This window comes from Saccharopolyspora indica (genome assembly GCF_027853965.1).
In the GTDB taxonomy this organism is placed as follows: Bacteria; Actinomycetota; Actinomycetes; order Mycobacteriales; family Pseudonocardiaceae; genus Saccharopolyspora; species Saccharopolyspora indica.
The window spans coordinates 1-56,315 of the sequence record NZ_JAQGLB010000032.1 but is presented as its reverse complement, the minus strand read 5'-3'; the positions used below and the strand labels follow the sequence as shown (position 1 = coordinate 56,315).

General features: G+C 71.0%; 47 protein-coding genes. 21 read left to right on the top strand and 26 right to left on the bottom strand.

What is annotated here, in order from left to right:
• Window positions 1-456: 456 nt before the first annotated feature.
• The gene (locus OU416_RS38210; protein WP_270931976.1) at window positions 457-876 is read right to left on the bottom strand and encodes an HAD-IA family hydrolase; all 420 of its coding nucleotides are present in this window, start codon (window positions 874-876) and stop codon (window positions 457-459) included.
• A 113-nt stretch (window positions 877-989) separates the two neighbouring features.
• On the opposite strand from OU416_RS38210, the gene OU416_RS38205 reads away from it, so the two are divergent.
• Window positions 990-1,358, top strand: a complete 369-nt coding sequence (locus tag OU416_RS38205; RefSeq protein WP_270931975.1) for an Rv3235 family protein — start codon at window positions 990-992, stop codon at window positions 1,356-1,358.
• Here the strand turns inward: OU416_RS38205 and secA are convergent, their stop codons facing one another.
• The 7 genes from secA to OU416_RS38170 form a co-directional block, all read right to left on the bottom strand.
• Complete coding sequence (gene secA, locus OU416_RS38200) at window positions 1,359-4,223, bottom strand: preprotein translocase subunit SecA (protein WP_270931974.1); 2,865 nt, start codon at window positions 4,221-4,223, stop codon at window positions 1,359-1,361.
• Between the two features lie 186 nt (window positions 4,224-4,409).
• Window positions 4,410-5,072, bottom strand: coding sequence for a ribosome hibernation-promoting factor, HPF/YfiA family (hpf, locus tag OU416_RS38195; protein WP_270931973.1), 663 nt, complete (start codon window positions 5,070-5,072; stop codon window positions 4,410-4,412).
• 405 nt (window positions 5,073-5,477) lie between these two features.
• Window positions 5,478-6,164: a ComF family protein gene (locus OU416_RS38190; RefSeq protein ID WP_270931972.1), complete on the bottom strand. Its 687-nt coding sequence runs from the start codon at window positions 6,162-6,164 to the stop codon at window positions 5,478-5,480.
• Window positions 6,165-6,294: 130 nt separating this feature from the next.
• Window positions 6,295-8,022, bottom strand: a complete 1,728-nt coding sequence (locus OU416_RS38185) for an LpqB family beta-propeller domain-containing protein (protein ID WP_270931971.1) — start codon at window positions 8,020-8,022, stop codon at window positions 6,295-6,297.
• Window positions 8,019-9,728 (bottom strand): MtrAB system histidine kinase MtrB, encoded by a 1,710-nt coding sequence (gene mtrB, locus OU416_RS38180; RefSeq protein WP_270931970.1) that lies wholly within the window; start codon window positions 9,726-9,728, stop codon window positions 8,019-8,021. Before mtrB ends, OU416_RS38185 begins: the two co-directional genes overlap by 4 nt.
• Window positions 9,729-9,903: 175 nt before the next feature.
• Complete coding sequence (gene mtrA / locus OU416_RS38175; protein WP_093160527.1) at window positions 9,904-10,581, bottom strand: MtrAB system response regulator MtrA; 678 nt, start codon at window positions 10,579-10,581, stop codon at window positions 9,904-9,906.
• A 259-nt stretch (window positions 10,582-10,840) separates the two neighbouring features.
• Window positions 10,841-11,485: a dTMP kinase gene (locus tag OU416_RS38170; RefSeq protein WP_270931969.1), complete on the bottom strand. Its 645-nt coding sequence runs from the start codon at window positions 11,483-11,485 to the stop codon at window positions 10,841-10,843.
• A gap of 101 nt (window positions 11,486-11,586) precedes the next feature.
• Here OU416_RS38170 and OU416_RS38165 point away from each other — a divergent pair, with 101 nt between their 5' ends.
• The 6 genes from OU416_RS38165 to OU416_RS38140 all read left to right on the top strand — a co-directional run bounded on the left by OU416_RS38165 (window position 11,587) and on the right by OU416_RS38140 (window position 19,375).
• Window positions 11,587-12,060: an OsmC family protein gene (locus OU416_RS38165; RefSeq protein ID WP_270931968.1), complete on the top strand. Its 474-nt coding sequence runs from the start codon at window positions 11,587-11,589 to the stop codon at window positions 12,058-12,060.
• An 87-nt stretch (window positions 12,061-12,147) separates the two neighbouring features.
• Window positions 12,148-12,822, top strand: a complete 675-nt coding sequence (locus tag OU416_RS38160) for a Crp/Fnr family transcriptional regulator (protein ID WP_270931967.1) — start codon at window positions 12,148-12,150, stop codon at window positions 12,820-12,822.
• A gap of 160 nt (window positions 12,823-12,982) precedes the next feature.
• Window positions 12,983-13,723 carry a hypothetical protein gene (locus OU416_RS38155; RefSeq protein WP_270931966.1) on the top strand — a complete coding sequence of 247 codons (741 nt, stop codon included), beginning with the start codon at window positions 12,983-12,985 and terminating at the stop codon, window positions 13,721-13,723.
• A gap of 14 nt (window positions 13,724-13,737) precedes the next feature.
• Complete coding sequence (locus OU416_RS38150; RefSeq protein ID WP_270931965.1) at window positions 13,738-15,723, top strand: hypothetical protein; 1,986 nt, start codon at window positions 13,738-13,740, stop codon at window positions 15,721-15,723.
• Window positions 15,724-15,745: 22 nt separating this feature from the next.
• A complete protein-coding gene (locus OU416_RS38145; protein ID WP_270931964.1) occupies window positions 15,746-16,492 on the top strand; it encodes a hypothetical protein in 747 nt (248 codons plus the stop codon).
• 240 nt (window positions 16,493-16,732) lie between these two features.
• On the top strand, window positions 16,733-19,375 hold the full coding sequence (locus tag OU416_RS38140) for a hypothetical protein (RefSeq protein ID WP_270931963.1): 2,643 nt from the start codon (window positions 16,733-16,735) through the stop codon (window positions 19,373-19,375).
• A gap of 330 nt (window positions 19,376-19,705) precedes the next feature.
• Here OU416_RS38140 and OU416_RS38135 read toward each other — a convergent pair whose 3' ends face one another.
• The 7 genes from OU416_RS38135 to OU416_RS38105 all read right to left on the bottom strand — a co-directional run bounded on the left by OU416_RS38135 (window position 19,706) and on the right by OU416_RS38105 (window position 27,052).
• Window positions 19,706-21,256 (bottom strand): amino acid permease, encoded by a 1,551-nt coding sequence (locus tag OU416_RS38135; RefSeq protein ID WP_270931962.1) that lies wholly within the window; start codon window positions 21,254-21,256, stop codon window positions 19,706-19,708.
• Between the two features lie 183 nt (window positions 21,257-21,439).
• Entirely contained in the window at window positions 21,440-22,363 is a 924-nt protein-coding gene (locus OU416_RS38130; protein WP_270931961.1) for a cation diffusion facilitator family transporter, read from the bottom strand.
• A 145-nt stretch (window positions 22,364-22,508) separates the two neighbouring features.
• Entirely contained in the window at window positions 22,509-23,759 is a 1,251-nt protein-coding gene (gene manA, locus OU416_RS38125) for a mannose-6-phosphate isomerase, class I (protein ID WP_270931960.1), read from the bottom strand.
• Window positions 23,760-23,865: 106 nt separating this feature from the next.
• Window positions 23,866-24,945, bottom strand: a complete 1,080-nt coding sequence (locus OU416_RS38120; protein ID WP_270931959.1) for an SIS domain-containing protein — start codon at window positions 24,943-24,945, stop codon at window positions 23,866-23,868.
• A 5-nt stretch (window positions 24,946-24,950) separates the two neighbouring features.
• A complete protein-coding gene (locus OU416_RS38115; RefSeq protein ID WP_093160514.1) occupies window positions 24,951-25,160 on the bottom strand; it encodes a Trm112 family protein in 210 nt (69 codons plus the stop codon).
• A gap of 72 nt (window positions 25,161-25,232) precedes the next feature.
• Window positions 25,233-26,582: a phosphomannomutase/phosphoglucomutase gene (locus OU416_RS38110; RefSeq protein WP_270931958.1), complete on the bottom strand. Its 1,350-nt coding sequence runs from the start codon at window positions 26,580-26,582 to the stop codon at window positions 25,233-25,235.
• Between the two features lie 110 nt (window positions 26,583-26,692).
• Window positions 26,693-27,052 carry a DUF3499 domain-containing protein gene (locus tag OU416_RS38105; protein WP_270931957.1) on the bottom strand — a complete coding sequence of 120 codons (360 nt, stop codon included), beginning with the start codon at window positions 27,050-27,052 and terminating at the stop codon, window positions 26,693-26,695.
• A 297-nt stretch (window positions 27,053-27,349) separates the two neighbouring features.
• On the opposite strand from OU416_RS38105, the gene OU416_RS38100 reads away from it, so the two are divergent.
• The gene (locus OU416_RS38100; RefSeq protein ID WP_177247858.1) at window positions 27,350-27,823 is read left to right on the top strand and encodes a metallopeptidase family protein; all 474 of its coding nucleotides are present in this window, start codon (window positions 27,350-27,352) and stop codon (window positions 27,821-27,823) included.
• Here the strand turns inward: OU416_RS38100 and pdxR are convergent.
• Entirely contained in the window at window positions 27,807-29,204 is a 1,398-nt protein-coding gene (gene pdxR / locus OU416_RS38095; protein ID WP_270931956.1) for a MocR-like pyridoxine biosynthesis transcription factor PdxR, read from the bottom strand. The genes OU416_RS38100 and pdxR overlap by 17 nt on opposite strands.
• Before the next feature lie 47 nt (window positions 29,205-29,251).
• Here pdxR and OU416_RS38090 point away from each other — a divergent pair, with 47 nt between their 5' ends.
• The gene (locus OU416_RS38090) at window positions 29,252-29,719 is read left to right on the top strand and encodes a carboxymuconolactone decarboxylase family protein (protein WP_270931955.1); all 468 of its coding nucleotides are present in this window, start codon (window positions 29,252-29,254) and stop codon (window positions 29,717-29,719) included.
• A 93-nt stretch (window positions 29,720-29,812) separates the two neighbouring features.
• Here OU416_RS38090 and OU416_RS38085 read toward each other — a convergent pair whose 3' ends face one another.
• Window positions 29,813-32,149: a glycosyltransferase family 2 protein gene (locus OU416_RS38085; RefSeq protein ID WP_270931954.1), complete on the bottom strand. Its 2,337-nt coding sequence runs from the start codon at window positions 32,147-32,149 to the stop codon at window positions 29,813-29,815.
• Between the two features lie 144 nt (window positions 32,150-32,293).
• Window positions 32,294-32,524 carry a WhiB family transcriptional regulator gene (locus tag OU416_RS38080; RefSeq protein ID WP_170210513.1) on the bottom strand — a complete coding sequence of 77 codons (231 nt, stop codon included), beginning with the start codon at window positions 32,522-32,524 and terminating at the stop codon, window positions 32,294-32,296.
• A gap of 592 nt (window positions 32,525-33,116) precedes the next feature.
• Here OU416_RS38080 and OU416_RS38075 point away from each other — a divergent pair.
• From OU416_RS38075 to OU416_RS38060, 4 genes are read left to right on the top strand one after another with little or no spacing between them, the layout of a single operon-like run.
• On the top strand, window positions 33,117-33,872 hold the full coding sequence (locus OU416_RS38075; protein WP_270931953.1) for a site-2 protease family protein: 756 nt from the start codon (window positions 33,117-33,119) through the stop codon (window positions 33,870-33,872).
• A 42-nt stretch (window positions 33,873-33,914) separates the two neighbouring features.
• Window positions 33,915-34,907: a 2-phospho-L-lactate transferase gene (gene cofD, locus OU416_RS38070; protein ID WP_270931952.1), complete on the top strand. Its 993-nt coding sequence runs from the start codon at window positions 33,915-33,917 to the stop codon at window positions 34,905-34,907.
• Entirely contained in the window at window positions 34,904-36,247 is a 1,344-nt protein-coding gene (locus OU416_RS38065) for a coenzyme F420-0:L-glutamate ligase (RefSeq protein WP_270931951.1), read from the top strand. The genes cofD and OU416_RS38065 overlap by 4 nt, the downstream gene beginning before the upstream one ends.
• Entirely contained in the window at window positions 36,244-36,780 is a 537-nt protein-coding gene (locus OU416_RS38060; protein ID WP_372907119.1) for an NUDIX hydrolase, read from the top strand. Before OU416_RS38065 ends, OU416_RS38060 begins: the two co-directional genes overlap by 4 nt.
• 242 nt (window positions 36,781-37,022) lie before the next feature.
• On the opposite strand, the gene OU416_RS38055 is transcribed toward OU416_RS38060, so the two are convergent.
• Complete coding sequence (locus OU416_RS38055) at window positions 37,023-37,934, bottom strand: DNA-3-methyladenine glycosylase family protein (RefSeq protein WP_270931950.1); 912 nt, start codon at window positions 37,932-37,934, stop codon at window positions 37,023-37,025.
• A gap of 266 nt (window positions 37,935-38,200) precedes the next feature.
• Window positions 38,201-39,301 (bottom strand): mannose-1-phosphate guanylyltransferase, encoded by a 1,101-nt coding sequence (gene manB / locus OU416_RS38050; protein ID WP_270931949.1) that lies wholly within the window; start codon window positions 39,299-39,301, stop codon window positions 38,201-38,203.
• Between the two features lie 172 nt (window positions 39,302-39,473).
• Here manB and OU416_RS38045 point away from each other — a divergent pair, with 172 nt between their 5' ends.
• A complete protein-coding gene (locus tag OU416_RS38045) occupies window positions 39,474-39,857 on the top strand; it encodes a hypothetical protein (protein ID WP_270931948.1) in 384 nt (127 codons plus the stop codon).
• Between the two features lie 13 nt (window positions 39,858-39,870).
• Here OU416_RS38045 and OU416_RS38040 read toward each other — a convergent pair whose 3' ends face one another.
• The 3 genes from OU416_RS38040 to OU416_RS38030 form a co-directional block, all read right to left on the bottom strand.
• On the bottom strand, window positions 39,871-40,731 hold the full coding sequence (locus OU416_RS38040; protein WP_270931947.1) for a glycosyltransferase family 2 protein: 861 nt from the start codon (window positions 40,729-40,731) through the stop codon (window positions 39,871-39,873).
• A 73-nt stretch (window positions 40,732-40,804) separates the two neighbouring features.
• Entirely contained in the window at window positions 40,805-41,935 is a 1,131-nt protein-coding gene (locus tag OU416_RS38035) for a glycosyltransferase family 4 protein (RefSeq protein ID WP_270931978.1), read from the bottom strand.
• Window positions 41,936-42,026: 91 nt separating this feature from the next.
• A complete protein-coding gene (locus OU416_RS38030) occupies window positions 42,027-43,106 on the bottom strand; it encodes a glycosyltransferase family 4 protein (protein ID WP_270931946.1) in 1,080 nt (359 codons plus the stop codon).
• A 74-nt stretch (window positions 43,107-43,180) separates the two neighbouring features.
• On the opposite strand from OU416_RS38030, the gene OU416_RS38025 reads away from it, so the two are divergent.
• The 3 genes from OU416_RS38025 (at window position 43,181) to OU416_RS38015 (ending at window position 47,718) form a co-directional block, all read left to right on the top strand.
• On the top strand, window positions 43,181-44,104 hold the full coding sequence (locus tag OU416_RS38025; protein WP_270931945.1) for a glycosyltransferase family 2 protein: 924 nt from the start codon (window positions 43,181-43,183) through the stop codon (window positions 44,102-44,104).
• Window positions 44,105-44,168: 64 nt separating this feature from the next.
• Window positions 44,169-46,679, top strand: a complete 2,511-nt coding sequence (locus tag OU416_RS38020) for a glycosyltransferase (RefSeq protein ID WP_270931944.1) — start codon at window positions 44,169-44,171, stop codon at window positions 46,677-46,679.
• A complete protein-coding gene (locus OU416_RS38015) occupies window positions 46,669-47,718 on the top strand; it encodes a glycosyltransferase family 4 protein (RefSeq protein WP_270931977.1) in 1,050 nt (349 codons plus the stop codon). Before OU416_RS38020 ends, OU416_RS38015 begins: the two co-directional genes overlap by 11 nt.
• 831 nt (window positions 47,719-48,549) lie before the next feature.
• On the opposite strand, the gene rfbD is transcribed toward OU416_RS38015, so the two are convergent.
• Both rfbD and rfbB read right to left on the bottom strand, forming a co-directional pair.
• The gene (gene rfbD / locus OU416_RS38010; RefSeq protein WP_270931943.1) at window positions 48,550-49,464 is read right to left on the bottom strand and encodes a dTDP-4-dehydrorhamnose reductase; all 915 of its coding nucleotides are present in this window, start codon (window positions 49,462-49,464) and stop codon (window positions 48,550-48,552) included.
• On the bottom strand, window positions 49,461-50,450 hold the full coding sequence (gene rfbB / locus OU416_RS38005) for a dTDP-glucose 4,6-dehydratase (RefSeq protein ID WP_270931942.1): 990 nt from the start codon (window positions 50,448-50,450) through the stop codon (window positions 49,461-49,463). Before rfbB ends, rfbD begins: the two co-directional genes overlap by 4 nt.
• A 590-nt stretch (window positions 50,451-51,040) precedes the next feature.
• On the opposite strand from rfbB, the gene OU416_RS38000 reads away from it, so the two are divergent.
• From OU416_RS38000 to OU416_RS37990, 3 genes are all read left to right on the top strand, one after another.
• On the top strand, window positions 51,041-52,453 hold the full coding sequence (locus OU416_RS38000) for an LCP family protein (RefSeq protein WP_270931941.1): 1,413 nt from the start codon (window positions 51,041-51,043) through the stop codon (window positions 52,451-52,453).
• Between the two features lie 77 nt (window positions 52,454-52,530).
• A complete protein-coding gene (locus OU416_RS37995) occupies window positions 52,531-53,709 on the top strand; it encodes an LCP family protein (protein ID WP_270931940.1) in 1,179 nt (392 codons plus the stop codon).
• 187 nt (window positions 53,710-53,896) lie between these two features.
• Window positions 53,897-54,610 carry a TIGR03089 family protein gene (locus tag OU416_RS37990; RefSeq protein WP_270931939.1) on the top strand — a complete coding sequence of 238 codons (714 nt, stop codon included), beginning with the start codon at window positions 53,897-53,899 and terminating at the stop codon, window positions 54,608-54,610.
• A 148-nt stretch (window positions 54,611-54,758) separates the two neighbouring features.
• Here OU416_RS37990 and OU416_RS37985 read toward each other — a convergent pair whose 3' ends face one another.
• Window positions 54,759-55,172, bottom strand: coding sequence for a DoxX family protein (locus tag OU416_RS37985; RefSeq protein ID WP_270931938.1), 414 nt, complete (start codon window positions 55,170-55,172; stop codon window positions 54,759-54,761).
• A gap of 182 nt (window positions 55,173-55,354) precedes the next feature.
• On the opposite strand from OU416_RS37985, the gene OU416_RS37980 reads away from it, so the two are divergent.
• Window positions 55,355-56,137, top strand: coding sequence for a thioesterase family protein (locus OU416_RS37980; protein WP_270931937.1), 783 nt, complete (start codon window positions 55,355-55,357; stop codon window positions 56,135-56,137).
• Window positions 56,138-56,315: the final 178 nt, after the last annotated feature.

Genomic DNA, 56,315 nt, shown 5'->3' with positions numbered 1-56,315 from the left:
CTCAAAGAAACCACCAACCAAAACCAAGTTTGGTCGGGGGCATTAAAGAACACTAACCAAAACAGTCCGCTGTTGAGTTCTCAAAGAACACACCCACACCATCACCCACAACCCCATTTCAGGGCCGTGCAGCTCCGGGGAGCATTTCCTCTGTTCGCTTTCGTGTTTACCACTCTAGACCATCCCGTTTTCCGGAGTCAAATCGGGGGGGTCACTTTCGTTTCCCCGCATCCAATTCGTTATCTACCAGATATCGAAGCGGTCTGTAGTTTTCAACACGCGCAAGCGTTTCGCATTTTCAAAGTCTTGCCGTTTCGGGCTCACCCACTCTACCACTCGTTCGTGGGAGCTTGGTTCGTGACCCCGCGCCAGGCCCGTTCCGGTTTTCCCGGCCCGTGTCGCGCTGACCTGGATAACTTTACACACCCCGGAACACCCCCTGAACAGCACCCCCCTTTAACGCTGAATCGCCAGGTCAGAGGGCAATTGGAAGTCGAAGAGAGCGGTCAGCTCGGCGATCGTCGAATCGACGTCCCGGTGGTGCACTCCGACCATTCCCGCGTTCACCGCGCCGGCCACGTTCTGCTGGAGGTCGTCCACGAACACGCACTGCCCCGGTTCCAGCCCCAGCCGGTGCGCGGTCAGCAAGTAGATCTCGCGACTCGGTTTCGCGACGGCCACCGCACCGGAGAGCACGACGGTGTCGAAGAGGCCGGCGATTCGCGGATCCGGCAGTCCGCTGGCATTGGACACCACCGCGGTGCTGATCCCGCTCCGACGCGCGTGGTGCGCGACTCCGAGCAGCGGCGGTGAGTCCGCGCGGCCCGGATCGTCCAGCACCCCGGCGTAGTCCAGCAGCAATCCCCTGAGTTCCACGGGCAGCACGGTAGCTCACACGATCGGGCGGTCTGCGGCGAAAAGTGACCTGATTCCGGGGGCAACTTCCTCAGTACTGCGAGGAGTTCTCCCACTTCGACCCCGGAGGCGCCATGACCGCAGTCCTCACGCTCGACGCACCGATCGCCCCGCTCACCACCGGTGATCCCGGTGAGCGCAGCGCCGTCGCCATCGCGACGCACGTCGGCGGGCACGTCTTCGACGTGCTCTCCGGCAGGCGGACCGTGCACGAGATCGGCGAGCACGTGTCCGCGCGGGTGGCCGCGCTGCTGCTGACCACCCGGCTGCACGCAGCACAAGGCCCGGAGCACCGGGTGCGTTCCGTGCACGCCTGCCCGATCACCGAGTTCGCGGTGGAGGCGTGCATGGTCGTCGGAACGAACGACCGGGTCCGGGCCTTGGTGTTGCGCGTCGAGCGGGACGGCGAGCGCTGGGTGTGCACTCGCCTGTCCCTCGTCTGATCAGCGCCGCCGGTTCTTCTTCGACTCGGCGCGCTGAGCCGCCCGCCGCTCGCGGCGGGTGCCGCCGCGGGCTTCCGGCCCCTGCGCGTCATCGCTGCTGGTCTCGACGCCGCCGGTCTCGTTCGGCCCGGAGTAGTTCAGCCGCTGCTGCTCCGGGCCGCCGAGGCCCTTGCCGCGAAGAGCGCTGGGGACGTTGTCGCCACCAGCGGCCGGCGCCCCGCCCAGCTGGCTCAGCGCCGGTCCCGCGGACGCGGGCCGGGCCCGCTTCGGCTGCGGCGCCGGCGGCGGGGTCTGCTGGACGTCGGGGGTGCCGCTGCCGACCTGGCTCACCGACACCGGGACGGCAGGCTCCTCCGGCGCGGGCTGCGGTTCCGCGGCCTCGACCTGCACGTTGAACAGGAATCCGACGGACTCCTCCTTGAGCGCCTCCAGCATCGCCCCGAACATGTCGAAGCCCTCGCGGCGGTACTCGATCAGCGGGTCGCGCTGCGCCATCGCGCGCAGCCCGATGCCCTCCTTGAGGTAGTCCATCTCGTAGAGGTGCTCGCGCCACTTGCGGTCCAGGACGCTGAGCACCACCCGGCGCTCCAGCTCGCGCATCGCACCGGCGCCGACCTTCCCGTCGACCTCGGCCTCGCGCTTGGCGTAGGCGGTGCGCGCGTCCTCCAGGACGATCTCCAGCAGCCGCTCCCTGGTCAGGTCCTCGTCGGAATCGACGAGCTCCTCCCAGCTGATCCCCACCGGGTAGAGCGTCTTCAGCGCGGTCCAGAGCTTCTCGAAGTCCCAGTCCTCGGAGTAGCCGTCGGCGGTCTCCGCGTCGACGTAGGCGGTGACCACGTCGGTGAGCATGTGGTTGACCTGCTCCTGCAGGTCCTCCCCGGCCAGCACCCGGTGCCGCTCGTCGTAGATGACGGTCCGCTGCTGGTTCATGACCTCGTCGTACTTGAGGACGTTCTTGCGGATCTCCATGTTCTGCTGCTCGACCTGGGTCTGCGCGCTGCGGATCGCGCGGCTGACCATCTTGTGCTCGATCGGCACGTCGTCGGGCACCTTGAGGCGGGTCATCACCGTCTCGACCATGGCCGCGTTGAACCGCCGCATCAGCTCGTCGCCCAGCGACAGGTAGAACCGGGACTCGCCGGGGTCGCCCTGCCGGCCGGAACGACCGCGCAGCTGGTTGTCGATGCGCCGGGACTCGTGCCGCTCGGTGCCGAGCACGTAGAGCCCGCCGCTGGCGCGGACCTCCTCGGCTTCGGCCTCGGCCTGCGCCTTGATCTTCTTCACCACCGCGGGCCACTCGGCCTCGTACTCCTCGCGGTTGTCCACCGGGTCCAGGCCCCGGGAGCGGAGTTCGGCGTCGGAGAGGTGGTCGACGTTGCCGCCCAGCACGATGTCGGTACCGCGACCGGCCATGTTGGTGGCGACGGTGACGGCGCCCTTGCGGCCGGCTTCGGCGATGATCGCGGCCTCGCGCGAGTGGTTCTTCGCGTTGAGGACGCTGTGCGGGATGCCCCGCTGGGTCAGCAGCTTCGACAGGTACTCGGAGCGCTCGACGCTGGTGGTGCCGACCAGCACCGGCTGCCCGGCCTGGTGGCGTTCCTCGATGTCCTCGGCGACCGCCTCGAACTTGGCGGGCTCGGTCTTGTAGACCAGGTCCGGCTGGTCCATGCGGGCCAGCGGCTCGTTGGTCGGGATCGGCACCACGCCGAGCTTGTAGGTGGTGTGGAACTCGGCCGCCTCCGTCTCGGCGGTACCGGTCATGCCGCCGAGCTTGTCGTAGAGGCGGAAGTAGTTCTGCAGCGTGATCGTGGCCAGCGTCTGGTTCTCGGCCTTGATCTCGACGCCTTCCTTGGCCTCGATCGCCTGGTGCATGCCCTCGTTGAAGCGGCGCCCGGCCAGGATGCGGCCGGTGAACTCGTCGACGATCAGCACCTCGCCGTCGCGGACGATGTACTCCTTGTCGCGGTGGTAGAGCTCCTTGGCCTTGAGCGCGTTGTTCAGGTAGCCGACCAGCGGGGTGTTCGCGGCCTCGTAGAGGTTCTCGATGCCGAGCTGGTCCTCGATGATCGAGACGCCGTCCTCGGTGACGCCGACGGTGCGCTTGCGCTCGTCGACCTCGTAGTGCTTGTCGCGCTCGAGCATCGGCGCGAGCCGGGCGAACTCCTGGTACCAGCGGGACGACTGGTCCGCGGGGCCGGAGATGATCAGCGGGGTCCGGGCCTCGTCGATCAGGATGGAGTCGACCTCGTCGACGATGGCGAAGTGGTGCCCGCGCTGCACGCAGTCGGCGAGGCTCCAGGCCATGTTGTCGCGCAGGTAGTCGAAGCCGAACTCGTTGTTCGTGCCGTAGGTGACGTCCGCCGCGTAGGCCTTGCGCCGCTGGTCCGGGGTCATCTCGGAGAGGATCGCGCCGACTTCCAGGCCGAGGAAGCGGTGCACGCGGCCCATCCACTCGGCGTCGCGGCGGGCCAGGTAGTCGTTGACCGTGACGACGTGCACGCCCTTGCCGGTGATCGCGTTGAGGTAGGCGGGCAGCACGCAGGTGAGGGTCTTGCCCTCACCGGTCTTCATCTCGGAGATGTTGCCCAGGTGCAGGGACGCACCGCCCATCAGCTGCACGTCGTAGTGGCGCTGGCCGAGCGTGCGCTTGGCCCCTTCGCGGGCCACCGCGAAGGCTTCCGGCAGCAGCTCGTCGAGCGATTCCCCGTCGGCGTGGCGGCGTTTGAACTCGTCGGTCTTGCCCCGCAGCTCGGCGTCGGACAGAGCGGCGACGTCTCCTTCGAGCTCATTGATGTGCGCTGCGATGGCGCGCAGGCGCTTGAGCATCTTGCCCTCGCCGGCGCGGAGCAGTCGGGACAGGACCATCCGGTCGACCTCACTAGCTGATCGTGACGCGTCCGTCACGGACGCTTTGTGGCCATCGTATTAGAGCTGGTGGCTGGGACCGGTCATCCGGTGCTGCCGGGTGGCGGCCCCTCACACGCAGCTGTCCCCCGCGGACCACGGTACGCGGGGGACAGCCGTTCGGGTCGGCGTTGGCGCAGACTCGCCCTACAGGGCGTCCGCCAATCTGATCACTCCGTAGTCGAATCCCTTCCGCCGGTAGACGACGCTCGGCCTACCGCTGTCGGCGTCGGAGAAGAGGTAGAAGTCGTGCCCGACCAGCTCCATCTGGTAGAGGGCCTGGTCGACCGTCATGGGTTTGGCCGAGTGCTCCTTCTCCCGGGCGATGCGGCCGGGTTCGTACCCGTTCTCGGCCATGCGCTGTCCGGGGACTTCGTACTCGGCTGCTTCCTGGGGCGCTTCGAGCAGCGTGGTGCGGCCCTCGGCCGCTGCGGCACCCATCACCACGGGTCGGTCCGCCATCGCCGCGGTCGCCTCTGCCACGGAAGTCGGGTTGTGCTGTCCGTAGTGCACCTTTCTACGGTCGTGCATGCGCCGGAGCCGGCTCTCCAGCTTGGTCGTTGCGGCATCGAGCGCGGCGTAGAAGTCGCCTGCGCAGGCCTCGGCGCGAACGGGTGTGCCCTTGCCCACCAGGGTGATCTCGACTCGCTGGCAGTTCTTGGCCTGACGGGGGTTGCGCTCGTGGAAGAGCTCCACGTCCGCCCGGATTGCCTTCTTGTTGTACCGCTCAAGTCGGGTCAACTTGGCGTTGACGTGGTCCCGGTAGTGCTCGGGAACCGCGACGTTTCGACCCTTGACGACGATATCCATTCACGACCTCCGATTCCGTAGGAGAGGTGCGCGGCGCCAGACAGCGCGATCAGCTCGCTTCCGGCGCCAGGGACATGGGATTTCGCTCCTTCCCTCCGCCAGGGGTTGGCTGGATTGAGTGGCACGTTAGCTCGGTTTACCGATTTGTGACACCCCCCGGGTCGGGCGAAGTCAAGCGGCCACCGAGAGTGATTGGTGCCACCGTTCGAAGCACGCGCGAAGCGTGCGCGGACGGTGCTCGCAGGGACCCTCCACCCCGAATTTTCACCCGATCGGCCGCTCGCCGCGACTGCACCGCGCGAGGCCGTGGTGGGGGCGGATTCTGCCTGCTCACAAACGGAAAACGAACGGCCGCCGGGAGAAGTTCCCGCGGCCGTTCGGACAATGGTGGTTCACCCGTTCTCCTCAACCGGCCGTCGCGGTCAGCGCGAGCACCGCTTCGAACGCGCGACCTGCGGTTCCGAGCGCCTCCAGGCAGGCCGTCGCGGTGGCGGCGGTGGTGATGACGTCGTCGATCAGGACGAGCTGGGCGCCTCGCGGGGGAAGTCGACCGTTCTGGAGGAGCACTCGCCCAGTCAGGTTGCGCACCCGTTCAGCCGCATCGAGGCCTGCCGAGTCCGCTGCCGCGCGGGCGGTCACCAGGCAGTCGGCGACCTCGGTCGGCCAGCCCGCCGCGGTCAGCCGGGTCGCCATCCGGTGCGCGATGCGGCACATGTGCGCGCCGCCGCGGCGGCGGGCCGCGATGGCCCGGGAGGGCGCGGGCACCAGCCACCAGCGGTGGTCGAGCCGGTGCTGCTCGGTGATCGCGCGCAGGCCGGTGGTCAGGTGCCGGGCCAGCGGGTCGGCGAGGTGGCGTTGCCCGGATTCCTTGTAGGCGAGCACCGCGCGGCGGGCGGCGCCGCGGTAGCGGCCGAGCGCGTAGGCCGGTGGCGCGGGCGGCAGCAGCGGGCGCTCGACGCGGTGGAGCCCGCCGAGTTCGCGCGAGCATTCCGGGCACCACGCCGTGGCCGCCGTGCCGCAGCCCGCGCAGTGCAGCGGCAGCAGCAGGTCGACCAGGCCGGAAATGCCGTCGCGGAGCCGGGGAGCGCGCATCGGGTGATCATGGCCCGAACCGGTCGGACGACTCACCGGCGAATGTCGGGCGCCGACCATCCCTCACTCGATCGACTGTCACGAGTCCGATCGATGCCGGTGACTCCCGGTCGCCGACGCCGATGTCAGGTCAGCCCGGGAAGAACGGCAGCGAACTGCTGCCGATGCGGGGTTCCAGCAGCGACCACACGTCGCTCGGCTCCGGCGATGACCAGATGCTGCTGCGATCGGCGACGATCACCGTCGGACCGGGCCCCACGGTGATCGTCTTCATCGGCTGCCCGAGGTTCGCCGAGGTGTAGGGCCGCCAGCGGAACCCGTCCACCGACACGTCGTAGACCGGGAAGCCGTTGCTGTCGGTGATCACCGCCAGGGACTCCTTGTCCCGCCACTCCAGGCCCAGGATCTGCGAGCCCTGCGGGGTGGGCAGGGTGGTCGGGCGCTCCAGCACGACCGAGCCGTCCCGGTCGGCCACCGCGCTGACCACGAGCTTCCCGTCGATCACCGCCGCAGCCCTGGTGCCGTCGCGCGACAGCCGCAGGTCGGCGATCTGCCGCCCGCCGGGGAATTGCGCGGAGTCGACCCGCTGCACGCTCCAGCCGCTGTCGCCGTTGCGCGCCCGGATCACGTCGCGCCCGCCGATCACGGTCCACACCTCGTCGTTCCCGCGCCAGGTCGGCTTGCTCATGAAGCTGCCCAGCGCGCCCAGCTCGGGCAGGGACTCGCCGTAGGGGCCGACGCGCAGCACCACCTCGTCCGGGGACCGGCGGGTCACCGCGGCGATCTTGCGCCCGTCCGGCGACTGCCCGGCCCGGAGCACCTGGTACTCGCCGGATCCGGCCGGACCGGGGATCGGGTCGGCGCGGCTGTCCAGCCGCTTGATCCGCTCGTCGATCACGGCCAGGCCGCCCAGGTCCTGGCGCGGCATGTTGTCGATCTCGTAGCGGGTGAGGTCGGTCGGCCACAGGTCCTGCTCGGTGGACAGCAGCGGCATGCCCTCCTCCTGCAACCGCACCCGCGCGTTGCTGACCTTCTGCAGGGTGAACACGACCTGGGCGGCGATCAGCCACCGCTTCTCGTCGGAGACCTCGCCGAGCTTGCTGAGGTTGACCTCCAGGGCCCCGTCGCCGGTGGCCTCGCTGGTGTTGGTGCGCGGGTGCACCCCGGGCGGGATGGCGGTGCGCAGCGCCGACTGCATCCGCTCCGACGGGCCTGCGGTCAGCAGGTCGATGACCCGGCGCGGCAGCGTGCTGGCCGGTTGCGAGGCCACGTAGCGCAGGTCCGGCACCACGCCGGTCGAGTCGTGGTCGAGGAAGTAGATCGGCACCGAGCGGTAGACGCTGCTGAACGCGTCCCGGCTCACCACCATCTCGGCGGGCGGCGAGGCGATCCGCCACTTCCCGTCGGGCTGGAGCTCGACCCGCACGGTGGTCTCGTACTCGCCGACGTCGGGCGCGAAGGAGGAGTCCTTCAGCAGCCGGCCGATCCGGTCGGCCTGCACGGTCACCAGCTGCACGCCCTCGGGCAGCGGTTCCGGTGGGGGCGCCGGGATGGTGTCGACGTTGTCCACGATCAGCAGGTCGGGGCCGGGCGACCACTGCTTGGCCTGCAGGTCGTCGAGGTGCAGCCGGGCCGCCTCGTAGTTGCTGGCCGGGGCCGCGGAGTCCACGAACCGGCGGACCAGGCCCAGCGGGTCGAGGTTGTCCGGCGGCGGGGTCACCTCCGTCGTGGTGTTGCGCTCGTCGGCCTCCCGCACCGCGACCGGGTCCGACTCCTCCGGGATCGACGCGCACGCCGTCAGCGGAACCAGCAGCACCGAGAGCACCGCGAGCCAGCGGGTGGCGCGGCCGACCATCATTCGTCCTCCCAGGTGTTCTCCGACAACCGCGCGGGACCGCGATCCTGGATCTCGCCCTCGCCGGCTTCGCCGTCCTGCGGCCGCTCCACCGACGCCGCCAGCAGTGCTTCCGGCGCGGCGATGCGGCGCGTGCCGGGCAGCGGCAGCGGGCTGCTGTCGAACTCCCCACCGGGATGGCGGGGAAGGGTGACGCGGAAGCACGAACCTTCGCCCGGCTCGCCCCAGGCGTCGAGCGCTCCGCCGTGCAACCGGGCGTCCTCCTGGCTGATCGACAGCCCCAGCCCGGTGCCGCCGGTGCGCCGGTTCCGGGACGGGTCGGCGCGCCAGAACCTGGTGAACACCAGCTCCGCCTCCCCGGAGCGCAGGCCGACGCCGTAGTCCCGGACGGTCACCGCGACGGCCTGCTCGTTGCTGCCGAAGCGGATCTCCACCGGCCCGCCCTCGGCGTGGTCGATCGCGTTGGCCACCAGGTTCCGCATGATCCGCTCGACGCGGCGGGCGTCGGCGACGATGTCCAGCTCCGCGGCGCCGCAGGCGGGCACGTTCACCCGCAGCTCGACACCGCCCTCGTCGGCGATCGGGCGCAGCGCCTCCACCGAGCGCTCCACCAGTTCGACGAGGTCGACCTGCTCGGCGGACAGGTCGGCTACCCCGGCGTCCAGCCGGGAGATCTCCAGCAGGTCGGCCAGCAGCAGCTCGAAGCGGTCCAGCTCGTCGACCAGCAGCTCGGTGGAGCGGGACAGGCCGGGCGGGAACTGCTCGCGGGAGGCGTGCAGCACGTCGGCGGCCATCCGCACCGTCGTCAGCGGGGTGCGCAGCTCGTGCGAGACGTCGGAGGTGAACCGGCGCTGCAGCTGGCCGAACTCCTCCAGCTGCGTGATCTGCTGCTTGAGGCTGTCGGCCATCTCGTTGAACGACTCGGCCAGGCGCGCGACGTCGTCCTCGCCGATCACCCGCATGCGCTTGTCCAGGTCGCCCTCGGCGAGCTGCTCGGCGATCTGCGCGGCCTGCCGCACCGGGCGCACGATCTGCCTGGTCACCAGGTTCGTGATCAGGCCGAGCAGGACCAGCAGCACCGCACCGCTGATCAGCAGGGTCTGCTGCACGACCTGCAGGGTGTCCTGCTCCGCGCGGAGGGGGAACATCATGTACAGCTGCAGCGACCGGGTGGCGCTGCTCACCGGCGTACCGATGATCAGCATCGTGACCAGGCCGCTGTCCCGCCCCACGGTCCTGATCTTGGTGGCGAGCTGGCCGCGCTCGGCGAACAGGCGCAGGTCCTCCGGCACGTCCTCCACCGGGCCCGCCGAGGGCTGGTCGGGGCGCTCGACCGGCGCGAGCCCGTCGACCAGCACCGGGGTGAAGGCGCCGGCCACCGTCTCCGCCTTGGACTGGCCGGAGGAGGACGTGGTCAGGCGGTTCAGGGCGGCCGCCAGCTGCTCGTCGATGCTGTCGGAGTTGGGGTCCACCGCGGTGAGCTCGCGCTCCAGGATCGGCAGACTGGTCTCGACCTGGGTGATCGCAGCGTCCTCTTTGGAGTCCAGCAGCTGGGCGGTGATCTGCCACTGCAACACCATGCCCAGGACGATCACCACGGCCAGCGAGAGCGCGAGCGTGCTGACCACCACGCGCAGCTGCATCGAGCGGCGCCAGAGGGCCTCGAAGCGGCGCCAGCGGGCGCGGAGCTCCTCCTGGACACGACTCACCAGCCGCCGCACCCAGCGGCTTCGACGCGTCCACACGTTCACGACAACCGTCGCCCTCCACGATTACGACCCGGTTGGAAAACTGTGCCAGGGGGCCGATCCGAGGGCCGCACCGGCCCTCGACGTGCGAAGAGCGCCCGCTCGGCGAGCAGGCGCTCCAGGTCCGGTCAGCCGATCACGGGGGGCCGGCCTTGTAACCGACACCGCGCACCGTCAGCACCACCTCGGGGCGCTCCGGGTCGCGCTCCACCTTCGAGCGCAGCCGCTGGACGTGCACGTTGACCAGGCGCGTGTCCGCCGCGTGGCGGTACCCCCAGACCTGCTCCAGCAGGACCTCGCGGGTGAAGACCTGGCGCGGCTTGCGGGCCAGCGCCACCAGCAGGTCGAACTCCAGCGGGGTCAGCGCGATCGGCTGGCCGTCCCTGGTCACCTCGTGGCCGGGCACGTCGATGGTCACGTCGCCGATGGTGAGCACTTCGGCCGGTTCGGCATCGGTGCGGCGCAGCCGGGCGCGCAGCCGGGCCACCAGCTCCTTCGGCTTGAACGGCTTGACCACGTAGTCGTCGGCGCCCGATTCCAGGCCGAGCACGACGTCCACGGTGTCGCTCTTGGCGGTCAGCATCACGATCGGCACGACGGACTCGGTGCGGATGGCCTTGCAGACGTCGATGCCGTTCATCCCGGGCAGCATCAGGTCCAGCAGGACCAGGTCCGGCTTGAGCTCCCGCAGGGCAGGCAGCGCCTTGGTGCCATCGCTGACGACGGCGGTCTCGAACCCCTCTCCCCGGAGCACGATGGTCAGCATTTCGGCCAGGGCCGGATCGTCGTCCACCACGAGCACGCGTGCCTTCATGTCCAACATGGTTGCACTTCTGCACCGGCTGCCGTGCACGCACCCGCTGATCGTCATCGCAGGTCGGGCCGCCGATACCCGGAAAAGCCCAGCTCATACCGCCGAATGGAGCAGCGCCGGGGTGATCTGGGTCGCCGCTTCAAGGACTGCTGGTGGCCGCGTTGCATGCGTGGTCGCTTGGCGGAACCCGAGCTGCTTCCCCGGACTGCGGGTGCCCCTCCTGATGTACGACCAGGCAGACGCTTGGGGCCTGCTCCGGTCAGGCGAGCACGTGCTCGTCGACGATCGCGGCGAAGTCGACCTGGCCGGAACCGTCCACCACGAGCCACGGCGACCACCAGCCGGCCGCCGCGAGCTGCGCGTAGACCTCGCCGCAGCGCTGCTGCAGCCCGGCGTCGGACTCGAAGTTGTCGCGCTGGCGGTCCGCCTCGGTGCGTTCGCGGTGCTCGGCGCGCTGGGCCGCCACCTCCGTCGGAACCTGGAGCAGGATCTGCAGGTCCGGCTTGGGCAGCGCGAAGCGGCCGGTCTCCAGCTCCTGGACCCAGGCGACGAAGTCGCCGCTGCTGTCCTGATGGAGCCGGGCGGCGCCGTAGGCGGCGTTCGAGGCGACGTAGCGGTCGAGCAGGAGGACGTCGTGGGTGCGCAGGTCGTCGCGGAGCGCGGCTGCCGCGGAGCGGCGGTCGAGCGCGTTGAGCACCGCCATGCCGTAGACGGAGTCGCCGAGGTCGCCGTGGCCGCCGCGGAGCGCCTCGCCGATGAGCTCACCGTGGACGTCGTCGGTGTAGCGCGGGAACGCGGCGCGCGCCACGGAGCGGCCGCGGGCGGTGAGCTCCGCGGTGATGCCGCTGGCGAAGGTGCGCTTGCCCGCACCGTCCAAGCCTTCGATGACGATCAGTCGACCCACGACATCGACGGTAGTCGAACACCGCGAGCCCTTCCGACGGCCTCCCCCTGCCCGCTCGTCCCGGCGTTGCCACTGGGCGGATCGCATTGTATACCGATTGTATGCAGAAGACGCACACGTATCAGCTGACGGTGACGTGGACCGGCAACACCGGCGAGGGCACCACCTCCTACCGCGGGTACAGCCGCGAGCACGTGGTGGAGATGGCGGGCAAACCGCCGCTGACCGCTTCGGCCGACCCGGCGTTCCGCGGCGACCCGAACCTGCCCAATCCGGAGGACTTCCTGGTCGCGGCGCTGTCCGAGTGCCACATGCTCTGGTACCTCGCGCTGTGCAGCAGCTCCGGCGTCGTGATCACCGACTACCGCGACGAGGCGAGCGCGACCATGGTCGAGGTGCCCGAGACCGGCGGCCACTTCACCGAGGTCGTCCTCCGCCCGAAGGTGGTGGTCGCCGACCCGGCGATGCTGCCGAAGGCCCGCGCACTGCACGAACAAGCCCACCGCAAGTGCTACATCGCGAACTCGGTCAACTTCCCGGTCCACCACGAACCGGAGATCACCACCGCCGGGTGACGGAGAGTGTCCGGAACAGCCGCCATCCGGGTTCAGTTGGTCTGATCCAACTCGATGGAGTCGTTGCCCACTGCAGAGTCGGGGAACGTGACCAGCACTGACCACCCCCGGTATCGGACGTTCCGCGACCAACTGCCAGCCCCCGTCTGGCATGAGCTGCTCAGCATCGGTTCACCGAAGCTGTATCGCCCCGGCGACGTGCTGTTACGCGAAGGCTCCGAGGACACGTTCGTACTGGTGGTCGTCGAAGGTGTCTGCAAGGTGGTCGCAGCTCGCCCGGGCCGCGGACAGACTTTGATCGCCGTCCGCGGCCCAGGCGACACGTTGGGCGAATTCTCCGCAATCGATGACGCGCGCAGGTCAGCGAGCGTCTATGCGGTTACCGAGTGCAGGACAAGGCTCGTCCGCGGCACAACGTTCGTCGGGTTCTTGAGCCGCCACCGTCTCGAAGCAACGCTGTCCCGCTACTTGAGCGCCAAACTTCGCTGGAACAGCACGATGGTGTCGGAGCTCGCTGGCCTCTCGGTGCGCGCCAAGGTCGCATGGCTGCTGATGCGGCTCGCCACTATGGCAGCTCCTGACACGTTCATCCCGCTCTACCAGAAGGAAATGGCCGAACTGCTCGGGGTGGCAGCCAGCTCGGTGAAGGCCGCACTCGGACACTTCCGCGAGCAGGGCTTGCTACGCACCGAGGTCGGCGGCGTGCACCTGCTTGCCCTAGACGCTCTTACCGACGAAATCCACTCCGACAACCTGGAGTGACCCATCGCACTCCTCGCGGAGTCCAATTTCGGACTCGGTGCGGTGAGCCGCGCGCCGAAGCTCGCCTCATACCGAAACCGAGCCCGAAGGACAGCTCCAGATGACGAATGCAGCTGTGTCACACCCCCGCCGCAGCAAGCAACTCCCTCCCTATCGAGCGGTGTTCGCCGTGGATGCGAAGGGGTTCAGCGACGCTCCGAGTGCCCACCAGGAACAGCTCGGGAAGGAAATCCCGCAGCTGCTGGAGCAGGCGCTCGGGCAGTGCGGCCTGTCCCGTCTGTGGGAAACGCGGTTGTTCGGAGCCTCTACCGGCGACGGCTACTACTTCGGTGTGGATGCCGTGGACACCCCGTTCCTGGTTGATCCACTCCTCCGCGAGCTGCAGGAAGTGCTGGAAGCGCACGATGAAGTGGTGCGTGCCCGCAGTCGCGACCTGCGCATGCGACTGCGGGCGAGTATCCACGTGGGCCCGATCCCGGACAGCGGATTGGCCACACCGATGAACGAGACGCACCGTCTGCTGGACTCCCAGCCGGTCCGCGATGTGCTGAGCAAGTCCGACCCGGACACCACCTTCCTGGCAGTGATCCTGTCGCAACGAGTGTTCACAGACGCCGTTGACGCCGGGTACACGAAACTCCGGCGCACCCAGTTCCTGCGCAACGCCGTGAGCGTCAAGAACTTCCACGACGTCGGCTGGCTCTACATCCCATGCCCATCGGTACCGCTCGGCGAACTCGACCCCATCGACGGGGTCTCCTGGGTCGACGTCAGCGGGCTCGAGACCAAGTCGACGGTTCCAGCTCCCTCGGTCACCTCGCGGATCGAGTTCGGCACCGTGAAGCAGAGCGCGATCGCCGAGAAGCACGACGGCGACAACAACTTCAACTTCGGCAGCTAGGTCGGTGACGCGCGATGACCACGATGGACAGCACCATCGAGACCGCGAGCCAAAGCCCTGTTGCCGCCGAGCACCACGGTGACAACAACTACACCTACAACTACACCTACGGCTCGCAGAAACTGCTCGCTCGGAGCCGTTACGACAGCAGCTGGCTGATCTGGCTGACGCAAGTCTTCGAGCCTCCGACCGGGTACTCGGGTGCGCTCGAGAAACTTCGCAACAACCACCGGATCGTGATCACGGGTAATGCGGACAGCGGGTTGCACACCGCCGCGACGATGCTCCTGCACGAGGCGAAGACCTCTCCTCGCATGGTGACGGTCGAGCAGGACCTGCGGCTGTCCGAGTACATCGGTGATCGAACCGGGTTGCTCATCGACCTCCGCAGCACCGCCGAGATGTCCCCGGGCGACGTTTCAGATCAGCTGGCCGCGTTGGAAGCGGAGCTGACCTCGACCGAGAGCCGTGCGGTGGTGATCGTGCCGCCCGAAGTCAAGCACGACGTCGAGGTGCTACGAACCGATCCGGCGAACATCGTCTGGTTCGACCCGCCGGTTCCCGCGTCTGTGCTGATCAAGCACCTCGAAGCCGTGACGGACCCGACAGCCGCCGTGCACGAGGCGATCGCCGCCGCCCGTTCCCAGGCGGACAGCCAGCTCCGCGCCCTGTTGGACGGTGCGAGCCCGAACCGTGCGAGGGCACTGGCGGAACTGATCCGCGACCTCAGCTGCGCTGTTCCGCATCGGTGCCTCGACGAGCTGTACCCCGACATCGAAGCGGGTTTCCACGCATGGCAGGACGAGGTGGACCAGTGGTACCGCGACCACAAGTCGACCGACGACCGGGCGTTGCTCGTGGCTCTCGCCGCGCTCGATGGAGCACCCACCTTCGTCATAGCCGAAGAAGCCGGCGAGCTGGTCCGCGTGTCCGGTTCGGGCGGATTCCCTCCTTTCGACGCTGATGGCCTGCGCGACCGACTCGATCAGATGCACGCCCAGCTGAACCGACACCGGGTCGGTTTCAGCAGGCCGGGCTTCGCCGACGCCGTCTTCAACTACGTGTGGCTCGACCAGCCGTGGCTGCGCAGGACCATCTTGGAATGGCTCAGCACGCTGCCAGCACGACTCGGAAGGCGGCTCGACGCAGAGCTCATCGACGCGTTGAGCGACCGCCTGCTCGCCGTGGCCACCGAGTTCAACGATCCTGATGTGATCATCGATGTCGGTCGGGCCTGGGCATCGCGAAAGTCAGAAACGGCCGCTCGGCTCCTGACCAACAGCGCCCTTGATCCGATTCTCGGGCGACGGACGCGGGCAGCCCTCAAGGACTGGGCCACCAGCTCACCAACCGCAGCCGTGGCCGCCGTCGTCGCCTCGGTGTGCGGCGGCGACCTCGCGCAGGTCGACCTGCAGCTCTGCCTCACCAGGCTCCGCTACCTCGCTGCATCCGGCTCCAACGAGCGAGTCTCCGCGCTGGGCACCGCAGCCGTGCGCACGCTGGCAGAGCGTGAAGAAACAGCACCGGGCGTGCTCACCCGCGTCCGATCCTGGTGCACGTACCCGGCAACCTCGCCTGCACGACGGGATGGAACGGCCATCTTCCTGATGCTCGCGCAAGCGCCCATCACAGGTCCGACAGGCGAGGGCGATCTCGATCGGGACCTTCGAACGTGCTGGCGGCACACCATGGATCTGCTGCCCAACGGGCCACGGCGCGTGCGCGAGCTGTGGCAAGCCGCAATCGACACCTGGCTTGACAACGCCGTGAGCGGGCCCAGAACGGATCAGATCTTGGCGATGCTGGTAAGCGCCGCTGCGTCATCCGGGCTGCGCGTTGCCCAGCTCGAGCACGCAACCCGGCAGTGGGCTGGAGACCGAACGGACCGGGCCAGCGTGTTGCGGGACCTGCTCACCCGGTTGCGCGGTGTCGACCCCGCCCGGCGGAAGGTCGATGAGCTGCGCAGATCTTTCCAGCACTTCCGCCGCACCTCCTCTTAACACGATCTCCAGAGGAAATGTCATGACGTTCACGCAGAACATGGTCACCGGGCTCAACAAACTGGCGAGCTGGCTCGCCAACCGAAAGGGGATACCGTTCCCGCAGTTCGGACACCTGCCGGGGCACTGGTACGCCACCCGGATGCACGCGCAGTTACCAGGTGCGATCAACGGATCCTCTTTCGAGGCAAGTTTCGAGCTGCACTGGCAGGTTCTTCCCGAAGTCCCGCCGGACCTGAACCCTGAGACTTTCATCAAGTCGGAAGCGGGCCGTCTGGCACAGGCGCTGACGAAGCAGTCCCTGGTGACGCAGCGCGAGCTGGTTCAAGCGGAGATCAACCGTCACCTGGCCTCGTTGACCGGTCCTGGCCTGGTCGGCCGCGGAGAGGTCACGCTCGCGGTGTCCGACGAACACCGCAAGGGAACCGAGAGCTACCTAAAGCTCCTCCAACACCGCGAGAACAGCGTGATGGCTCGCGCGATCAAAGCCGAGGAGCGCGAGTACTTGAGGACAGAGGTGTTTCCCGACCGGCAGGCCGCCCTCCTCTGGTGGGTGCAGGACGACCCCGGCCGTGCGAACAAGCTCGGCGACCTGGAGCGCCTCCTCGAGCACTACGAGGGTGGGCCAAATGTGGAGGTACGCGACGGTCTGCTCGGCGAGCTCGAGACCCGCCTCGCTCAACTCGACGAGGCGTCCCGGGAGCACCTGCTCCGGAGCTTCGCAGAGATGATCGAGCTGCTCACCGAACCGGAGTCTGCTGCCGTCTGACCTCGATGTTCGCGAGTGCTGTGCAGCCCGCGAACATCGAACCAGCCAACAGTCGCGGTGAGCCGTTCTGCGCGGCGATTCGTCGTGGGTGGATGCGTCTGGTCGGGTGGAGTCCGCCGATCCCGGGACAGCGGGTGGTCCGGGCGATCAGAATCATGGGCGCAGAGCTCGCCAGATGTCGATCTGCCGTGGAGAATCGATCATCGGTGCTCGATGATCACGACGAATCGGGAGGATCCAGTGCAGATTCCCGGGCCCGACACCCGCGTGGTCGAGCTGCGGGTGCACGGAATCCTCGGTGCCACCGGCGATGAGCTGACCGACTCCGTCGCTTCGGTCGACGTCGCAGGCGATGGCGTCGGGCGGATCATGCGGCCGGCCGACCGGTTGCGCCGTCCGGTGCCGGGGCCGGTGCTGTCGACCGGCGACCGCTCGGTGCCCCGGATCGTCGAGGGGTACGTCTGGGGCGGCATGACCTCCGGCGGCCTGGCGAAGGCGACCTGGGCGCTGCTGTTCCCGTTCGCGCTGGCGAACATGGCGCACTGGATGCTGCCACCGGTCCGCAGCGGCAACCCCATCAGCCGAGCGCTCGCCACGACGTTGCGCGCCCTGCTCCGGCTGTCCGCGCTGCTGCTGACGATGTTGTTCGTCGCCCAGCTCACCGTGGTCAGCCTCGACCTGGTGGCCGCGCAGTGCCTGAGTCCCGGTGCGCCCTGCCTCGAGTTCGTGCCGGAGGCCGTCCGCTCCATCGACGTGCTGCGCTCCTCGGTGGCGTTGCTGCCGATCGCGCTCGTCATCCTCCTCATGCATCGCCTGTCCACTGTGTCCTGGCAGGTCTCGGCGCCGAAGACGGACAAGCCGCAGCACTCCGCCCGCGCCCCGATGCTGCCCGGCGCGAACGTCGTCTCCGATCCGGACACCCCCGCTCTGCGCGCTCTGCACGTGATCGCCGCGCTGTCCACCGTGGCCATGCTCGCGCTCGGCGGGCCGTTCCTGACCACCGCGGATCCGCGGTGGATCCTGGCCGCCGCGCTGATCGGCATCTGCCTGATCGGCACGATCGCCCTCGACGACCCCGCCCGGATGTACCCGGACGGCAAGGAGAAGGTGCTGCGGACGCTGTTCAGCCGCACCTCGCGCCGCACGCTGATCACCACCGCCGCGCTGCTGCTGGGCTCGGTCGCGCTGCTCCCCGGCCCGCTCGCCGGGCCGCTGCCGGGCTCCGGCCCGACCATCGACGCCATCACCAGCGTCATGGTGATCACCTGCGTCGCCGTCGCGGTCCTGCTCACCCCGGCCACGCTGCTCGCCCGGCACACCTGGAAGACCTGCCCGCCACCGCTGCGCCCGTGGGCCGGCGGGTGGATGTCCGCTCCCGTGCTGATGTTCGCGTGCATGCTCGGCGCCGGTTTCGGTGCCGGGCTCGCGTTCACCGTGCGCCAGACCCTCGTCGTCGATGACGCACCCGGCGCGCCAGGACCGACGCTCCCGGAAGCGTTCAACGACGTCACGGTCTTCTGGGGCGCCACCGCCGTGCTGCTGGCGCTGGCCGCGGTCATCGGCATCCCGTTGCTGCTGCTGAAGCGGTGGCGCACCGCTCGCACCGACGACGACAGCTCCATCCCGGACGAGATCGCGCTGCTGCACGCCGGGCGCCCGGAGGACCAGCGCGCCGCTGCGAACGCCTGGAAGTGGGCCGCCCTGCAGCGCCGCTACTCCCACGTCGCCCTCCTGGTGATCGCCGGAGTGCTGGCGATCAGCACCGCGGTGACCGTGATCGTCCGAACGATCGACCTCCCTCCTCTGATGGACACCGGCTGGCTGGTCGCGATCGGTGTCGCCTCGCTGGCAGCGCTGGCCGTCGGGTTGTTGCGGATGGTCTTCCGCGCGGCGGGCAAGCAGGACACCGCCCGCTACCTCGGCGTGCTCTGCGACCTCGTGCTCTTCTGGCCGCGCGAGGCGCACCCGGTGGTGCCGCCCTGCTACGCCCTGAAGGTCATCCCGGAGCTCGCCGATCGCGCCACCGAGCACCTGGCCGACCCGAACACCCGCGTCGTGCTCGTCGGGCACAGCCAGGGCAGCCTGCTCGCCGCCGTGGCGGCCGCCCGGCTGCTCGACTCGCTGCCGGAAGCCGACCGCGAGCGCGTCGGGCTGGTCACCGCGGGATCCCAGCTGCAGTGGGCGTACCCGCGCGCCTTCCCCGGCGTGGTGCCGCACACCTCGCTGCGCGACCTCGCCGGGACGCTCGGCGGGCGCTGGCGCTCGCTGTGCCGCGGCACCGACCCGCTCGGCGGGGCCGTGACCACCTGGAACCGGCAGGTCTACGACGGCATGCTGATCGGCGTCGGTTTCCGCGCCGACGGCACCGAGGGCCCGCTGCCCGCCGCCACCCGCGGCCCCACCGGCGCGCTGGTGCTCGGCGGCGACCACTGGCTGCCCGACCCGCAGCGCGGACCGTTCGCCTGCCGCCGCTGGGTGCCGGGCGTGCTGGGGCACAGCGACTACCCGGGCGACCCCGAGTGGGACCGCGCGGTCGCGATGGCCGCAGGCCTGGAGACCCCGGTCCGCGGCGCCACGCTGCCGCTGCGCCCGCAGACGCCCACACCGGCGCAGGCCCCAGCCGTGCCCAGCGCGCCGAAGACCTCGCAGCTGACCGCGCAGGGCGGCGACGGCGGATCGCTCACCGACTCCGTCGAGGAGCTGACCCACGCGGCCGACGAGCCCGAGCCCGTCCAGGACGACGAGGTCGCGCCGGAGACCGCACCGGAGCCCAAGGACGCGAAGGTCCGGCCCAAGCCGTCGGTGCTGCCCGAGATCACCGAGCCCCGCGGTCGCAGCGCCCCGTGGGAGCGCGCGATGGCGCTGGGCACCGGCGAGCGCTGAGCCGCCTGCCCCTGCAGCGCGGTCCGGCACGCGCCGGACCGCCGCGCACCCCCGAGGGCAACAGCGGTGGGTGTTCGCTCAGCGCTCTTCGCGCACCGGCCCGAGGAGATGCCGGTGCACCGGCACGCGCCCGGTGGTTCGTAATTCGCCGGTGGTTCCCGGATTCAGTCGTCATGAGTTCCATGGATCCCATGATCCGGCGCCGACCAGCGGATTTCATCACTCGCACAGGTGAACATCTGTTCGACTGCCGGAGTCGGGCCCCCGCACGAGAAAAGCGGCGGCGCCGCCCCACCGGGACGGCGCCGCCGCACTGCTGATTACCGGGGACTACTCGGTCGAGCCGGAACCCCGGGGCACTTCACCGCCGGAGGCGATGTCACCGTCCTTGATCCGCTGCCCCAGCCGCGAGTGGGTGCGGCCGTAGAGGAAGTAGATCACCACACCGGCGGCCATCCAGATGAGGAACCGGACCCAGGTCAGCGCGGTCAGGTTCAGCATCAGCCAGATGCAGGAGATGATCGCCAGGATCGGCACCAGCGGCACCAGCGGGGCGCGGAAGCCGCGCGGCAGGTCGGGCCGGGTCCGGCGGAGCACGATGACGCCCAGCGAGACCAGCACGAAGGCGAACAGGGTGCCGACGTTGACCATCTCTTCGAGCTTGTCCGCCGGGAAGAAGCCCGCGGCCACCAGCACGACCACGCCGACCAGCACGGTGGCCCGGGTGGGGGTGCCGCGCTTCGGGTCGGTCTTGGCCAGGCCGCGCGGCACCAGGCCGTCGCGGGACATGGCGAACAGGACGCGGGTCTGGCCCAGCAGCAGCACCATGACCACCGTGGTCAGACCGACCAGCGCACCGACCGCGATGATCGCGGCGGCCCAGTTGATCCCGTGCTGCGCGAAGGCCGTGGCCAGCGTGGACCGGGTGCCGGACTCGTCGGTCGCCAGGTCGGTGTAGGGCACCATGCCGGTGACCACCAGCGCGACGGCCACGTAGAGCACGGTGACGATCGCCAGGCTGCCGAGGATGCCGCGCGGCGCGTTCTTCTGCGGGTTGCGCGTCTCCTCCGCGGTGGTCGCCACGATGTCGAAGCCGATGAAGGCGAAGAACACCAGCGACGCACCGGCCAGCAGGCCGAAGATGCCGAAGGTGCTGGTCTCACCGCCCAGGATGAGCGACAGCAGCGACTGCTCGATCGCGGGCGTGTCGCTGGCGGCGGCCTCGGTGGCCGGCGGGATGAACGGCGTGTAGTTGTCCGCGTTGATGTAGGCGATGCCGACCACGATGACCAGCAGCACCACGAAGACCTTGATCAGCGTGATGACCAGGCTGACCCGGGCGGAGAGCTTGGTGCCCAGCGCCAGCAGCGTGCACAGCACGGCGACCAGCAGCACCGCGCCCCAGTCGAACTGCAGCCCGCTGCTGCCGAACTCGAACGAGGTCGGCAGCTCCACCCCGATCAGGCCGAACACCTGCTCCAGGTAGATCGACCAGCCCTTGGCGACGGCGGCCGCGGCGACGGCGAACTCCAGGATCAGGTCCCAGCCGATGATCCAGGCGATGAACTCGCCGAAGGTCGCGTAGGAGTAGGTGTAAGCACTGCCCGCGACCGGCACCGTGGAGGCGAACTCGGCGTAGCAGAGCGCCGCGAGCCCGCAGGCGATCGCGGCGAGCACGAACGCCAGGGACACCGAGGGGCCCGTCATGTCACCGGCGGTCCGCGCGGCGAGCGTGAAGATGCCGGCACCGATGACCACGGACACGCCGAAGACGATCAGGTCCCAGGTGCCCAGGTTCTTGCGCAGCTTGGTGTCCGGCTCGTCGGTGTCCAAGATCGATTGCTCGACCGACTTGGTTCGCCACAGCCCAGTACCTGGCACTGTCGCCTCCTCAGTAATCCCAAATTGTGGGTCGCACCCTAACTCGGCAGTCTTGCGGGCGAAACCAGGTGACTTGAGTCCGCCAGCACATTCGTTAGCTCCTTGTGATGCGTGCTACTCCATGTGCCAGCCTCCCGGGGACCGCCCTGCTCGGCAGCCTCGGCAGCGGGATCCCGGTGCAGGTCAGGGGGTCAGCGAGCGACCTCGCTCCAGGTCCGGTTCGAGGTAGATCAGCCGCGCGGCGGGCACCTTCGCGCGGATCCGCACCTCCGCGTCGTCGATCTCCGCGGCCACCTCGGAGATCGACATCGACGGGGTCATGCCGATCTTGGCGGCGACGAGGAGCTCGTCCGGGCCGAGGTACTGGGTGCGGATGTGGATCACCTTCTCGACCTTCCCGCGCTCCAGCTCGCCGACGATCTCGGTCAGCACGTCCCGGCTGGCGCCCTCGCCGATGAGCAGGCTCTTGGTCTCGATGATCAGCACGACCGCGATCACGCCGAGCAGCACCCCGATGCAGGTGGTGCCGACACCGTCCCACACCGGGTTGCCGGTGAGCACGGTGAGCCCGACGCCGCACAGCGCCAGCACCAGGCCGACGAGCGCGCCCAGGTCCTCCAGCAGCACCACCGGCAGTTCCGGGGTCTTGGCCTGCCGGACGAACTGCCACCAGCTCAGGCCGCCCTTGAGCTCGCGGGACTCCTTGATCGCGGTGGCGAAGCTGTAGCTCTCCAGCCCGATCGCGACCAGCAGGATCAGCACCGCGACCCAGGCGTAGGTCAGCGGCTCGGGGTGCTGGATCTTGTGGATGCCCTCGTAGAGCGCGAACACCGAGCCCAGGCTGAACAGCAGCAGCGCGACCACGAACGAGTAGAAGTAGCGATCGCGGCCGTACCCGAACGGGTGTTCCTCGGTGGGCTTGCGCTGCGCGGTCTTCTGCCCGAGCAGCAGCAGGCCCTGGTTGGAGGTGTCGGCCAGCGAGTGCACCGACTCCGCGAGCATCGATGACGAGCCGGTGAACAGGAAGCCGGTGAACTTGGCCACCGCGATCCCCGCGTTGGCGGTGAGCGCGGCCAAGATCGCCTTGGTTCCGCCGCTTGCTGACACGTCTTCTCCCGTGCGGTGCGCAGTTCGACCGGTCGCCCGGTCGGTGACGGGAGGAATCTACCGGCTGGTCAGACGCTCGGGCGCCGGGTTCCGGAACTCGTCCGAATGGTCAGCCCGCGTCCCTTTTGCGCCGCCGGGAACCGCCTCAGAACGCCCCGGCGGCGGCGCGGAAGACCTGCGCGCGGCCGTCGACGTCGAGATCGGCGGGACGCACCTGCACGGCCGGGTCGGACGCCGCGAGCCACACCGACTGGCCGCGCTCCAAGCGCAGCTCGCGCGGCAGCGAACCGTTGTGCGAGCTGCTGGTCAGCCGGATGCTGCCCTTCGTGCACAGCAGGATCTGCGGGCCCGGGGAGTCCAGGTGCACCACCGCGGACTCGGCCGGGGTCCAGTCCAGCCTGGAGAGCTCGAACTCGTCGGCGGGCGTCCGGTAGGCGGTCAGGTTGGCGTCCAGGGATTCGCCCTTGAGCACCCGCATGTCGCCGCAGGCGAAGTCGAGCACCCGCAGCAGTTCCGGGACGTCGACGTGCTTGGGGGTCAGCCCGCAGCGCAGGATGTTGTCGGAGTTGGCCAGGATCTCGATGCCGGTGCCGTTGAGGTAGGCGTGCAGGTTCCCGGCGGGCAGGAAGATCGCTTCGCCGGGCTGCAGCACGATGCGGTTGAGCAGCAGGCTGGCCAGCACGCCGGCGTCGTGCGGGTAGGCCTCGCCGAGCTCCAGCACCGTGCGGCACTCGAGGGCGAACTCGCCGCGCCCGCGCACGTGCTCGACGCACGCTTCCAGCAGCTCGGGCAGTACCTCGCGCAGGTAGTTCTCGGGCAGCGTGATCCAGGTGGTGAACAGCGCGCGGAGCCCGTCGGCGTCGGGCTGCGCGGCGAGCAGCTCGCGGTGCGCGCGCAGGCTCGGCACCGCGAGTTCGTCCAGCAGCCGGACGGTGCGCTGGGCTTCGCGGAACCCGGCCAGCGCGTGGAACTCGGTCAGCGCGCAGACCAGTTCGGGCTTGGCGGTGGGATCCGGGTAGTTGCGGTTGGGCGCGTTGCGGGCGATGCCCGCTTCCTCCTCCTGGCGGAAGCCGGCCGCGGCCTGCTCGGCGGACGGGTGCGCCTGCAGGCTCAGCGGCTCGTCCGCGGCGAGCACCTTGAGCAGGAACGGCAGCCTGCTGCCCCAGCGCTTCGCGCACACCGGTCCCAGGTGGTGCGCCGGATCGTCCTCCAGCAGGGACAGCAGGGACACCTCGTCGCCGTCGGGCCGGACCACCCGCGACGGGTCGCCGGGGTGCGCGCCCATCCACAGCTCGGCTTCCGGGTGCGGGGTGGGGACGGGCCGACCGAGCAGATCAGCAATAGCGGTACGCGAGCCCCACGCATAGGGGCGCACCGCGTTCCGCAGTAGCTCCACAGTCGTTTCTCGCTTCCTCGTCTTCGCGCCCGCTCGTCGGCGACGTCCAGCACAGCTCACCGCGCGGACCGCCGGACGGCATCGGGGCATTCCCTGAAAACTTCCCTCAGTGCATCGCCAGGGCCGGCCAGCCGGGACCGTTCAGCGTGCCCGCCGCCAGCCCCAGGTAGACGGCGGCCAGGTCGAACCGGGCGGCCAGCGCCGCGGACCGCAGGACCGCGTCGTCGCGCACCGATTCACCCGGGCTGATCAGGTCCGCGCCGGGCAGATCCCGCACCGCGCCCCGCTCGTGCGCCTCCCCCTGCTCGTCGTACCGCGCGCTGACCAGGAACACGCGCAGGGCGGCACCCGGGTTGTCCTCGGGGTCGGCGAACAGGTCCGCTTCGGAACCGACCGAGGCGGCGGCCCGGTGCAGGGACCGCTCCGCCACGGCCTGCTGGTAGTCGGCCACGTGGCAGGGCGTCGCGGCGTGCGCACCGAGCGCGAACGCCCCGTGCTCGGCCACCGCGGTGGACACCGGGTCCAGCCCCCACAGCAGCGGTGCGCGCTCGGCCAACCGCATCGCCAGCGTCTTCGCCGGGTTGGTCAGCGTGTCGTGGTTCGGGTGCGCCCGCTCGGCCTCCTTGTCCAGCTCCTCGGCCAGCTGCTCGGCGTCGAAGCGGACCAGTCCGAGCGCGCCGAGGGTGCTGAGCCCGACGGCTAAAGCATGTGCGAACGACAGCGCGGGCGGCACCGGGATGCGCGGCGGCAGCACCTTGGCGCGGCCGGCGCCGGCCGCGGCGACAGGACCGTCCGCGGGCACGGCCAGCACGACCGTCGCGCCGCGGCGGCAGGCGATCGACACCGACTCCGCCAGCACCGCGTCCCCGACGTCGTCGCTGTGCGCGAACACCACGTCCAGCGCGCCGATCCAGGCCGGGACGGTGTCGGCGACCAGCACCGGAACCGGGCAGCGCGGCCCGGCGAGCGCGGCCAGCAGGCGGCAGACACCTGGGCCCACTCCGGGGCGCGCCAGCAGCACCACCGCGCGGGGGCGGCCGTCGGCCAGGTCGTCCAGGCCCACCTCGGCGGCGGTTTCAGCAGCCGCGCGGACCTGCGCGCCGGAGAGCGCCGCGAGTCGCAGCAGGCCACCGGAATCGGCGTCCACCAACCGGGTCGGGTCGTCGAAGAGACTGTCGTCCAGCACGGGCGTCACCCCTCCCCGGAAGCGCCGGGGCCCCCGACGGCTTCTTCCAGCAGCAGCACCGGGATCCCGTCCCGGACCGGGAACGCGCGCCCGCACGAGGTGCAGGTCAGGTAGTCGGCCTGGGGGTCATCGCCCAGCCCCGGCCGGAGCCGGGCGTGCTGCGGGCACGGGCAAGCCAGAACCTCCAGCAACTGCGGTTCCAGGTCAACGGCCACTTTTCCTCCCCAAACTCGCCCGCGCACCCGACGCGGCCTCGCACTCCGGCCGGTCGCGGCCGACGCCCCACTTCACCCTCGGACGACCGCGAGCACCTCGTCGCGCAACGCGGCCATGGCGTCAGTGTCCCTCGCCTCCACGTTGAGCCGGAGCAGCGGTTCGGTGTTGGACGGGCGCAGGTTGAACCAGGAACCGTCCGACAGCTCCACGGTAAGCCCGTCGAGCTCGTCCACACGAGCACCCGACCGGTCACCAAAGGTCGCCGCGACGGCGCGCATCCGGCCCTGCTGGTCCTCGACGGTCGAGTTGATCTCGCCGGAGGCCGCGTAGCGCGAGTAGTCGGCCATCAGCTCCGACAGCGGCAGGTCCTGCCCGCCGAGCGCGGCCAGCACGTGCAGCGCGGCCAGCATGCCGGAGTCGGCCCGCCAGAAGTCCCGGAAGTAGTAGTGCGCGGAGTGCTCGCCGCCGAAGATCGCCCCGGTCTCGGCCATCGTCTGCTTGATGAAGGAGTGGCCGACGCGGGTGCGCACCGGCTTGCCGTCGTGCTCGGCGACGATCTCGGGCACCGCTTTGGAGGTGATCAGGTTGTGGATGATCGTGCCGCCGGGCTCCTTGGCCAGCTCGCGGACCGCGACCAGCGCGGTGATCGCGCTCGGCGCGACCGGCTCGGCGCGCTCGTCGACCACGAAGCAGCGGTCGGCGTCGCCGTCGAAGGCCAGTCCGGCGTCGGCGCCGGTCTCGCGGACCTTGGCCTGCAGGTCGACCAGGTTCGCCGGGTCCAGCGGGTTGGCCTCGTGGTTGGGGAAGCTGCCGTCGAGCTCGAAGTACATCGGGATCAGCTCGACCGGCAGCCCGTCGAACACGGTGGGCACGGTGTGCCCGCCCATCCCGTTGCCCGCGTCCACCACGATCTTGAGCGGGCGGATGCCGCTGAGGTCGACCAGTTCGCGCAGGAAGGCGGAGTACTCGGCGGTCATCTCGCGGCTGCTGGTGCTGCCCTTGGCGCCGAGGAACTCGGGCACGCCGTGGGCGACCAGCTCCTGGATCTCGGACAGGCCGCTGTCCTGCCCGACCGGGGCCGCGCCCGCGCGGCAGAGCTTGATGCCGTTGTACTTGGCCGGGTTGTGGCTGGCGGTGAACATCGCGCCCGGCAGCTCCAGCCGACCGGAGGCGAAGTAGAGCATGTCGGTGCTGGCCAGGCCGATGTTGATCACATCGACGCCCTGGCCGGTGACGCCCTCGGCGAAGGCCTCGGCCAGGCCGGGCGAGGAATCCCGCATGTCGTGCCCGATGACCACCGCAGGGCCACCCACGAGCCGGGTGAAGGCGGCGCCGATCTCCCGCACCACGTCGGTGTCGAGGCCATCCCCGACCACCCCGCGGATGTCGTACGCCTTGATGATCCCCGACAGGTCCCGCACGCTGCACCCTCCCCGATTCCGCGCCAGACGCGACGTGGTTGGCAGCCTACCGGCGATCGATCGGGTATTGGCGTCCGCTGGGAGCACGCGAGCTGTTCGTCACGATCAATTCACTCGTCGATCGGATCGGGCAGCGCCCGCAGGTGCCCGCGCCGGCTGCCGCCGGGGGCGAATCCCTGGGGCTCCACCGGCCGGTCCGACCGGCCGGCTTCCCGGACCGCCTCGGCCAGCGCGGTCAGGTCGTCGTCGGAGGGCTCCGGCGGGGCGAACTCCCCCTCGTGCCGCACGACTTCCCAGCCCTTCGGCACGGTGAGCCGCAGCGCGTGCGCCTCGCACAGGTCGTAGCTGTGCGGTTCGGCGTAGGTGGCCAGCGGGCCGACGACCGCGGTGGAGTCCGCGTAGGCGTAAGTGAGCGTGGCGACGGCCGGGTTGAGACACCCGGTCCGCGAGCACCGCCTCACGCTCCGCACGACACGCACGATAGCGCGCCGCCTCCGGTACGCGGCGAAGGCACGCGGAAACCAGCGGCGAAGGGCCGTCTGAGCTCCGGGTTCGCCCGCGTCTGCTCTGCGCGAACACCGATCCCGGTGCCGTCGTTTCGCCTGGTCGGCAACGCCGTCCCCGCTCAGGCGCGCGCGGCGTGCGCGACCGTTCTCCCCACCAGCGCAGCCGGTTGACCTGCTCACCTCGCACGAACCGCTGCACAAGTGGGGTGCACCGGCCGAGCACTGTCCCGGCGGCGGTGCCGGAAGGCGTACCCTCGGCCCGTGGTGACCGCACGTGGATCTCGGCGCCGTATCCGCTTCCGGCGGGACCGGCGCGGCCGCGGCCTGCGCGGACCGCTGTACCCGTCCTCGGTCCCGGTGTCGCGCAGCCGCTCGCAGCGCTTCGACGCGCTGGTGCTGGAGGCGCTGGAACCGATCGAGCAGCGCTGGCACGCCGAGCTGACGCAGCTCGACGTCGCCGTCGACGAGGTTCCGGAGATCACCAGCACCACGCCGGAGAAGGTCGTGTGGGACGACGACGTGGTGGTGGACTCCAACGTCCCGCTGGCCCGGCTCGTCCCCGCCGGGGTCGACCGGCGCGGGCTGCCCACGCGCGCGCGGATCGTGCTGTACCGGCGGCCGCTGGAGGCGCGGGCGCGCGACGGCACGGACATGGCGGATCTGCTGCACGACGTGCTGGTCGAGCAGGTCGCCACCTACCTAGGCCTGGACCCGGACGTCATAGAAGGGCAGTGACCAGCGCGTCCAGCGCCGCGGCGTACCCGTGCTCGGGTGGCGTGGGATAGCCGACGACGAGACCGTCCGCGGCGGGCATCGAGGCGTCCGGGTGGCGGAAGTGCGCGAGCCCTTCCACCGCGATGCCGAGCCGGGCGGCGGCTGCGGTGGTGGCCTGCTCGGTGCCGGGCGGCAGCCGGAGCACGGCGTGCAGACCTGCGGCGATACCGCTCGCGGTGACGTGCGGGGCGTGCTCGGCCAGCGCCGCGACCAGCTGGTCCCGGCGGCGCCGGTAGCGCTGCCGCATGCGGCGGACGTGGCGGTCGTAGTGGCCGGTCTCGAGGAAGTCGGCCAGCGCCAGCTGGTCCAGGACGCTCGCCCAGCGCTCGCGCGTCCCCTTCACCTCCAGGACCTCGCCCACCAGGTGTTCCGGCAGCACCATCCAGCCGATGCGCACCGCCGGGGACAGGCTCTTGCTGACCGATCCCAGGTAGACGACCCGGTCCGGGTCGAGGCCCTGCACCGCGCCCACCGGTTCCCGGTCGTAGCGGAACTCGCCGTCGTAGTCGTCCTCCAGCAGCAGGCCGCCGGTGGATCGCGCCCAGTCCACGGCCGCGGCGCGGCGCTCGGCGTGCAGCGGGCCGCCGGTCGGGAACTGGTGGGCGGGTGTGAGCAGCGCGGCGCGCACCCGCGGATCCAGTTCGTCCGTGCGAGCGCCGTGCTCGTCGAGGGTGAGCGGCACGGTGCGAACCCCGGCGTCGGTCAGCAGCTGCCGGTGGAAGGGCAGGCCGTAGGACTCGACCGCGACCGGGCCGCGCAGCACCCCGTTGAACAGCAGTTCCAGGCCGTGGGCGAACCCGGAGCAGATCACGATCCGCTCCGGTTCCGCGCGCACGCCGCGGACTCGCGCGAGGTAGTCGGCCAGCGCTCGGCGCAGCTCCGGCCTGCCGTGCGGGTCGCCCGGGCCGAACGCTTCGCTCGGTGCCGCGTGGAGGGAGCGGCGTGCCGATGCCGCCCAAGCGGTTCTCGGGAACGAGGAGCTCTCGGGCTGGCCTTGCCGCAGGTCGTGGATCGGTGCCGGGCGCTTCGGCGGCCTGGTCGGACGGCTGGCGCGGCGCGGTTCGGCTCGGCGTGCGACGCGGGTTCCCGAGCCCTGGCGGGCTGTGAGCCAGCCCTCGGCGATCAGCTCCGAGTAGGCGGCGGCGACGGTGTTGCGGGCCAGCCCGAGGTCGGCCGCCAACGAGCGGTAGGGCGGCAGCTTGGCGCCCGACGGCAGCCGTCCGGACCCGATCGCCTCGCGCAGCGCGGCGGTGAGCGCCGACCGGCGGCTCCCGGACGCGGTGAGGTCCAGGTGCAGGTCACTGCCCGCCGACGCCGCCGAATTGGCCCAAGATCTTGCCACGGAATTGCACTCTACGACCGGTCGATGTGCTCCGTAGCGTGAGCGGCATGACGAACCAGACCCGCATCGACTTCGCCCGCACCGCTCCGAAGGTCTTCCGCGCCCAGCGCCAGTTCGAGGATGCGGCCGGTGCCGGGCTCGACCCCGCGCTGGGCGAGCTGGTGCGAGTCCGCGCGTCCCAGCTCAACGGGTGCGCGTACTGCCTGCACATGCACGTCAGCGACGCCCGCAAGGCGGGTGAGGACGAGTACCGGCTGCACATGGTCGCGGTGTGGCGGGAGGCGACGAGCTTCTTCACCGCGCAGGAGCTCGCGGCGCTGGAGCTGACCGAGGCGGTCACCGAGATCTCCGAGCGCGGTGTGCCCGACGAGGTCTACGCCCGGGCCGCCGAGCACTTCGACGAGTCGGAGCTGGCGAGCCTGCTGGCCCTGATCCTCAGCATCAACACCTGGAACCGCATCGCGATCGCCACGGCCAAGATCCCGGGCACCGACGAACGCACCGCCTCCGCCTGACCCGAAGCACCAGCAGCGGTCAATTTCGCGCGAAATTGACCATCACCCGGGTGAACGTCAATTTCTCGCGAAATTGACGCGCCATCCCGGGCGTCAGGGTTGGAGGCCGGTCTTGCGGCGGCGGCCGGGGATCGCCGCCACCAGGGTGAACAGGATCGCCGCCGCCTGGACGCAGAGCAGGGCCGTGCGGGGCAGTTCGGTGAAGCCGACCTGGACCTCCGCCGCCTGCTCCGGCAGCGGGATCGCCACCTGGTGGCCCCAGGCCGTGGCCAGCGGGAACGCCATCCCGTCCACCCGCGCGTACCAGCCGGGCTCGTTCTCGGCGCCGAGGACCAGCGCACGCCCGGCACCGCCTTCGGAGACCCGGACCGTGAAGTTCGGCAGTTGCGCGGCGACGGCGAGCGGGCGGGCTTCGGGGGCCGGTTCCGGTTCGGTCTGCGCCTGGCGCGCCAGGTCGGGGCCGACCAGCTTGACCGGCGAGCTGAGCAGCAGCACGCGCAGGACCCGGCTGCCGTCCGGGAGTCGCTCGTGCTCGGTCACCAGGCCCCGGCCGAGCTCCGGCACCCGGGAACCGGCGGGCACGACGACGAACTCCGCACCGCGCGCCGCCACCGCGGCCAGCGCTTCCCGGACCGGCCCGGGATCGGTGGACTGCAGGTCGTCGTCGACCTGGCGCAGCCAGTCGGCGGCGGATCCGGCCGGCGCCAGGTCGTCGTCGCCGAAGCGCGGTCCGGGGCCGGTGATCAGCCGCGCGGGCTGCGGCCCCGGGTCGAGCACCAACCGGGTTCCGGCCGGTGCGGCCAGCGGGCGCTGCGCGCCGAGCGGGCCGCCGGCCAGCGCGATCGCCGAGCTCGTCACCAGTCCGATCACCACGACCGACAGCGCGACGATCCCGGCCACCCGCGGCACCTCGGGCGTCTTCGGCCGCCCGGCCTGCAGCACGATCCAGCCGCACCCGACGGCGACGAGCACCAGCGGGCCGCCCGTCCAGCCGACGGTGGCGACGCCGCCCGCGACGGGCTCGGCGGCCGAGCCGTCCACCGCGGCCGCCAGCAGCCAGCCGAAGATCACGAGCCCGGCGGCGGGCAGCATCCGCTTGTCCCGGGTGATCGCCAGCGTCACCGCCGCGGCCAGGACGAACAGCACTCCGGTCAGGCTCGCCGCGGAACCGTCCGGGCTCAGCGCGAACATCCACGCACCAGCGGGCTGCTCCACCGCGCGAGCGCCGAGCCCGTGCAGCAGCACCTGCGGGTTCTGCAGCACGACGACGGGCCACGGCAGCAGGCAGGCGACGGACAGCAGGACCAGCGCGGCCAGCCCCACCACCCGCTGCCGGCTGCGCGCGTTCTCGCCGGGCAGCAGGACGTGCGCGAGCAGCGCCAGCACGATCAGGGCCAGGTGCATCAGCGGCGCGAAGGCCCCGAGCACCGCCAGCCCCAGCGCCGTCAGGCAGACCGTGCCCAGCCACTGCCTGCCGGAACGCCTGAGCACCGCGGCGATTCCGGCCAGCAGCGGCGGCACCAGGACGTGCGCGACCACCACGTCCAAGCGGCCCTGCCCCGCCGACAGCGATGCCACCGGCAGCAAGGCGTACGCACCGGCCGCGATCGCGCGGCGCAGCGGCCGGACCGGGAGCGCCCTGGCCGCGAAGTAGGCGCTCAAGCCCGCGAGCGGAACGCCGAACAGCAGCAGGACCGACACCACCACCGACGGTCCACCTAGGACACTGCCGAGCAGCGCGAGCACCAGCAGCGACGGCGAAGCCGGTGAACCGGTGCCACCGCCGACCGGGTGCCACGCGGCCAGGTAGTCCCGCCAGGTGGTGGCGAGATCGGCCACCGGGAGCAGCCTTCCGCCGGCCAGACCCGTTCCGAGCCGGCCGGTGAGCAGCGCGTTGATCAGCGCGAACGCCAGCAGCGATGCTAAGAGCACGAAGAGCGGGGAGGACAGCAGCCGCAACAACCTGCCGCGGCTGAGGACACCGCCGCGGGCGTTCTCCCGCGGTGAGGGCGAGGGCCGGCGTTCCAGCCGTTCGAAGGCGGCTCGGCGGATCAGCTTGCCCGGTTCCACGTCGACCGACGCCGGATCCGGCGTCGCCAGCAGGCCGGCCAGCTGCTCCGGCCCGGGCTTGGAAGAACCGTCCAGCAACCACAGCCAGCGGCCCGGATCGGCCCACCGGCGCTTGCCCAGCGCGACGGCATCGGCGACGGCGGTGGCGAACGACGTGTCCGGTGGCAGCGTCAGCACGTCGTCGACGATCTGGTCCGCGCGCGCCTGCGCCAGCAGTTCCGCGGTGCGGTCGGTCGAACCGGTGTCCACCGCGAGCACGCGGCGCGGCCGTTCGGACTGCTCACCCAGGGCGGCGAGCACCCCCGGCAACCACGACTCGCCGTCCCGACACACCACCACCGCCAGCACCGGCGCGCTCACTGTCTTCCTCCTGCCGACCAGATCCACCACCGCACGAACGGTAATGCACCAGCAGCGGAAGGAAACCCGCCGAAACGATCTGCTTCACCGGGCCACGCCACTTCGTCGTGCGCGATGGACCCGCGAGCGGGGAAGGACTACAGCTCACACAGCGCGGCGCTTGAGCTTGCGGCGCTCCCTTTCGGACAGTCCGCCCCAGATGCCGAAGCGCTCATCGTGCTGCAGCGCGTACTCCAGGCATTCGGAACGCACCTCGCAGCCCTGGCAGATCCGCTTCGCCTCGCGGGTGGAACCGCCCTTCTCCGGGAAGAACGCCTCCGGATCGGTTTGCGCGCAGAGCGCCCGTTCCTGCCATTCCTGCTCTTCTTCAGACATTTCGAACAGTTCGGCCAGAACGTCGAATTCCGCGACGGAGGCGTCCCCACGCTCCGCCAAGCGGCTGTCTCCTGATTCCCACATCGTTGGACTTCCCCCGATTTCTCCCGTTCCCACCGGCCCTCCCCAGGGCCGGAACAGGACGCACTCCTGATCGCGGGTGGCTGGCCCTCCCTCCGAGGACCCCGCACTCCGACGGCGATGCCGTCGCCGACCAGGCATGCCGCCCGCCCTCTCCGCGGACGACACCTCGATCGACCCGTGCCCGACCAGGTCTCCCGCACCCGGTCGATCCGCCGATCCGATCCCCCTCCCGAGGAATGATCGTTTCAACGGTGAATGACACTGCTGTGATTACACCCGTGTAGCTCCTTGCGGTCAAGCGGAGACCATCCGTAGGGGGACACCCGGGCAGCACCACCGCACCACCACCGGGCCCCGCCGGATGCGCGCTTTCAGCGCAGCGCCGGTACTCCGTCCGCCGGAATCGATCCCCCGCACGGAGTCCTGAGATCATCAATACCACCACAAGGTCATCTTCGCCGCGTCGTGCAGCCCACCACCGGCTCCGCGGGTCGTGGACACTGGGGGCGTGAAGAGCTCCGCGACCGGCATCAGCCCCCTGTTCCTGGCCTTCCTCGGACTGACCGCGCTGGGCGGCGTGCTCGCCACGTTCGACAGCGATCTCGCCCTGACCACCGGCGTCCTGCTGCTCGTGCTCGGCGGCTGGACGACCTCGTTGTGCCTGCACGAGTTCGGCCACGCGGTGACCGCGTTCCGCGGCGGCGACCTCTCGGTGCGCTCGAAGGGCTACCTGACGCTGGACCCGCGGCGCTACACCGACCCGATCCTGAGCATCGTGCTGCCGCTGATCTTCGTGGCGCTCGGCGGCATCCCGCTGCCCGGCGGCGCGGTGTGGATCAACCACCACGCCCTGCGCTCCCGCCGGACCGAGTCGATGGTGTCGCTGGCCGGGCCGCTGACGAACCTGGTGCTGGGCCTGCTGATCGCGGTCGCGGTGGCCGTGGTGCCGATGCCGATGGGGCTGGCGGCGGGGCTGTCCTACCTGGCCTTCCTGCAGGTGATCGCCTTCGTGCTGAACATCCTGCCGATCCCCGGCCTGGACGGCTACGGCGCGATCGAGCCGTACCTGTCCGGCCCGGCGCGGCAGTTCGGCGAGAAGGCCCGGCCGTGGGCCCCGCTGGTGCTGTTCCTGCTGCTGATCGGGGTTCCGGTGGTCGGCCGGATGTTCTTCCAGCTGGCCTACTTCGTGTTCGGTCTGGTCGGCGGCGACACCACGCTGACCGTCTACGGGCAGGCGATCTTCCGCAGCGTCTTCGGGTTCTGATCCACCGCCCCCGGGGCGCGGCGGCCGTGCGAGGATCGAACCGTGAAGGTCGTAGTTCTGGTCGGCGGGGTCGGTGGCGCGCGGTTCCTGCTCGGGGTCAAGGCGGCGCTGGGCCTGCCCGCGGTCGGCGAGCCCGAGCAGCAGTCCGAGCACGAGGTCACCGCGGTGGTCAACGTGGGCGATGACGTGTGGATGCACGGGTTGCGGGTCTGCCCGGACCTGGACACCTGCATGTACACGCTCGGCGGTGGCATCGACGAAGCGAAGGGCTGGGGCCGGGTCGAGGAGACCTGGTCGGTCAAGGAGGAGCTCGCCGCCTACGGCGCCGAACCGGGCTGGTTCGGGCTCGGCGACCGGGACATCGCCACCCACCTGGTGCGCTCGCGGATGCTGCGCGCGGGTTATTCGCTGTCCGAGGTCACCGAGGCGCTGTGCGACCGGTGGCGGCCGGGCGTCCGGCTGCTCCCGGTGACCGACGAGCGGGTGGAGACGCACGTCGCCATCGACGACCCGGACACCGGTGAGCAGCGGGCCGTGCACTTCCAGGAGTGGTGGGTGCGGTACCGCGCGGAGCCGGAGGCGCACGCGATCGTGCCGGTCGGCGCGGACGAGGCGAAGCCGACGCCCGCGGTGCTGGACGCGCTGCGGGACGCCGACGTGGTGCTGCTCGCGCCGTCGAACCCGGTGGTCAGCGTCGGAACGCTGCTGGCCGTGCCGGGTTTCCGCACCGCGCTGCGGGAATCGGCGGCGCCGGTCGTGGGCCTGTCCCCGATCATCGGCGGCCGTCCACTGCGCGGCATGGCCGACGCCTGCCTGGCCGCGATCGGCGTGGACAGCACCGCCGAGGCGGTCGGCAGGCACTACGGTTCCCGGCAGGACGCCGAGGGGATCTTGGACGGCTGGCTGGTGCACACCGGCGACACCGCCGAGGTCCCCGGCGCGCGGGTGCGCGCCGTCCCGCTGCTGATGTCCGATGTGGACGCCACCGCCGCGATGGCGCGGGCGGCGTTCGACCTGGCGCGGGAGGCGCGATGAGGGATCACGCGGCAGCGGGCGGGCTGCAGGTCTTCGCGGTCCCCGGCCTGCCCGAGTTCGGCCCCGGCGACGACCTGGCCGCGTCGATCTCGGCAGCCGCCCCGTGGCTCAGCGACGGCGACGTCGTGGTCGTCACCAGCAAGGCGGTGTCCAAGGTCGAGGGCCGGATGGTGCCCACCCCGCTGGACCCGGAGCAGCGCGACGCGCTGCGCCGCGAGCTGGTGCTGGCCGAGGCCACGCACGTGGTGGCCCGGCGCGGCCGGACGCTGATCACGCAGAACAAGCTCGGCATCGTGCAGGCGGCCTCCGGCATCGACGCCTCGAACGTGCCGCAGGACCGGGTCGTGCTGCTGCCGGAGGACCCGGACGCCTCCGCGCGCCGCTTGCGGGCCGGGCTCGCCGAGCGGCTCGGGGTGCAGGTAGGCGTGGTGGTGACCGACACGATGGGCCGCGCCTGGCGGGTCGGGCAGACCGACGCGGCGATCGGTGCGGCCGGGGTCGGCGTGCTGCACGGCTACGCGGGCAGCACCGATTCGCAGGGCAACGAGCTGGCCGTCACGCTGGTGGCGGTGGCCGACGAGATCGCCGCCGCCGCTGACCTGGTCAAGGGCAAGCTGGGCGGCGTCCCGGTCGCCGTGGTGCGCGGTCTGACCACTGTGGACGACGGGTCGACCGCGCGGGACCTGGTGCGCACGGTCGACCACGACCTGTTCGCGATGGGCACGGCGGAAGCGCTGGCGCAGGGCCGCCGCGAGGCGGTGCTGATGCGCCGCTCGGTGCGGCAGTTCGCGGACCTGCCGGTGGACGAGGGCGCGGTGCGCCGCGCGGTCGGCGCGGCGCTGACCGCACCCGCTCCGCACCACACCCGCCCGGTCCGCTTCGTGTGGCTGCGCGACCGCCCGCTGCGGTCGAAGCTGCTGGACGCGATGCGGATCGCCTGGCTGGACGACCTGCGTTCCGACGGCATGTCGGAGGAAGCCGCCCAGCGGCGCGCGAACCGGGGCAACCTGCTCTACGCGGCCCCGGAACTGGTGCTGCCGTTCCTGGTCCGCGAAGGCGCGCACGACTACCCGGACGAGCGGCGCGGGGATGCCGAGCGGCAGATGTTCACCGTCGCAGGCGGTGCCGCCGTGCAGGGACTGCTGGTGTCGCTGGCCGCCGAGGAGCTCGGCTCGTGCTGGGTGTCCTCGACGTTGTTCTGCCCGGACGTGGTCCGGGCGACCCTGGACCTGCCCGACGAGTGGGAACCGCTCGGCGCCGTCGCGGTCGGCCACCCGGCCGAGCCCGCCGAAGGCCCGCGCGAACCCCGCGACCTCGACGACGGATTGGTGGAGCTGTGAGCGGACCCCACGCCGACGCGCGGCACGTGCTCGGCGGCTGGCGCCCGGCCGACCCGCAGCAGGAAGCGCTGCGGCACGCCTTCCTGACCTTGCTCGACGCCCGGGACGACGCCTGCCTGCGGGCCAGCGAGCCGGGGCACCTGACGGCGTCGGCGGTGGTGCTCGACGCGGCGGGCGAGAACGTGCTGCTCACGCTGCACCCCCGGGTGGGCATGTGGTTGCAGCTGGGCGGGCACTGCGAGGCCGAGGACACCACGCTGGCCGGAGCGGCGCTGCGGGAGGCCACCGAGGAGTCCGGTGTGGACGGTCTGGTGGTGGACCCGGACCCGGTGCACCTCGACGTGCACCCGATCACCTGCTCGCTGGGCAAGCCGACCCGCCACTTCGACGTCCGCTTCCTGGTCCGCACCCCGGAGGGCGCGCAGCCGGTCCGCAGCGACGAGTCCCTCGACCTCCGCTGGTGGCCGGTGGACGCCCTGCCGGACAACACCGACCTGGGCCCGCTGATCACCGCCGCCCGCCGGCGGAGCTGATCAGACGGGCTTCCGGAACACGGCGTCCTCGAGCCGCCGCACCCGCGCTTCGATGTTCTTCGCCTCGGAGTCGGCCAGCGCTGCTTCGCCCAGCGCCCGCACGCACTGCCTCGACGACTTCCTCCATGGTGAGCAAGCCGCCAGCAACCGGACCCATGGCCGCAACCTCGCGGTGCCGCTCGTCACCGCGCAGCACGCAGACGTCTCGTCTGGGATTTCACGTTCAGACACGGGACGAATCCTCACATCGCCCGGTAGTCGCGGACCGGCATTCGGGGGCCGTGGCGGGGGCGGGTCGCTCCCGCCGCGCTGAGGTAGCGGACCGCTCGGTGGCGGTGGCCTTCGTAGGGGGCCAGGGCTTCGAGCATTCCTTCGTCGTCGAGCGGGCGGCCGGCCAGGGCGAGGCCGACGATCGTCGGCAGGTGGTAGTCGCCGACGCTCACCGCGTCCGGGTCTCCCCACGCCCGCTGCGCGACCTCGGCCGCCGTCCACGGGCCGATGCCCGGCACCTTCTGCAGCAGTTCGCGCCCTTCGACGCCGCGCAGCTCGACCGCGCGCTCCAGCCTGCCCGCCACCGATGCCGCTGCCAGCAGCGTGCGCCTGCGGGCTCCGTCGATGCCCGCGCGGTGCCACTCCCAGTCCCGGATTCCGCGCAGCTGCGCCGGGTCCGGGGCCACCCACAGCTTCTCCACCGGTCCCGGGGCCGGGCTGCCGAAGCGGCGGCACAGCTCCCGCCAGGAGCGCCAGGCCTCCCGGTTGGTGACCTTCTGCTCCAGCACGGCGGCGACCAGCACGTCCCACACCCGCCCGGACGCGCACAGCCGCACGCCGTGCGAAGCGCGCTGACCGCGTTCCACCACCTCGTGCACGGCGACGAACCCGCTGGCGTCGTCGGCTTCGCCGAGCAGACCCGGGAGGCCGTCCAGCACCAGCTGCGCGCCCTGCCCCCAAGCCGTGGCCTCGACGTCGCCCGCGCTGTTCTTCCGCACCCGGAGCGTGGCCGGGCCGACCGGTGTCGTCGTGCCCCACCACACCGCTCCCGCGGGCTCGACCCGCGTCGTGGGGTCGCCGCTGCCGCGGCGCAGCGGGGCGAGCACCCGGGGCGGGTCCAGCGGGTACGGCGGGGACCAGGTCCTGGTCAGGGCGTCGGCCATCGCTTCAGAGGGTATGCCGTCCCGGACCATGGTTGGTGACCGCAGCCGCGATACACAACGTGCCGCGGCCCGGAATGGTGTCGCATGCGCCGCAGGCGCATAACCCACCCTCGCAACTCGCACCGCCGCGGGTTCTCAGAGGCCGCCTGGCGAGGACAGCCCGTTCGCCGTGTATCGGACATACATAAAAACGGGATCCCGCAGCCAGGCGACCTCTGAGGTTCCGCTACTCGCACCGCCACGCAAAAGAGCCTGGAAACGACTTGTCAGCAGTCGGCGGAGAAGCGGACTCCGTGCTCGGGCAGTTCCACGCGCGGCCAGACGCGGGCGCCGTCGAGCAGTTCGCAGCGCGGGCCGATGTGCGCCTCATCACCGATGATCACGCCGCGCAGGACCGCTCCGGCGCCGATCGTCGCGCCCGCTCCCACGATGCTGCGCTCGACCACCGCGCCCTCCGCGACGCGGACACCGTCGAACAGCACCGATTCCGCGACGTGCGCACCGCTTTCGACGACGCAGCCCTCGCCGATCGAGCTGCCGCCGCTGAGCCGGGCGTCGGCGGCGATGGACGCGCCGTCGAGGACCAGCGCCTCGCCGTGCTCCCCCGGCAGCGCGTTCGTCGGGGCCTCGCCCAGCACCAGGTCCGCCGAACCGCGGACGAACGCCTCGGGCGTGCCCATGTCCAGCCAGTACGAGGTGTCGACGTAGCCCTGCACGCGCGCACCGGAGGCGAGCAGCTCCGGGAAGGTCTCGCGCTCCACCGACACCGGGCGCCCGGCCGGGATGCGGTCGATCACCTCGCGCCGGAACACGTAGCAACCGGCGTTGATCTGGTCCACCGGCGGGTTCTCGGTCTTCTCCAGGAACGCGGTGACGCGCCCGTCGGGGTCGGTCGGCACGCAGCCGAAGCGGCGCGGATCGGCCACCTTGACCAGGTGCAGCGTCACGTCCGCCGCGGTGTCGCGGTGGGTGGCCAGCAGTTCGGTGAGGTCCACGCCGGAGAGGATGTCGCCGTTGAACACCAGCACGTCGTCGGCGCTGAGCCGGTCCGCCACGTTGCGGATCGCGCCTGCGGTGTCCAGCGGCTCCGGCTCGACGACGTACTCCAGGCTCAGCCCGAGGTCGGCACCGTCGCCGAAGTGCTCGGCGAACACCTCGGCCTTGTAGGAGGTGCCGAGCACCACGTGCTCGATGCCTGCCGCCCGGATCCGGGACAGCAGGTGGCGCAGGAACGGCACCCCGGCGGTGGGCAGCATCGGCTTGGGCGCCGACAGGGTCAGCGGGCGCAGCCGGACGCCTCGCCCACCCACCAGCACGACCGCTTCCGCCGTCGACCGAGCGGTCCGGTCCTGATCATCCGCGGACATCGGCTTGGCTCCTCCTCTACCTGACGGACTTCCCTGACGAAAACCCATTGGGGGGAATACTCTGGCAGGACCAACGGCATAATGAACACCGGGCCCGTCCCAGAACGGCCGCGCCCGGCTCGACGCCCGCCCCCGGCGGACCACCGACTGCGAACGACTGAGAGGGCCTCCCATGGACCCGCGCCTCCGAGCCGACGAAGCACTTGCTCGCGCGCGGGCACGCGGCGCGTTCGTCGTCACACCGGACAACGCCATCTCCCCGATGGACGCGGCGAACACCGTGCGCATCCCGCGCGATGTGGTCGACCAGGCCGATTCGCCGGACACCACGCAGGTGATCCCCTCCGGACAGCGGCAGCCGCAGCCCGCCCAGCAGTACCAGCAGACCGAGCAGCACCCGCCGCCGCAGTACCAGCAGACCGATCCGCAGCAGGGCTGGCCGACCGAGGACTACGGGCAGGGGCTGCCGCCGAACCCGTACCACTCGCAGCGCGGCCCGAACGAGTTCGGCCCGCTCGGTTCGCAGGCCAACCAGCAGCAGTACCCCCAGTACTAGATCGGCGCGCCGGTCAACGAGTTTCGATTCGAGCTCGGATCGCCAGGGCTGCGCGCAGGGCGAGTCGCAGCGGGGCCCAGATCGGACCCTGGTGGCGGTCGGCGAGGTAGCGGTAGGCGCTGCGGTGGTGTTCGAGCAGCATCCGCTTGGCCGCCTTCGAGGTGGAGCGGCCGCCGATGTGCATGACCTCGGCGCTCGGCACGTAGATGTTGAGCCAGCCGTTGCGGCGCAGCCGGTCGCCCAGGTCGACGTCCTCGAAGTACATGAAGTAGCGGGGGTCGAAGCCGTCGATGGAGTCGAAGGCCTCGCGGCGCAGCAGCAGGCAGGAGCCGGAGAGCCAGCCCGCCGGGCGTTCGGTGATCTCCGCCTCGGACTGCCGGTAGGCGCGGGTCCACGGATTGCCCGGCCACACCTTGCCGAACACCGCGTGCCCGGCGCCGCGGCCGATCGAGGGCAGCATCCGGGCCGACGGGTAGACCTCGCCGCCGGGCTCCTTGATCAGCGGGCCGAACGATCCGCCGCGCGGCCAGCGCTTCGCCGCCGCGAGCAGTTCGTCGAGCGCGCCCGGCTCCCACTCCAGGTCGGGGTTGGCGATGACCACCCAGCCGTACTCGCTGCCCAGCTGCGCCACGCCGCGGTTGGCGCCGCCGCCGTAGCCGAGGTTGCCGCCGGTGGGCACGAAGTCGACGTCGGCGCGCTCGTCGGCGGCGCGCTCCGGTTCGCCGTCGGTGGAGCCGTTGTCGGCGATGATCACCCGGATCCGGCGGTCCGACGCCCGTTGCAGGGTGTCGAGGAACCGCCCCAGCGTCTCGCCCGGCGAATAGGTCACGGTGACAACGGCGAGTTCATCGCCGTAGGTGCGCGCTTCGGTCACGCCGTCACATTCTGCCGAACGTCCCGCAGCCGCCGAACCCGACCGTGCGAACGAGTCCGGGAGCTAGGAGCGGTCAGCGGGTGCGGAGGTGGATGTGGTGGGCGCGGGCGAAGGCCGTGCGGTGCTGGGTCGCGCAGGCCGCCCAGGTGAACTCCTTGGCCCGGCGCTGCGCCGCGGCCGCCAGCGTGGCTCGGCGGGCCGGGTCGTCGAGCAGTTCGGTGAGGCCCGCCGCGATGTCCCCGGCTCCGACGCCGCAGTACGCGACGGCGTCGCCGCCGACTTCGGGCAGGCTCAGGCGCCGGGTGGTGAGCACGGGCGCTCCGCAGGCCATCGCTTCCAGGACCGGGAGGCCGAAGCCCTCGCCCAGGCTCGGGTAGGCGACGACGTCCGCGCCGCCGAGGAATCCGGCGAGCTGCCCGAACGGCAGGTAGCCGGCGCGGATCACCCGGATCCGGTGCGGCACCGCTTCCAGCGCCCGCTCCACGCGGGTGTCCCAGCCCGGTTGGCCGGCCAGCACCAGCGCGGGCGAGTCGGTGCGGCCCTGGCAGGCCAGCGTGAAGCCGCGGATCAGCGCGGGCACGTTCTTGCGGGGTTCCAGCGCGCCGAGGAAGGCGACGTAGGGCTGGTCGTGCAGGCTCAGCCGGTCGCGGACCGCCTGGACCTCCTCCGGCGTCGGCGGGTGGAACCGGTCCGGGTCGACGCCGTGGAACATCACCGGCATCCGGGCCCGGTCGGCGCCGACGGAGCGGTTGAGCTCGGCGGCGGTCGCCTCGCTCGGCACGATGCACAGCGTCGCGCGGCGCAGCGCGGTGCGCGTCCACGCGCGGAAGAAGCGGGCCTTGACCGGCGAGTGCACGGCCGGGTTGGTGAAGAACGTGGCGTCGTGCAGGGTCACCACCGATGCCGCCGGGTTGGCCAGCGGGGTCGTGTAGTGCGGGGAGTGCAGGACGTCGGCGCCGAGCCGCCGCACCAGCAGCGGCAGGGTGGTCTGCTCCCAGGTCAGCCGCGCGGTGCGGGTCGCGACGGCTTCGGCGGCGGGCACCACGTCGGTGTGCGGCGCGATGGCCGCGTACAGCTCCGCGTCGCGGGGCTGGCAGGCGACCGTGAGCCGCGCGCCGTCGGCGTCCAGCGCCGCCAGCAGGGAGTCGACGTACCGGCCGACGCCGCCTCGGTCCGCGGGTACTGCGGTGGCGTCGATGAGGATGTGCGGCTCGCCTCTGTGCACCAGAGCAGATTACGGGGCGAAACGTCCGACCCGGGACGTGTACGTGAAAATGTGTTCTGGTCTATCCCGTTCAGTCACCGGCGACTGCCCGGTGCAGCGCCCAGACCTCGCGTGCGACCCGGGTCCAGGTGAAATCCGCTACACGCCGGTGCCCGGCCGCGCTCAGCTCCGCGCGCCGCGCCGGATCGCCGAGCACCTCGCGCAGCGCGGCGCCGAGCGCCACCGGATCGGCGCGCGGCACCACCACCCCCGCTCCCCCGGCGACCTCCACCAACGCGGGCGCATCGGAGTGCACGACGGGCACGCCGAGCGCCATCGCCTCGACCAGCGGCAGCCCGAAGCCCTCCGCGAGGCTGGGCGCGGCCAGCACGGTGGCGTTGCGCAGCAGGACCGCGAGTTCGGCGTCGGAGACCGACGACAGCACGCGCACCCGGTCGACGCCGCAGTCCGCGGCGATCCGCGCCACGTCCACCCCGCCCCAGCCCTGGTGGCCGACGACCAGCAGCGGGACGTCCGGGACGTCGGCCATCGCGCGCACCAGGTGCGGGTAGCCCTTGCGGGGTTCGATGGTGCCGATGGCCAGCACGTACCGCTCCGGCAGGTCGAGCCGCGCGGCCGGGTCGGGCTCGGCCAGCAGCGCCGGGCTCACGCCCTCGCCGATCACCTGCAGCCGGGTCGCGCGGACGTGCTCGGCGAGCTCGGCAGCCACGGCGGCGGTGGGCACGACCAGCGCATCGGCTTGCCGCGCGGCCCGGCCGATCGCCCTGCGGTGCCAGGAAGCACCGCGCGGCGTCAAGGTTTCCGGATGCGTCCACGGGACGGTGTCGTGCACGGTCACCACCAGCCCGCGCCCGCGCTTGGCGGGGGGCGCGAGGGGCGTCATGGCGTGCACGGAGTCACCGCCCGGCCACAGCGGGACACCGCGCTCCCACGCCGCGATCAGCGCGCGCCGCGGCAGCGGCAGCACTCGTGGCCCGGCAACGCCGGGCACTCGCGCGGCTTCGGGATCGCCGCGGCTGATCACGCTGCTGATCTCCCACCCCGCTGGTGCGGTCTCGGCCAGCGCGCGCAGCAGTTCCCGGGTGTAGCGGCCGGTCCCGCCGGGGACGGGCGCGAGCAGCTGCTCAGCGATCGCGACGAGCTCGGGCACCCGCCCAGCTTCCCACGCACCCGGCGCTCAGGTGCCGACGACCGGGGCACGGGCTCCGCGTAACGTCTTCGACCGTGACGTCGGAGCAGGTGCGCAGCACCGTTGTCGTGGTGACCTGGCGGGGGCGGGAGCACATCGAGTCCTGCCTGGACGCGCTGGCCGCCCAAGACCGTCCACATCGGACCATCGTGGTGGACAACGCCTCCGACGACGGCACCGCCGAGCTGATCGCCGCGCACCCCTCGGCGCCCGAAGTGCTCCGCCTCCGCCGCAACCGCGGCTACGCCGGCGGCGTAGCCGCCGCGCTGACGCGCGTCCGCACGCCCTACATCGCGTGGCTCAACGACGACGCCGCGCCGGCCTCCGGCTGGCTCGCGGCGCTGGAGGCCGCGCTCGACGCGGACCGCTCCGCGGCTGCGGCGGCCTCCGTGCTCCGCACGTCGGACGGCCGCACTCAATCCGCCGGCCTCCGCCTCACGGCCGACGGCCACGGCGCTGACGCGCCTCAAGCCTCCGGCGAGATGTTCGGGTTCTGCGGCGGCGCAGCGCTGCTGCGCACCGATCTGCTGCGCGAGGCGGGAGGCGTCCCGGCACGGTTCTTCTGCTACTACGAGGACACCGACACGTCCTGGCGCCTGCGCCTGGCCGGGCACCGGATCGTCACGGTGCCCGAAGCCGTCGCCGAGCACGCTCACGGCGCGAGCACGCAGCCCGGCTCTCCGCTGTTCCACCGCTGGAACGAGCGCAACCGGCTGTTCATGCTGCTGCGCTGCGCTCCCGCGAAGGTCGCCGCGCGCGAGCTCGCCCGCTTCGCCGCGATCACCTGCGCGCTGCCGCTGCGCAAGAACGTTCCCGCCGCCGCGAACTTCCGCGTCTGGCTCCGGCTGCGCGTCCTCGCCGAGGTGGCCGGAGGCCTGCCCGCGACGCTGCGGGAACGCCGCCGCATCACCCGGACCGTCCCGGTCGAGCGCGTGTGGCGGGAGTGGGCGGGCCGCTGAGCAGAACCGGCCAGAACGGGTAGGCGGCTCAGATCGGGAAGGTGGCATGGTGCACGCTTTAGGCGTGGCTGAGACGTCGGACCCCAGCAACCTGCCCCTGGTGTCGGTGATCGTGGTGAACTACCGCGGCGCCGACGACACCGTCGAATGCCTGCGCGCGCTGCGCGAGGAGCTGGACTACCCGGCCGACCGGCTGGAGGTGCTCTGCGTCGACAACGCCTCCGGCGACGGCAGCGCCGAGCGGATCCGCGCCGCCGCCCCGGACGTGCAGCTGATCGAGTCGGGCCGCAACCTCGGTTTCGCCGGTGGCTGCAACCTCGCCGCCCGCGCGGCCACCGGGCAGGTGCTGGCGTTCCTCAACAACGACGCCCGCCCGGACCGCGACTGGGTGCGCGCGGCGGTCGCGGTGCTGCGCGCCGAGCCGACCGTGGGCGCGGTCGCCAGCAAGGTGCTGGACTGGGAGGGGCGGCACATCGACTTCGTCGACGGCGGGCTCACCTGGTTCGGCATGGGCTACAAGCGGCACGCCGGCGAGCTCGACGACGGCTCGCACGACGCATCGCGGGACGTGCTGTTCGGCACCGGGTCGGCGCTGTTCGTGCGGGCCGAGCTGTTCGCCGCGCTGGACGGCTTCGACGAGCGCTTCTTCATGTTCTACGAGGACGTGGACCTGGGCTGGCGGCTGAACCTGCGCGGCTGGCGGGTCCGCTACGAGCCGCGGTCGCTGACCTTCCACCGCCACCACGCGTCGATGGCCGACATCGCCTCCGCGCGCGAGCACTACCTGCTGGAGCGCAACGCGCTCGCCGCGCTCTACAAGAACGTCTCCGACGAGACCCTGGCGAAGGCGCTGCCCGCGGCGATGGCGCTGGCGGTGCGGCGGGCCACCGCCCGCGGCGAGATCGACCCGACGCAGCTGGAGATCACCCGGCGCGGCGAGACCGAGGACGACGGTCCGGTGCCGGTCGACCGCTCGGCGCTGGCCGGGATGCTGGCCATCGACCAGTTCGTGGAGCTGCTGCCGTCGCTGAAGCTCTCCCGCGAGCAGGAGCAGCAGGCGCGGGTGCGCACCGACGCCGACCTGGTTCCGCTGATGCGCAAGGCGATGGAACCGGCCTACCCGCTGCCCCGCTACCTCGCCGCGCACGACGCGCTGGTCGAGGCCTTCGGCCTGGACGAGGTCTTCGGCAGGCCGCGCAAGATCGTGGTGATCACCGGCGACGCGGTCACCGAGCGGATGGCCGGGCCCGCGATCCGCGCCTGGCACATGGCCGAGGTGCTCTCCGTCGAGCACCAGGTCCGGCTGGTCAGCGTCAACGACCTGGTCAGCCCGCCGCAGGCGGAGTTCGAGGTGCACGCGGCCAAACCGCGCGAGCTGGCCGCGCACGTCGACTGGGCCGACATCGTGGTGCTGCAGGGCCACGTGCTGGAGATGGTGCCCTCGCTCAAGAAGGTCGACTCCAGCAAGATCGTGGTCTGCGACGTGTACGACCCGATGCACCTGGAGCTGCTCGAACAGGGCCGGGACACCGACGACGAGCGCCGCGCCAAGGACCTGGCCGGGGTCACCAAGGTGCTCAACACCCAGCTGCAGCGCGGCGACTTCTTCCTCTGCGCCTCCGAGCGGCAGCGGCACTTCTGGCTCGGGCACCTGGCCTCGCTGGGCCGCCTGACGCCGGGACTCTACGACAACGACCCGACGGTCCGCTCGCTGCTGTCGGTGGTGCCCTTCGGCCTGCCGTCGACGGCCCCGCGCCGCACCGGCCCGGCGATCAAGGGCACCCGCCCCGGCATCTCCGCCGACGACAAGGTGGTGCTGTGGGCGGGCGGCGTCTACAGCTGGTTCGACCCGCTGACGCTGCTGCACGCGGTGCACCGGATCTCCGAGCGGCACAACGACGTCCGGCTGTTCTTCCTCGGCATGAAGCACCCGAACCCGGACGTCCCGGAGATGGGCATGGCCGGGCGCACCCGCGAGCTGGCGCGCAGGCTCGGGATGACCGGCAAGTTCGCGTTCTTCAACGAGACCTGGGTGCCCTACCACGAGCGGCAGAACTACCTGCTGGACGCCGACTGCGGTGTGACCAGCCACTTCGAGCACGTGGAGACGACGTTCGCGTTCCGCACCAGGGTGCTGGACTACCTGTGGTCGGGGCTGCCGGTGGTGACCACCGACGGCGACTCGTTCGCCGACCTGGTGCGCTCGGAGCGCATCGGCGTCGTGGTCCCGCCCGAGGACCCGGACGCGCTGGCCGCCGCGCTGGAGAAGGTGCTCTACGACGAGGAGTTCGCCGCGGAGTGCCGCCGCCGGATCGAACCGGTGCGGGAGCGGTTCACCTGGGAGTCGGTGCTGGCGCCGCTCACCGAGTTCTGCCGCGACCCGCGCCCGGCCGCCGACCGGCTCAAGGCGTCCTCGCCGCTGGTGCGCAGCCCGCAGATCAACGGTGCCGAGGCGGTGCGCCGCGATCTGTCGCTGCTGCGCGAATACCTGGACGCGGGCGGTCCGCTGGAGGTCGCGAAGCGGGCGACCGGGCGTCTGCGGCGGCTCGCCGGTGAGCGCTTCCGTGGCCGCTGACCTGCGCGTCCTGCTCGACGGCACGCCGCTGCTGGGCAACCGAACCGGGATCGGCCGCTACACCGCGTCCCTGGTGACCGCCTTGACCTCCCTCGCGGACGTCCGGCTGATCGGTTTCACCACGCGCGGCTGGCGGCAGCTGCGCGAGGTGGCGCCGCCGGGAACCCGCGCGGTCGGCCCGCCGATCCCGGCCCGCGCGCTGCGAAAGCTGTGGCAGCGCGGCGCTTTCCCGCCGGTCGAGCTCCTCGCGGGCCGCGCGGACGTGGTGCACGGAACGAACTTCGTGCTGCCACCACCCGCCCGAGCGGCGGGCGTGGTGACCGTGCACGACCTCGCGTTCCTGGACGACCCGTCGCTGGCGGAGCCGGATCTTCCTGCGCTGGTACGGAGTTCGGTGCGGCGTGCGGAGGTGGTGTGCACGCCGACCGCGGCGGTCGCCGACGCGGTCAGCACGCGTCTCGACGTGCCGCGGGAGAAGCTGGCGGTCACTCCGCTCGGCGTGGACCCGGAGTGGTTCTCCGCTGTACCAATGGATTCCGAGCTCCGCGCCCGGTACGGGCTTCCCGCGGAGTACCTGCTGTTCGTCGGTGCCGAAGGCCCGCGCAAGGGCCTGCCCGGCCTGCTGGAAGCGCACGGCCCGGACCTCCCGCCGCTGGTCATCGCCGGGCCCGGCGAACCGCGGGTCGACGGAGCGGTGATCCGCACCGGCTACCTCCCCGAGGACCACCTGCGCCGCCTCGTCGCCGGGGCGAGCGCGCTGGTTCTCCCCTCCCGCGACGAGGGATTCGGCCTCCCGGCGCTCGAAGCGCTGGCCTGCGGAACCCCGGTCGTCTGCTCGGACATCCCCGCCCTCCGCGAAGTCACGGCGGGATGTGCGATCCGCTTTCCCTTCGGCGATGCGAGCGCGCTGCGCGAAGCCCTGCACCGAGCGCTGACGGATCCACCGGATCCAGAAACCGGTACGACGCAAGCGAAAACCTTCACCTGGCAAGCCTGCGCCGAAGCAACTCTCACGGCGTATCGGATGGCGACGGGCTGAGTCGAGGCACGTTCGCTCGGCAGTGATACCGGGTGGGTTCGACAGTGCGGTTCCCGCGCCCTCAGGGGTTGGGTTTGTGTTCAAAGCGGTAGCTGGTTGCGTGGTGCGCGGGTCGATTTTGCCGGAAACTGGCCGCGTTCTCGACGCAGTATGCGGCCGGGCAAGAACGCCAGTTTCAGGCAAAATCGCCGGACGCCACCACCATGCGAACAGTGGTGACACAAGGCCTGGGCCTGGCTGGCGCCGTCCTGGGTGCCTGGTGCGCGATCGTGCGGCGGAACCCGCGGTGGTGGCACGGGCAGTTTTGCCGGAAATTGTCTCCGGCCACCCCCGCAAGTTCCGTCGAGAACGTGGGCAATTTCCGGCAAAACTGCCCCCACCCAAGGCGACCACCCACCGCTTTGAACCCGACGCAACCCGTACGCAGCCGCACGGCCTCTCGCAAGGTCGACCGGTATCACCACCGAAGGATCGGCGGTGATACCGAGGAGGCCTGGCCATCAGAGGTGCGGTTGGGTGCGGGGCTGGGTTTGGGTTCAAAGCGGTAGGTGGTCGGCTTGCGGGGGTAGCGATTTCGCACGAAATTGGCCGCGTTTTCGAGGAAACGTGCGGTAGCGAGGCCGCCAATTTCGGGCGAAATCGTCGAAGCTCGGCACTGCGCTGATGGTCCGAAAATGCGTCAGGCCAGGCTCCCAGTCATGCCCCGGGTCACCTGGCCTTCCTTCCCTCTCCCCGCGGGATCAGGCACCACCATCATGCATACCCGCTCCGACCCGCACCAGCCGATTTCCCTCCGCTGCAGGTTTTCAAGGTCAACTACACCCCACCGGGTTACCCGCGAAGGATCTCTCCGTCAGTTTCGAACGCCGCGCGCAAGGCCTCGCGCCAAGAACGCATCGGGGTCAGGCCCGCTTCTCGCCAGGCCGCGCCGGACAGGACCGAGTACGCCGGGCGCGCGGCCGGGCGGGGGAAGTCCGCCGTCGTGCACGGTTGGACCCGGGCTTCGTCCAGGCCCAGTTCGGCGAAGATCGCGCGGGCGAAGTCGCACCAGCTCACCTGGCCGGAATTGGTGCAGTGCAGCACCTTCCGGTCCGGGCCGCGGCGGTCGACGACGCGTTCCGCCAGTTCCAGCAGGCCTTGTGCCAGATCCGCCGCCCAGGTCGGGGAGCCGATCTGGTCGCCCACCACGGACAGCGAATCCCGCTCGCGGGACAGCCGCGCCATCGTCTTCACGAAGTTCCCGCCGCGCGCTCCGTAGACCCACGCGGTGCGCACCACCCAGGCCCGCGCGCCCGAGTCGAGGACCGCGCGTTCGCCGTCGAGCTTGGTGCGGCCGTAGACCGTGCGCGGCGCGGGTTCGTCCGCCGGCTCGTACGGGCGGTCCGCGTCGCCGCTGAACACGTAGTCCGTGGACACCTGCAGCAGCGGGATTCCGCTGCGGTGGCAGGCCTTCGCCAGCTGCGCCGGGCCTTCGGCGTTGACCAGCGCCGCGCGCTCCTGATCGGTTTCCGCGGCGTCCACGGCGGTGTAGGCCGAGGCGTTGACCACCACCGGGCGCAGGTCCGCGTCGCGGGCGGTCTCGGCGAAGGACTCCACCGCGTCGACGACTGCCTCGCCGTCGGTGATGTCGAGCTCGCCGGAACCCGGAGCGTGCACCAGGGCGCCGGATCGCGCGGACACGATCCGGGCCAGTTCGGATCCCACCTGGCCGCGGCCGCCCGGCACCAGGACGGCGAGGCGGCTCACCGGGCCACCGCCGCGCGGGCCTTCAGCGGCTCCCACCAGGCGCGGTTGTCCTGGTACCAGCGGACGGTCTCGCGCAGCCCGGTCGCGAAGTCCACCCGGGGCGCGTACCCCAGTTCGCGGACGATCTTGCCGTGGTCCACCGAGTAGCGGCGGTCGTGGCCCTTGCGGTCGGCGACCGGCCGCACCATCGACCAGTCCAGCTCCAGCTCGGCCAGCACCCGCTCGGTGAGCTCCTTGTTCGTCAGCTCGGTGCCGCCGCCGATGTTGTAGATCTCGCCCGGCCGCCCGGCCTCGGCGACCAGCTGGATGCCCTGGCAGTGGTCGTCGACGTGCAGCCAGTCGCGCACGTTGAGGCCGTCGCCGTAGAGCGGCACCTGGTGGCCGTCCATCAGGTTGGTGATGAACAGCGGCAGGACCTTCTCCGGGAACTGGTAGGGCCCGTAGTTGTTGGAGCAGCGGGTGATGCACACCGGCAGCCCGTGCGTGCGGTGGTAGGAGCGGGCCAGCAGGTCCGAGCCCGCCTTCGCCGCCGAGTAGGGCGAGTTCGGCTCCAGCGCGTGCTCCTCCGGCCACGAACCGGTCTCGATGGAGCCGTAGACCTCGTCGGTGGAGACGTGCACGAACTTGCCGACCCCGGCTTCGAGCGCGGCCTGCAGCAGGACGCTGGTGCCCACGACGTTGGTGACGACGAAGGTGTCGGCACCGGTGATCGAGCGGTCCACGTGCGATTCGGCGGCGAAGTGCACGATCACGTCCACCCCGGCCAGCAGTCCGGTCACCAGCTCGCGGTCGCAGATGTCGCCGCGCACGAACCGCAGCCGCGGGTCGTCGGCGACCGGCGCCAGGTTCGCCTCGTTGCCCGCGTAGGTGAGCTTGTCGAGCACGACCACCTCGGCATCGGCGTACTCCGGGTACGCGCCGCCGAGCAGCTGTCGCACGTAGTGCGAGCCGATGAAGCCGGCTCCACCGGTGACCAGAATCCGCATCGCGCCTTCTCTCCGTGGACGACTGCCCAGGGGCGGTTCTCGCCGACCGGGCACCGCTGCGAAGTCTGGCATGCGCCACCCCGAAACCCAGCACACTCCCCGGTTACTCAGAGTGTCGCAACGGGTTCACTCTTATGAGCGTCATCACCCCAAAACTGGGATCTGCCCACTGAACTCGTGGGCCCCGCTAGCCTGCAATCGGAACACGAGCAAAATCACCTCGCGAAGGTGTAACGCTCGCGGCAGGCCAAGGAGGAAGCGGCGTGGAGGATCGGCCCAGGTGGCCCGGCGGTCCGCAGGGTCAGTCCGGCAGGCCCGCGCCCCCTCGCGGGAGCGGTCGCGGTCGTCCCGGCACCGGTGGCGACCCGGCACCGAGAGGGCGCCGCGCAGGCAGCGCGCCACCCTCCGGCGGCCCCGGCCGCAAGACTCCGCAGGGTGATGGTCGGCAGCGCCAGGCCCCTCGTTCGGGCGAAGGCCCGATCCCTCCGGAGAACGACGTCTGGAGCCGACGCCGAGGTGGCCGAAGAGGTGGCCGAGGCGGCAAGCGCGGTGCCCGCGCGTTCGGGCGCACGCTGTCCGCGCTGCTCTCGGTGCTGGTGCTGACCGCCACCGGCTTCGGCTGGGCGATGTTCCGCCCCGGCGGCGGTGGGACCTCCACGGCCGACGTGATCGGCAGCGGCTTCAACGCGCCGGACGGCGCCACCGACATCCTGCTGATCGGCAACGACAGCCGCAACGACTCCTTCGGCAACCCGCTGCCCGATGAGGTGCTGCGCTACCTGCGCACCACGCAGGAGGGCGGCGACCTCACCGACGCGATGATCCTGGTGCGCATCCCCAACGGCGGCACCAGCGCCAGCGCGATGTCCTTCCCCCGCGACACGCTCGTCGACGTCGGTCTCGGCCTGGGCAAGACCAAGCTCACCGAGACGATGAACAACGGCATGTCCGCCGAGCGCGCGAAGCTGAAGAAGGAAGGCGTCACCGACGAGAAGGAGATCGCCAACCAGTCCCGCCTGGCGGGCAAGCAGCTGCTGCGCAAGACCATCGAGGACATCACCGGCGTCAGCATCGACCACTACGCCGAGGTCAACCTGTTCGGCTTCGCCGAGATCACCAAGGCCATCGGTGGTGTCGAGGTCTGCCTGAACGAGGCCACCAAGGACCGGCTCTCCGGCGCCGACTTCCCCAAGGGCGTGCAGACCATCGAGGGCCCCGACGCGCTGGCGTTCGTCCGGCAGCGGCACGGGCTGATCAACGAGCTCTCCCGCGGCAAGCGCCAGCAGGTGTTCATGTCCAGCCTCGCCCACAAGGTGATGTCCACCGACACGCTGACCAACCCGGCCAAGCTCACCGAGCTGATCAACGCCATCAAGAAGTCGGTCACCCTGGACCCCGCGCTGGCCAACGACCTCCTCGGCTTCGCCCAGCAGATGCAGGGCATCGCCGGCGGTGACGTGCAGTTCTACACCGCCCCGGTGCACCTGGTCGGCCCGTCGGGCAAGGAGGACGTCACCATCAACATCCCCGAGGTCCGGCAGTTCGCGGCCAACCTCCTGCTCACCCCCCAGGAGCGGGAGCAGAAGATGGCCGCGCAGCAGGCCCGCGCGGAGATCTCGGTCAGCGTCTACAACGCCTCCGGCGTCAGCGGCCTCGCGGCCCGGGTGCTCGACGAGGTCTCCGGCCTGGGCTTCAAGGCGGGCGGCAGCTCGAACGCCGACTCCATGCCCAACTCCGTGGTCTACTTCGCCGCCGGCGAGGAAGAAGCCGCCAAGCAGGTCGCCGAGGCCCTCGGCGGGCTGCCCACCGAGACCAGCGCGAACGTCCAGTCCGGCAGCGTCCAGGTCTACCTGGGCAAGGACTACCAGGGACCGGGCGCGCAGAACTTCGCCGGCCCGCGCACCGTCCGCCTCGACGGCGTCCGCCAGCTGCCGCCGCTGCTCGCCCAGACGGACATCAACGAACAGCCGATCACCGCAGACGGCGTCCCCTGCGTGGACTGAACATCGGTCACTTCCACGACCCCGACGGGGCCAGCGGTTAACCTTGTCCGGCAATGCACGGCGGCGGGGGAGGCCAAGTGGGCGAACCGGAGCAGGAGACCGAGGCGGTGGAGCCCGCGCAGCGGCGATCCGGGTTCCGCATCGCCGGTCGCAGCGCGCTCGCGCTCTTCTCGGCGGTCGTGCTCGGCATCACGGCCATCGGCTGGATCGTGGTGGACCAGCTCAGCGACGTCAGCTCCGCGAAGGTCCTCGCCGACGCACCGCCTGCGACGGAGGAGGACGACGACGGCGCCACGGACGTCCTGCTGGTCGGCAGCGACAGCCGCACCGACGCGCAGGGCAACCCGCTGCCGGACAGCGTCCTCAAGCAGCTGCGCACCGAGGCCATCGGCGGTCTGAACACCGACAGCCTGGTGGTCATCCGGGTGCCGCACAGCAACGCCCCGACGACCGCGGTGTCCATCCCGCGCGACACCTACGCGCAGGTGCCCGGCGGCCGACCGGAGAAGATCAACGCCGTCTACGGCCTGACGAAGAGCACCGCCGCGAAGCAGCTCCGCTCCCAGGGCCGGGCGGAGGCCGAGATCGAGCGCGAGGCGCAGCTGGCCGGTCAGCGCGCGCTGGTGCAGACGGTGCAGAACCTCACCGGCCTGCGCATCGACCACTACGCCGAGATCAACCTGCTCGGCTTCTACGAGCTCACCGAGGCCGTCGGCGGCGTCGAGGTGTGCCTGCAGCAGGACACCAGCGACAAGGACTCCGGCGCCGAGTTCACCGCCGGGCGGCACACCATCTCCGGCGGCGACGCGCTGTCCTTCGTGCGGCAGCGGCACGGCCTGCCCCGCGGCGACCTGGACCGGATCGTCCGCCAGCAGGTCTTCATGGCCGCGCTGGCGAACAAGGTGCTGTCCACCGGCACGCTCACCGACCCGGCGATGGTCAACGACCTGGTGCAGGCCACGCGCCGGGCCGTGGTGCTCGACGAGGGCTGGGAGCCGCTGGGCTTCGTGGAGCAGATGCAGGCGATCGCGGCCGGCCGGGTCACCTTCCTGACGCTGCCGGTGGTGGACACCAACGCCCGCGACGACCGCGGTCAGAGCATCGTCAGCGTCGATCCCGCCGCGGCGCAGCGCTTCTTCGCCGGCCTGACCAACGCGCCTCCCGGTCTGGTGGCGAAGCCGAACCTGCAGCTGGACGGCACCGCCCGCACCGACCGCGAGATCACCTCCGACGGCAGCATCCCCTGCGTCCACTAGCTTCTGCGGTCCGCCGAGGCGTGGGCAGCGGCCGTTAGGCTCGGCGCATGAGCAGCCCTGTGTCAACCCCAGCCCTGCGCAACCGCACCTCAGGGGAACGTGACGCAAACCAGCCACAAGAAACCCCCAAACGCAAGATCGCGCCGAACGCAACCACCACTGTGAATCGCGGAGAGGCGGTGCGCTCATGAGCGTTACCCAGGCGCTGCTCGGGCCGTTGCTGGCCGACGGGGCACCCAAGCCGTTGATCACGCACTACGACGACGCCACCGGGGCGCGCATCGAACTGTCCCGGGCGACCACCGCGAACTGGGCGGCCAAGACGGCCAACTGGCTGGTCGACGAGTGGGACCTGGAACCGGGAACGCCGGTGCACGTGGCGCTGCCCGCGCACTGGCAGACGGTCGGCGTCCTGCTCGGCTCCTGGTGGTGCGGGGCGCACATCACCGGTGATCCCCGCGGCGCGGAAGTCGCTTTCGTGCCGGCCGCCGAGCTCGACCGCGGCGCGGGCGCGCGAACCGTTGCGGCCGTCGGGCTCGACGCGCTGGGAGCTCCGCTGCGCGGCCTCCCGGACGGGGTCGCCGACTACGTCTCGGACATCCGCGTGCACGGCGACGACTTCAGCCCGATGCTGCCGATCGACGGCGGCACTCCCGCGCTGCTCGAGCGGTCGGTGGACGAACTCGTCGCCGACGCCCGGAAACGAGCCGGGGAACTGCACATCGGGCCGACCGACCGCGTGCTGTCCACAGTGGAGTGGGAGCTGCCGGGCGGTGTGCTGGACGGCCTGCTCGCGGTGCTCGCCGGAGGATCCTCCCTGGTGCACTGCACGAATCTCGACCCGGCGAAGCGAGAAGGCCGCCGCGACGCGGAGCGGATCACCGCAGAACTGGGAAACTGACCCGGATGCGCGAAGCGGCCTGCCCCGATCGGGACAGGCCGCTTCGTTCGCCTTCGCGCTTGAAGCAGGTTGGCCCGCCACGGAATCGACACCGCCACGCGTTCAGCTGCCCTCTGAAACGCTGGGCACCGCGACGAGCAGGCAGACCTCAGGCAGCGACTCGCTCCGACTTGCCCTTGAACAGCGCGGAAAGCGTGTAACCCGGGCCGCTGAACCCGAGGGCCAGGCTCACGCCGGCGAGCACCAGCGGGTACTCGAAACCGCCGTCGCTGCTGAAGAACCCGGACCCGAGGTGCGCGGTGAAGATCGCACCGACCATGACCGCCGCGAGCAGGATCCCGGCGACGGGGAGCAGCACGCCCAGGATCAGCGCGGCCCCGCCGACGAGTTCGACGATCGCCGTGAACCAGGCCGCGACCGGGGGCAGGCCCATTTCGCCGAAGCCCGCGACGACCTTGTCCATGCCGTTGATCCCGACCTTCTGGTAGCCGTGCGCGATGAACGTCACGCCCACCACGAGGCGCGCGACCAGCGCCGTCACATCGCGAATTTGGTGCTGCATGGGAGGACCTTTCGAGGATGGGGTCTGCGGTGCCCGCAAGCATACGTGAAGCTTCAAGTAACTCGCCCGGCAGAGAAGATGCTCACACGAGCACCGAGTGGTGATGGCCGATCGCGACAACTCGCCAAAAATATGGCAAACGAGCAGTACCAGCCTTGGCTACCGATTAGTAACATCGAGGAATGCGTGACACACAGGCGCTTTTCAGCCCCGTCGGCGATCAGCTCGTGCCGAGCGAAGCGGCCTGCAGCCCCTGGGGCGAACTGGTCGGCGGCGGCCCGGTCGCCGGCCTGCTCGCCCGAGCCGTGGAGCGGACCAGCGACGACCCCGACCTGTTCATCGCCCGCCTCACCGTGGACCTGATGCGCCCGGTGCCCGCCAAGCCCCTCACCGTGACCGCCCAACCGCTGCGCACCGGGAAGCGGCTCCAGGTGAGCAAAGCGGTCCTCACCGTCGACGGGAAGCCCTCGGCGCGCGCCACCGCCCAGCTGCTGCGCCGCGGCGAGGTCGACGGAGTCGTACCGGATGTGCAGACGCCCTTCGCCGGCCCCACCGGCCTCCCGGACGGGCACCTGCTGCCACCGGAGCTCGGCCTGCGCTGGGGAGTGCACGACGTGATCCAGGTGCGGTGGCTGGAAGATCAGCGGGCAACGAGCACCAGCAAGGTGTGGATGCACATGCCGGTGCCGCTGGTTCCCGGCGAGGCGTTGAGCCCGCTGTCGCACGTCGCGGTCCTCGTCGACTGCATCAGCGCGGCCAGCCCGGTCGGCCCGATCTTCGGCCCGTGGATCAACACCGACATCACGCTCTACCTGCACCGCCCGTTCGAAGGCGAGTGGCTCGGCATGGAGATCGACCGGGACGTGCAACCGACCGGCATCGGCGTGGCGAACGCCCGGCTCTACGACGAGCGCGGTCTCATCGGCAGCGCCCACGAAGCCGTCATGGTCAACCAGCTCGGCTGATCTGCGGGGCCCCGCGACTTGCGGGGCCACCGCGGGCGGGCCGTGCTTTTGCCCGGAAATAGAAGAAGGGCCTTGTGTTCTGGATTTCTCCAGGACACAAGGCCCTTCCTGTGTAGTGTGTCGGCGGTGTCTTACTCTCCCACACCCTGTCGAGTGCAGTACCATCAGCGCTGGGGAG

Excerpts from the sequence above, each read along its gene's own strand:
- OU416_RS38205 (WP_270931975.1), top strand. The coding sequence starts at position 990 with ATGACCGCAGTCCTCACGCTCGACGCACCGATCGCCCCGCTCACCACC.
- secA (WP_270931974.1), bottom strand. The coding sequence starts at position 4,223 with ATGGTCCTGTCCCGACTGCTCCGCGCCGGCGAGGGCAAGATGCTCAAG.
- hpf (WP_270931973.1), bottom strand. The coding sequence starts at position 5,072 with ATGGATATCGTCGTCAAGGGTCGAAACGTCGCGGTTCCCGAGCACTAC.
- OU416_RS38190 (WP_270931972.1), bottom strand. The coding sequence starts at position 6,164 with ATGCGCGCTCCCCGGCTCCGCGACGGCATTTCCGGCCTGGTCGACCTG.
- OU416_RS38185 (WP_270931971.1), bottom strand. The coding sequence starts at position 8,022 with ATGATGGTCGGCCGCGCCACCCGCTGGCTCGCGGTGCTCTCGGTGCTG.
- mtrA (WP_093160527.1), bottom strand. The coding sequence starts at position 10,581 with ATGAAGGCACGCGTGCTCGTGGTGGACGACGATCCGGCCCTGGCCGAA.
- OU416_RS38165 (WP_270931968.1), top strand. The coding sequence starts at position 11,587 with ATGCAGAAGACGCACACGTATCAGCTGACGGTGACGTGGACCGGCAAC.
- OU416_RS38150 (WP_270931965.1), top strand. The coding sequence starts at position 13,738 with ATGACCACGATGGACAGCACCATCGAGACCGCGAGCCAAAGCCCTGTT.
- OU416_RS38145 (WP_270931964.1), top strand. The coding sequence starts at position 15,746 with ATGACGTTCACGCAGAACATGGTCACCGGGCTCAACAAACTGGCGAGC.
- OU416_RS38090 (WP_270931955.1), top strand. The coding sequence starts at position 29,252 with ATGACGAACCAGACCCGCATCGACTTCGCCCGCACCGCTCCGAAGGTC.
- OU416_RS38080 (WP_170210513.1), bottom strand. The coding sequence starts at position 32,524 with ATGTCTGAAGAAGAGCAGGAATGGCAGGAACGGGCGCTCTGCGCGCAA.
- OU416_RS38065 (WP_270931951.1), top strand. The coding sequence starts at position 34,904 with ATGAGGGATCACGCGGCAGCGGGCGGGCTGCAGGTCTTCGCGGTCCCC.
- OU416_RS38055 (WP_270931950.1), bottom strand. The coding sequence starts at position 37,934 with ATGGCCGACGCCCTGACCAGGACCTGGTCCCCGCCGTACCCGCTGGAC.
- manB (WP_270931949.1), bottom strand. The coding sequence starts at position 39,301 with ATGTCCGCGGATGATCAGGACCGGACCGCTCGGTCGACGGCGGAAGCG.
- OU416_RS38045 (WP_270931948.1), top strand. The coding sequence starts at position 39,474 with ATGGACCCGCGCCTCCGAGCCGACGAAGCACTTGCTCGCGCGCGGGCA.
- rfbB (WP_270931942.1), bottom strand. The coding sequence starts at position 50,450 with ATGCGGATTCTGGTCACCGGTGGAGCCGGCTTCATCGGCTCGCACTAC.
- OU416_RS37990 (WP_270931939.1), top strand. The coding sequence starts at position 53,897 with ATGAGCGTTACCCAGGCGCTGCTCGGGCCGTTGCTGGCCGACGGGGCA.
- OU416_RS37985 (WP_270931938.1), bottom strand. The coding sequence starts at position 55,172 with ATGCAGCACCAAATTCGCGATGTGACGGCGCTGGTCGCGCGCCTCGTG.
- OU416_RS37980 (WP_270931937.1), top strand. The coding sequence starts at position 55,355 with ATGCGTGACACACAGGCGCTTTTCAGCCCCGTCGGCGATCAGCTCGTG.